Origin of the sequence: Paenibacillus gallinarum (genome assembly GCF_014836635.1) — a bacterium.
GTDB lineage: Bacteria > Bacillota > Bacilli > Paenibacillales > Paenibacillaceae > Paenibacillus > Paenibacillus gallinarum.
Window position 1 is genome coordinate 1 of record NZ_JACSQL010000005.1, and the last position, 57,671, is coordinate 57,671.

41 protein-coding genes (1 of these 41 running past the window's edge) are annotated in these 57,671 nt (G+C 41.6%); 5 read left to right on the top strand and 36 right to left on the bottom strand.

Annotation, left to right across the window (positions count from 1 at the left end; all coding sequences use genetic code 11):
- Positions 1-456: 456 nt before the first annotated feature.
- The 15 genes from ligA to H9647_RS12600 form a co-directional block, all read right to left on the bottom strand.
- A complete protein-coding gene (ligA, locus tag H9647_RS12530) occupies positions 457-2,469 on the bottom strand; it encodes an NAD-dependent DNA ligase LigA (RefSeq protein ID WP_191800390.1) in 2,013 nt (670 codons plus the stop codon).
- A gap of 178 nt (positions 2,470-2,647) precedes the next feature.
- The gene (gene pcrA / locus H9647_RS12535; protein WP_191800393.1) at positions 2,648-4,978 is read right to left on the bottom strand and encodes a DNA helicase PcrA; all 2,331 of its coding nucleotides are present in this window, start codon (positions 4,976-4,978) and stop codon (positions 2,648-2,650) included.
- 320 nt (positions 4,979-5,298) lie between these two features.
- On the bottom strand, positions 5,299-5,982 hold the full coding sequence (locus H9647_RS12540; RefSeq protein ID WP_404822627.1) for a heptaprenylglyceryl phosphate synthase: 684 nt from the start codon (positions 5,980-5,982) through the stop codon (positions 5,299-5,301).
- A 395-nt stretch (positions 5,983-6,377) separates the two neighbouring features.
- Positions 6,378-7,778, bottom strand: a complete 1,401-nt coding sequence (locus tag H9647_RS12545; protein ID WP_191800398.1) for an undecaprenyl-phosphate glucose phosphotransferase — start codon at positions 7,776-7,778, stop codon at positions 6,378-6,380.
- The gene (locus H9647_RS12550; RefSeq protein ID WP_191800400.1) at positions 7,775-8,698 is read right to left on the bottom strand and encodes a glycosyltransferase family 2 protein; all 924 of its coding nucleotides are present in this window, start codon (positions 8,696-8,698) and stop codon (positions 7,775-7,777) included. The genes H9647_RS12545 and H9647_RS12550 overlap by 4 nt, the downstream gene beginning before the upstream one ends.
- A gap of 82 nt (positions 8,699-8,780) precedes the next feature.
- Positions 8,781-9,761 carry a glycosyltransferase family 2 protein gene (locus tag H9647_RS12555; RefSeq protein WP_191800402.1) on the bottom strand — a complete coding sequence of 327 codons (981 nt, stop codon included), beginning with the start codon at positions 9,759-9,761 and terminating at the stop codon, positions 8,781-8,783.
- Positions 9,762-9,929: 168 nt separating this feature from the next.
- Positions 9,930-10,817 carry a dTDP-4-dehydrorhamnose reductase gene (gene rfbD, locus H9647_RS12560; RefSeq protein ID WP_191800807.1) on the bottom strand — a complete coding sequence of 296 codons (888 nt, stop codon included), beginning with the start codon at positions 10,815-10,817 and terminating at the stop codon, positions 9,930-9,932.
- A 1-nt stretch (position 10,818) separates the two neighbouring features.
- Positions 10,819-11,838, bottom strand: coding sequence for a dTDP-glucose 4,6-dehydratase (rfbB, locus tag H9647_RS12565; protein WP_191800404.1), 1,020 nt, complete (start codon positions 11,836-11,838; stop codon positions 10,819-10,821).
- Positions 11,839-11,847: 9 nt separating this feature from the next.
- Positions 11,848-12,396, bottom strand: a complete 549-nt coding sequence (rfbC, locus tag H9647_RS12570; RefSeq protein ID WP_191800406.1) for a dTDP-4-dehydrorhamnose 3,5-epimerase — start codon at positions 12,394-12,396, stop codon at positions 11,848-11,850.
- 15 nt (positions 12,397-12,411) lie between these two features.
- The gene (locus tag H9647_RS12575) at positions 12,412-13,155 is read right to left on the bottom strand and encodes a sugar phosphate nucleotidyltransferase (RefSeq protein ID WP_191800408.1); all 744 of its coding nucleotides are present in this window, start codon (positions 13,153-13,155) and stop codon (positions 12,412-12,414) included.
- Positions 13,152-14,870 (bottom strand): glycosyltransferase family 2 protein, encoded by a 1,719-nt coding sequence (locus H9647_RS12580; protein ID WP_191800410.1) that lies wholly within the window; start codon positions 14,868-14,870, stop codon positions 13,152-13,154. Before H9647_RS12580 ends, H9647_RS12575 begins: the two co-directional genes overlap by 4 nt.
- Before the next feature lie 32 nt (positions 14,871-14,902).
- Positions 14,903-15,550 carry a hypothetical protein gene (locus tag H9647_RS12585; protein WP_191800412.1) on the bottom strand — a complete coding sequence of 216 codons (648 nt, stop codon included), beginning with the start codon at positions 15,548-15,550 and terminating at the stop codon, positions 14,903-14,905.
- A complete protein-coding gene (locus H9647_RS12590) occupies positions 15,547-18,753 on the bottom strand; it encodes a glycosyltransferase (RefSeq protein WP_191800414.1) in 3,207 nt (1,068 codons plus the stop codon). The genes H9647_RS12585 and H9647_RS12590 overlap by 4 nt, the downstream gene beginning before the upstream one ends.
- A complete protein-coding gene (locus H9647_RS12595) occupies positions 18,743-19,960 on the bottom strand; it encodes an ABC transporter ATP-binding protein (RefSeq protein ID WP_191800416.1) in 1,218 nt (405 codons plus the stop codon). Before H9647_RS12595 ends, H9647_RS12590 begins: the two co-directional genes overlap by 11 nt.
- A gap of 12 nt (positions 19,961-19,972) precedes the next feature.
- Positions 19,973-20,764: an ABC transporter permease gene (locus H9647_RS12600; RefSeq protein ID WP_191800418.1), complete on the bottom strand. Its 792-nt coding sequence runs from the start codon at positions 20,762-20,764 to the stop codon at positions 19,973-19,975.
- A gap of 98 nt (positions 20,765-20,862) precedes the next feature.
- On the opposite strand from H9647_RS12600, the gene H9647_RS12605 reads away from it, so the two are divergent.
- Positions 20,863-23,331 carry an O-antigen ligase family protein gene (locus H9647_RS12605; protein ID WP_191800420.1) on the top strand — a complete coding sequence of 823 codons (2,469 nt, stop codon included), beginning with the start codon at positions 20,863-20,865 and terminating at the stop codon, positions 23,329-23,331.
- A 148-nt stretch (positions 23,332-23,479) separates the two neighbouring features.
- Here H9647_RS12605 and H9647_RS12610 read toward each other — a convergent pair whose 3' ends face one another.
- The 6 genes from H9647_RS12610 to uvrB form a co-directional block, all read right to left on the bottom strand.
- Positions 23,480-25,993: a DUF3656 domain-containing U32 family peptidase gene (locus tag H9647_RS12610; protein WP_191800422.1), complete on the bottom strand. Its 2,514-nt coding sequence runs from the start codon at positions 25,991-25,993 to the stop codon at positions 23,480-23,482.
- A gap of 252 nt (positions 25,994-26,245) precedes the next feature.
- Positions 26,246-28,159 carry a stalk domain-containing protein gene (locus tag H9647_RS12615; protein ID WP_191800424.1) on the bottom strand — a complete coding sequence of 638 codons (1,914 nt, stop codon included), beginning with the start codon at positions 28,157-28,159 and terminating at the stop codon, positions 26,246-26,248.
- A 23-nt stretch (positions 28,160-28,182) separates the two neighbouring features.
- Positions 28,183-29,313 (bottom strand): S1C family serine protease, encoded by a 1,131-nt coding sequence (locus tag H9647_RS12620; RefSeq protein ID WP_191800809.1) that lies wholly within the window; start codon positions 29,311-29,313, stop codon positions 28,183-28,185.
- Positions 29,314-29,531: 218 nt separating this feature from the next.
- A complete protein-coding gene (locus H9647_RS12625; RefSeq protein WP_191800426.1) occupies positions 29,532-29,738 on the bottom strand; it encodes a hypothetical protein in 207 nt (68 codons plus the stop codon).
- A 206-nt stretch (positions 29,739-29,944) separates the two neighbouring features.
- Positions 29,945-32,806, bottom strand: a complete 2,862-nt coding sequence (gene uvrA / locus H9647_RS12630; RefSeq protein WP_191800428.1) for an excinuclease ABC subunit UvrA — start codon at positions 32,804-32,806, stop codon at positions 29,945-29,947.
- A gap of 760 nt (positions 32,807-33,566) precedes the next feature.
- Positions 33,567-35,561 carry an excinuclease ABC subunit UvrB gene (gene uvrB, locus H9647_RS12635; protein WP_191800430.1) on the bottom strand — a complete coding sequence of 665 codons (1,995 nt, stop codon included), beginning with the start codon at positions 35,559-35,561 and terminating at the stop codon, positions 33,567-33,569.
- 170 nt (positions 35,562-35,731) lie between these two features.
- On the opposite strand from uvrB, the gene H9647_RS12640 reads away from it, so the two are divergent.
- Both H9647_RS12640 and H9647_RS12645 read left to right on the top strand, forming a co-directional pair.
- Entirely contained in the window at positions 35,732-36,526 is a 795-nt protein-coding gene (locus tag H9647_RS12640) for a flagellar motor protein (protein WP_191800432.1), read from the top strand.
- The gene (locus H9647_RS12645; RefSeq protein ID WP_191800434.1) at positions 36,510-37,346 is read left to right on the top strand and encodes a flagellar motor protein MotB; all 837 of its coding nucleotides are present in this window, start codon (positions 36,510-36,512) and stop codon (positions 37,344-37,346) included. Before H9647_RS12640 ends, H9647_RS12645 begins: the two co-directional genes overlap by 17 nt.
- Positions 37,347-37,466: 120 nt before the next feature.
- On the opposite strand, the gene H9647_RS12650 is transcribed toward H9647_RS12645, so the two are convergent.
- The 5 genes from H9647_RS12650 to ftsE all read right to left on the bottom strand — a co-directional run bounded on the left by H9647_RS12650 (position 37,467) and on the right by ftsE (position 43,569).
- Complete coding sequence (locus H9647_RS12650) at positions 37,467-38,771, bottom strand: PDZ domain-containing protein (RefSeq protein WP_191800436.1); 1,305 nt, start codon at positions 38,769-38,771, stop codon at positions 37,467-37,469.
- A gap of 199 nt (positions 38,772-38,970) precedes the next feature.
- Positions 38,971-40,431, bottom strand: coding sequence for a S41 family peptidase (locus H9647_RS12655; RefSeq protein ID WP_191800438.1), 1,461 nt, complete (start codon positions 40,429-40,431; stop codon positions 38,971-38,973).
- Between the two features lie 105 nt (positions 40,432-40,536).
- Positions 40,537-41,865 (bottom strand): murein hydrolase activator EnvC family protein, encoded by a 1,329-nt coding sequence (locus H9647_RS12660; RefSeq protein WP_191800811.1) that lies wholly within the window; start codon positions 41,863-41,865, stop codon positions 40,537-40,539.
- A gap of 110 nt (positions 41,866-41,975) precedes the next feature.
- Entirely contained in the window at positions 41,976-42,893 is a 918-nt protein-coding gene (gene ftsX / locus H9647_RS12665; RefSeq protein ID WP_191800813.1) for a permease-like cell division protein FtsX, read from the bottom strand.
- Positions 42,883-43,569: a cell division ATP-binding protein FtsE gene (gene ftsE, locus H9647_RS12670; RefSeq protein WP_191800440.1), complete on the bottom strand. Its 687-nt coding sequence runs from the start codon at positions 43,567-43,569 to the stop codon at positions 42,883-42,885. The genes ftsX and ftsE overlap by 11 nt, the downstream gene beginning before the upstream one ends.
- Before the next feature lie 209 nt (positions 43,570-43,778).
- Here ftsE and H9647_RS12675 point away from each other — a divergent pair, with 209 nt between their 5' ends.
- Entirely contained in the window at positions 43,779-45,233 is a 1,455-nt protein-coding gene (locus H9647_RS12675; RefSeq protein ID WP_191800442.1) for a VanW family protein, read from the top strand.
- A gap of 132 nt (positions 45,234-45,365) precedes the next feature.
- Here H9647_RS12675 and H9647_RS12680 read toward each other — a convergent pair whose 3' ends face one another.
- From H9647_RS12680 to H9647_RS12690, 3 genes are read right to left on the bottom strand one after another with little or no spacing between them, the layout of a single operon-like run.
- On the bottom strand, positions 45,366-46,109 hold the full coding sequence (locus H9647_RS12680; protein WP_191800444.1) for a hypothetical protein: 744 nt from the start codon (positions 46,107-46,109) through the stop codon (positions 45,366-45,368).
- 24 nt (positions 46,110-46,133) lie between these two features.
- Complete coding sequence (locus H9647_RS12685; RefSeq protein WP_191800446.1) at positions 46,134-46,910, bottom strand: polymer-forming cytoskeletal protein; 777 nt, start codon at positions 46,908-46,910, stop codon at positions 46,134-46,136.
- Positions 46,910-47,554: a YhbD family protein gene (locus H9647_RS12690; protein WP_191800448.1), complete on the bottom strand. Its 645-nt coding sequence runs from the start codon at positions 47,552-47,554 to the stop codon at positions 46,910-46,912. Before H9647_RS12690 ends, H9647_RS12685 begins: the two co-directional genes overlap by 1 nt.
- A gap of 497 nt (positions 47,555-48,051) precedes the next feature.
- On the opposite strand from H9647_RS12690, the gene H9647_RS12695 reads away from it, so the two are divergent.
- On the top strand, positions 48,052-48,828 hold the full coding sequence (locus tag H9647_RS12695; RefSeq protein ID WP_191800450.1) for an alpha/beta hydrolase: 777 nt from the start codon (positions 48,052-48,054) through the stop codon (positions 48,826-48,828).
- 37 nt (positions 48,829-48,865) lie between these two features.
- Here H9647_RS12695 and argH read toward each other — a convergent pair whose 3' ends face one another.
- The 7 genes from argH to argC form a co-directional block, all read right to left on the bottom strand.
- Positions 48,866-50,275 carry an argininosuccinate lyase gene (argH, locus tag H9647_RS12700; RefSeq protein WP_191800452.1) on the bottom strand — a complete coding sequence of 470 codons (1,410 nt, stop codon included), beginning with the start codon at positions 50,273-50,275 and terminating at the stop codon, positions 48,866-48,868.
- Between the two features lie 93 nt (positions 50,276-50,368).
- Entirely contained in the window at positions 50,369-51,601 is a 1,233-nt protein-coding gene (locus H9647_RS12705; protein ID WP_191800454.1) for an argininosuccinate synthase, read from the bottom strand.
- Positions 51,602-52,283: 682 nt separating this feature from the next.
- On the bottom strand, positions 52,284-53,228 hold the full coding sequence (gene argF, locus H9647_RS12710; protein ID WP_191800456.1) for an ornithine carbamoyltransferase: 945 nt from the start codon (positions 53,226-53,228) through the stop codon (positions 52,284-52,286).
- A gap of 1 nt (position 53,229) precedes the next feature.
- The gene (locus H9647_RS12715; RefSeq protein WP_318245307.1) at positions 53,230-54,438 is read right to left on the bottom strand and encodes an acetylornithine transaminase; all 1,209 of its coding nucleotides are present in this window, start codon (positions 54,436-54,438) and stop codon (positions 53,230-53,232) included.
- Between the two features lie 127 nt (positions 54,439-54,565).
- Positions 54,566-55,402 carry an acetylglutamate kinase gene (gene argB, locus H9647_RS12720; RefSeq protein ID WP_191800459.1) on the bottom strand — a complete coding sequence of 279 codons (837 nt, stop codon included), beginning with the start codon at positions 55,400-55,402 and terminating at the stop codon, positions 54,566-54,568.
- Between the two features lie 45 nt (positions 55,403-55,447).
- The gene (gene argJ, locus H9647_RS12725) at positions 55,448-56,683 is read right to left on the bottom strand and encodes a bifunctional glutamate N-acetyltransferase/amino-acid acetyltransferase ArgJ (RefSeq protein ID WP_191800461.1); all 1,236 of its coding nucleotides are present in this window, start codon (positions 56,681-56,683) and stop codon (positions 55,448-55,450) included.
- Positions 56,684-56,745: 62 nt separating this feature from the next.
- Positions 56,746-57,671: the 3' portion of an N-acetyl-gamma-glutamyl-phosphate reductase gene (gene argC / locus H9647_RS12730; RefSeq protein WP_191800464.1), read on the bottom strand. 124 nt of this gene lie beyond the right edge of the window; 926 of the gene's 1,050 nt are visible here — the last part of the coding sequence; its start codon lies off the right edge, out of view — the gene reads right to left on this strand; it ends in the stop codon at positions 56,746-56,748.

Here is a 57,671-nt window from a genome sequence, read left to right on the forward strand (position 1 = left end):
CCTGAGCCAGGATCAAACTCTCCAATAAAGTTATTGAAAAGAGCGATATGCTCATTTAGAAAATGCTGACGAGAACTTAAAGTTCTCTTTTAGTTTATCGTCCTTCTATTAAGAAAGACGTTCATCATCCATTTGTTCAGTTTTCAAAGAACTTGTTGTCCAGTCATTTACTCGCGACTGGATATTTATCATAACATGTCGAACATTTCGTTGTCAACTACTTTTTTCGACATTTTGTTTTAACATGTTACTTAGTTGATTTCTCTACCTCGTAACAGTATCGCTCGAAGCGACAAGAAATAATATATCATGTTAAAATAATTTTGACAAGCCTTTTTCTTAAAAAAACATAAAAGTTAGATTCCTATCTTAACACCTTACTTATTAAGTTCTAATATATAACTAAAACAGGAGCCGTATCTAATAAATACGACTCCTGTTCTTCTATTACTTTGCCTATAGCTGAAGCAGTCTAATAAGCTCATCTTCATCTTCAATAGTATCAATACCTAGCTGTTGGGCTTTAGCAAGCTTACTACCTGCTTTTTCACCTGCAATCACGAGATCCGTTTTCTTAGATACACTTCCCGTTACTTTGGCCCCAAGTGCTTCAAGCCGTTCTGTAGCCTCATCACGTGTCAGTTTATGAAGCGTACCCGTGAGAACGACTGTTTTACCACTGAAGAAAGAATCGGTAACGACTACTTGTGGTTCTTCCGGAGCTTTGGCTTCTACTCCAAGCGAGAGCATCTTTTCTATACTTGCTCTAACAAAAGGATCCTGGAAGAAGGTCACGATACTCTCTGCAACAATCTGCCCAACATCAGGGAGTTCTACAAGCTCTTCTACCGAAGCATCCATAATACGATGAAGATCGCGGTAATGGTCTGCCAGCATTCTAGTTGTCGACTTCCCTGTGTTCGGTATCCCAAGTGCATATAAGAAAGAAGCCAGATCTCTGCCCTTACTGTCTTCAATCGCTTGCAGCAGATTATTCGCTTTTTTCTCTCCAAAGCGAGAGAGTCCAATGATATCTTCGTAAGTGAGAGAGTATAGATCTGCTGGTTCTTTTAGTCCCACCTCGTCATACAGTTGAATGGCTGTTTTATCACTAAACGTCTCAATGTCCATGGCGTCCCTTGAAGCAAAATGGGAGATACGGGCTACAATCTGCGGCTTGCAGTTTGATTTGTTATTACAAAACAGATGTGCCCCCCGTTCTTCAAGCGGATAACCGCAAGCTGGACAATCCACAGGGAACACGATCTCTTCACCGTCTGCTTCCTCAGTGACTTTTCCGAGAATCTCAGGAATGACATCATTCGATCTGCGAATAAAGACACGAGTGCCAAGTGCATACTTCAGGTTCTTCCGTTCAATATCCCCTACATTGTTCAGTGTACAGTTTGAAACGGTTACCCCTGCTAGTTCAACAGGTTCAACACGGGCAAGTGGAGTTACTTTTCCCGTTCGACCGACATTCCAGCTTACAGCGTTCAGGACGGTTGTGGTCTCTTCCGCCTCAAATTTATACGCAACTGCCCATCTAGGGAACTTATCCGTATAACCTAAGACTTCACGCATCCGCATATTCGTCAGCTTTATGACAGCTCCGTCAATTAGATAATCCAGCTTATCTCGGTTTTCCTGAATCTCAGCTAGACGCTCCATTACATCATCAAATTCAGTGAAATAGCTGATATATGGATTCACTTTGAAATGATTATCCCTTAGAAATTGCATCATCTCTTCGTGGCTGGAGAAACGGATCTCATCCGAGTATCCAACATTATAAAAGAAGGCGCTTAGTTTGCGTTCTGAAGTCACTTTAGGATTAAGATTGCGCAAAGCTCCTGCTGCTGCATTCCGGGCATTTTTGAGTGGCTCAGCTGCTGTTTCGTTATATTTACTCAGCACCGATAAGTTCATAATACCTTCGCCTTGAACTTCTATCGTGCCGTCTGAATACGGAATCGTTAATGGAACAGATTTGATTGTCTTAACCTGCGCTAAGATTCCCTCTCCCGTCACACCGTTCCCGCGTGTAGAAGCCTGAACTAACTTACCGTCCGTATAGGTGAGGTTAAGCGTAAGTCCATCAAATTTGAGTTCGATCGCATATTCTGGAGTCGGAAGCGGATTGTCTGGATTCTTCGTATTATAGTCCTGTACCAGACGCTGTACTCTTCCGTTCCAGCTTCGCAACTGTTCTATATTTTGGGCTTTATCTAAACTCCACAAAGGAGATAAGTGCTTATGTGGTTTAAATCCTTTGAGGATCTCCCCACCCACACGCTGAGTCGGCGAATCAGGGAGAATGATTCCCCCTTCTTGTTCGAGAGCAACAAGCTCATCATATAGTACATCATATTCTTTATCGCTGATTAGCGGATTGTCGAGCGTATAGTAGTGATAATTATAGTGATTCAGCTCTTTTACGAGCTCTTCTAAACGATGCATCGGATCCATGCAGGGCGATCCCTCCGTGAATTAATATGTAAGGCCTGCCAGCAAAAATGAAATAAGCATTAATGCCGGCTCAGGCCTTTTTTCAAATAAATCGTGTATGAATATATGTTTACCTTACCTGTACACAACATGATTACAGCGCAATTAGCTGACTAAATTGTTGAAAGCTCGTCTATCATTAAGACTCCACTTTCGTAATAGGTGCGAATCCCGCAAGCAAACGTTTGAGTCCAACGGGTGCAGGGAATGCAATCTGAAGCTCCGTGTCATTGCCTGTACCTTTAATAGAGACGATTGTCCCTGTTCCCCACTTACCATGCTGTACCTTATCGCCTGCCGCAAAATCCTTGGATGCTCCTGCAGCAGATGTCTGAGAACCTCCTGAACCCGTTGTAACTGTTACACGTGAAGCAGCAGAAGCGGTCGATCCGCCAAGACTAAGGTCCTTACGTGCTCCGCCCCCAAAGTTACTTCCTGTTCCCGTGCTGCTAAACCCTCTGCCGCTATAGGAACCACCTGTATTGTTCCCAGTTCCGCGGCGATAGCGGTCACGTGCGATCTTGGTATCCTCTTTGAGTTCTTCCGGAATTTCATCCAGGAAGCGGGAAGGCGGGTTAGCTGTCGTACGACCAAATAAAGTACGCATCCGAGCACAGGTCAAGAATAACTGCTGCTCTGCACGTGTAATCCCTACATAAGCCAGACGACGTTCTTCCTCTAGTTCCTCTTCGTCCATAAAGGCTCTGCTATGCGGGAATACCCCTTCTTCCATACCGATGACAAATACAACGGGGAATTCAAGACCTTTCGCACTGTGCATTGTCATGAGAACAACCGCATCCGCCTGTTCCTCTTCATCATCATTCATGCTGTCAATATCCGCAATGAGAGCAAGGTCTGTCAGGAAAGAGACAAGGGACTTGTCCTCATTATTTTTCTCAAATTCCATCGTTACAGACAGGAACTCATCAATATTTTCGAGACGTGCTTTGGATTCAAGTGTATTCTCGTTCTGGAACTCAAGGCGATACTGGCTCATCTCGAGAATTTTCTCTGTAAGTTCGGTAACCGAAAGATACTCAACCATCTGGTGCAAGGCAGCAATCATATCATAAAATTCTACTAATGCATTACGTGTACGGCCTGCAAAGCCAAGATCATCAACAATTTCGAGCACACGGAAGATGGAAATTCCTCGTTCTCCTGCTGCAGTAGCAAGCTTCGCTACCGTCGTATCTCCAATACCTCTCTTCGGCACGTTAATAATCCGCGTCAAGCTGATATCATCATCCGGGTTAGAGAGGAGTTTGAGGTAACCAAGAATATCCTTAATTTCTTTTCGATCATAGAACTTAATCCCGCCGACAATCTGGTATGGAATATCGGACTTAATGAGAATTTCCTCTATTACCCGGGACTGAGCATTGGTACGATATAAAATAGCATGAGCCTGATAGGATTTCCCATTCTTCACGTTTTTACTGATCTCGGAAGCAACAAAATAACCTTCATCATGTTCGGAATCCCCGCGATAGACTTTAATCTTCTCGCCGCCTGTTTTGTCGGTCCACAGTTTCTTCGGTTTACGGCCTGTATTCAGATTAATCACGGCATTTGCTGCATCTAGAATATTAGAAGTGGAACGGTAGTTCTGCTCCAGCATGATGGTGCGAGCTTCTGGATAATCTTTTTCAAAGTTCAGAATGTTCGTGATATCTGCTCCCCGCCAGCGATAAATCGACTGGTCACTATCCCCTACGACGCAAATCCGGTGATGCTTGTCCGCCAGCATACGGGTGAGCATATACTGCGCACGGTTTGTATCCTGGTACTCATCCACGTGGATGTACTGGAATTTCTTCTGATAAAAGTCGAGAACCTCGGGTACTTCTTTAAAAAGCTGAATAGTGGTCATAATCAAATCGTCGAAATCAAGCGAATTGTTCGCTCTGAGACGTTGTTGGTACTTGGTGTATACTTTCGCCACAATTCCTTCAAAATAATCGCCAATCTTTGCTTCATATTGTGCCGGTGTAATTAGTTCGTTCTTCGCGGCACTCATTGCAGCCTGAACGGCTTTTGGTTCAAATTTTTTGGTATCGATATTCAGGTCTTTCATACAGTTACGAATAACAGACAATTGATCAGATGAATCCAAAATACTGAAATTTGAGGTAAAACCGATGCGCTCAATATCTTTGCGTAAGATTCGTACACACATGGAGTGGAATGTGGAAACCCAGATATCTCGTCCTTGAGATCCGCCAACGAGCCTCGAAACACGATCCTGCATTTCACGTGCTGCTTTATTCGTAAACGTAATAGCTAGAATGCTCCAAGGTGCTGCCTTCTTGGTGGCTACAAGATAGGCAATCCGGTGGGTAAGCACACGGGTCTTACCGCTTCCTGCTCCGGCCATAATCAACAGCGGTCCTTCGGTAGTCACTACAGCTTCTCGCTGCGGGGGGTTAAGTCGCGAAATCGCGTCTTGTATGTCAATGGATTGCATAAATGCAAGCCCCTTTCTTCTATTAATATGGTGTTGATGTAAGAAGAACATGCTAGTCAAAAGAAATGACCCACCGACGTTCATGGTTATGCACCGGCTATTACTTAAATAGCCGTGAAATCAGTGAAGTCAAATGGGCAAGATGGACTGGCCTAAAGACCATGTTTGTTTAGTTCAATTAAGATGATAGATAAAAGATATAATCGTAGCTTTATTTTTGGTGGATAATCAAAATCAGTTCCTGAGGTATTCATTGTACCCTTAGCTAGCATTCAGACTCAACTTGTAAAGTCTAGACAAATATACTCATTATTCCGGCTCTACTCGGACTTTACGGCTGATACAGTAGAAAGCGCAGCCTTCAGATCACGATATAAGATATTGCCAACGATGATCGTATCTGAAACCCCAGCAGCTTCCCTCGCTGTCACCTCATCACAAATCCCGCCGCCATAAAACAACTGGGCATTAGATATCGCTTGGCGAGCCTCTTTCACAATTGCCATATCACCAAATGCACCGCTGTACTCTACATAAACAATGGGTAGATTCATCAGTTTGTCCGCGACCTGCGCATATGCTGTAACACTGCTCTCTTCTAGATCCGTGTTCGCTTCTGTCAGCTTCGCTACGGTCGAGTCTGGATTTAGAACGATGTATCCTTCAGGAACCAGCAGTTCCCACGGAATCATATATCCGTACTCTTCAATTGCAGCCTGATGAAGTCCTGTGATCCAGCGTGAATGATCTGTGTTCAGTACCATAGGAATCATATATAGGTCGAAGCCTGGCACCACCGCGGTTAAATCCGACACCTCTTGCACACAAGGCAGCTCGTATCTTCGTACACGAGATAGTAAATCGACCGTATTCTCATAGGTAATACCTGAAGAACCCCCGATCATAATCGCATCCGATCCAGAGAGACATACGGCTTCGAGTGTATCATCTGTCATCTGCCGGTCGGGGTCCAGCTTGAAAATATGCTTCCAATCCTTGATCATTTCCTTCAACAGTTCATTCCTCCATGCTGCATGTTTATACTTAAGATTAGGTGAGTAAATCTAAGATTTTAATCATACGAAAAACCTCTACTGCTAAGTCTAAGTCAGGGGGAAGTGAGTGTCAATTTATGTTCGCATTTTAGGGGAACAAAGTTAATTATTGGAGGTGTCTAGGTAAGGTGATGTAGTTTAAGTTAGATCAGTATGTCATCAAGAGAACGACATTAGGATATTGCGTCAGATGTAATATAGAAATCAACATAATAAAACCCGCCTAAAAGAACCTAGTACATACAATCCTTGTACAGAGTATCTAAAAGCGGGCTTATTTTTTTCGCCTATACATTCCTTGGTAAGCTACAGAAGATAGGCAGCGAGTGAGGAAATCGTATCTATTAATAAGCGTTTTTGAAGCCATTACGAATCGTTTTAAAAATAATTTTAATATCGAATAATAAAGACCAATTCTCAATGTAGAAAATATCTTGCTCAATCCGATCTTCAATTGAAGTATCTCCTCGAAGTCCTTGGCTTTGAGCAAGTCCCGTTATACCCGGTCTGACGTGGTGCTTGATCATGTACTTTGGAATCTCTTCTTTGAACTGGTTTACAAAATGCGGACGTTCCGGGCGCGGTCCAACCACACTCATGTGACCAAATAGTACATTAAAAAATTGCGGCAATTCATCAAGACTTGTCGCTCTAAGAAAAGAGCCAAACTTTGTTCGTCTTGGATCGTTTTTTGTTGTCCATCCATTGTCTACTGTACCTTCCGGCAATATTTTCATTGAACGGAATTTGTACATATAGAAAGTCCGCCTGTTTAGGCCCACCCGCTCTTGTTTGAAAATAATCGGACCTGAAGAGGTTAATCTAACCCCTATCATGATGATAAGCATCATTGGCGAAGTAATAAGGATTGCTACTAGGGAAAACATAATGTCAAACATCCGCTTGGCAAAACGATTAACGGAAAGATCGAGCGGGATATCCCTTACATTAATAAGCGGCATCCCTGCAAAATAATCAAACATCGGTCTTGCTGGTAGGTAGTCAAAAAAGTCAGGGATTATAAGCGTACGAACTCCGGCTTTTTCACATGTGTTAATGATCTGAGGATACTTGTCATGGGCATCCAGCGGAAGAGCGAGAACGACCTCATCAATCATTTCGTCTGAGAGAATAGTCTCCAAATCATCCATAACACCCATAATTGGTTTATATTGCTTCGTTTCCTCAGCATCCCATCTACGGTAATCATCTAGAAAACCAATTACTTCATATCCCATATCGGCATGCTGCTGTAAATTGTTGTAGAACCTTTTACCTAACGAACCCGCCCCAAGAACAAGAACAAACTGCCGGTTATATCCTTTTTCTCGTAAAGATTTCAGTAACCTTTTTAGCCCGTACCGGTAGGTTAATGTGAAAATAATGTTTGCCACCATATAAATGGCTAAGTATGAACGCGAGATGTTAACTTCTTTGAAAAAGAACATCAAGCTTAAAAGTATAAATATACTTACCGTGTGGATCTCGATGATTTTCCAAAAGTCATCCGCAAACCGTTTCTTACGTTTTGGTGCATATATGGAGAAAAGAAACCCCATTACAATAGCAATCAAACCGTAAACCAGACTCCACAATGTATATGTCTCTAAAGGAAGCGGGTTCTCATAAGGAATCCAACCACTTTCAAACTTTAACCACCATGCGAGCAAAAACGATAATTGGATGATCAGAAAATCAACACATACATAAAGTTGCGTCAGGATTTGCTGATTTCTGCGAATCATGATTTCACCTCGCTTGAAGATTCTGTTGTTTGGTTCGTACTAGGGTGCGATGCTGCCCGTTTAGCTGGAAGCATGTTTTTTATCAGAGACAGAGTTAACTTGAGACCAATTCCCGTGTAGACAGCTGTATTCGTAAAAAAGTTGTATCGCTTATGGTAGTGCTTGCGGTGAAAGACCCACATTGCTCGGTGAAATTCATAAATAATTTTGCGTGGTCTGCGTTTAGCGCTTCCGCCTTTGTAGTGAACAATATATGTATGAGGGTAATAGTAAATACCCCATCCTGCTTGCTTGATTCGGTAACACCAGTCAATGTCTTCACCGTACATAAAGAACGTCTCGTCCAGTCCACCAATCTCCTGAATCACTTCTGATCTGAGTAGCATAAATGCTCCTACCAGACAATCAACAGGATACGATTCATCGGGATCAAGGTGTCCTAGTTGGTATTGGTTAAATCTCGGATTTTTCGGGAAAAGCTTTGAAATACCAAATGCATAATAGAATGATGCAGAAGGCGTTGGAAATCCCCTCTTGCAAGCCTTGTCTAAGGAACCATCGGGTAAAATCACCTTGCAACCAGATGCGCCTGTCTCAGGATGCTCATCCATATATCGAAGCATCGTTTGAAAGGTATCTGCCTGTACAATGGTATCCGAATTAAGGAGCAAAATGTAGCGACCGGATGCGATCTGCATTCCTTGATTATTCGCTTTTGCGAACCCTGTGTTGGTGAGGTTGCGTATGATTTTTACATTAGGAAACTGTTGTTCTACGGCTTCTACGGTTGCGTCGGAAGAATGATTATCTACTAAAATGATTTCATAGCTATAGGTAGTGCTAGAAGCATAGACAGATGCAATACAATCTATTGTCAGCTTCTTCGTATTATAATTGACGATAATAATGCTGAGATCCATATGAAAACTCCTGACAAAATATACTAATCTATTCAACAATTATATCATAATCCGATTGATAATTTCCAAAATATCCTTACTTTTACTCTCTAGTCCTAACTGCTTGGATTTGTGCACGTTTTCTCTTTAATTCTGAGCGTTTCTTATAAAAAGAGCCCCACTCTTGTAATACCTTACGTTCTTTCCATAGAAAATATAAATTACTTGCGAATTCATATGGTAATACATACGGTACTTTTTTAATAAAAGAAGTAAACCTCTCATTTTTATATATCATTTTATAACGATTAATATAAGAAGCTTTGCGGATGAATAATGGAATGCTCTCTCGTCCCCCTTTTTTCCATCCCCGCTCATGTAAACCCACAGCTTCAGCTACATAATAGGCTTTCCATCCCTTTACCTGAGCCCTCCAAGCCACATCTACATCCTCTTTATAAGCAAAAAAATCATTGTCAAAGAACTCACCATCTATACTAATATCATGAATCATTTGGCGAGAGTACATCGCGGCTGCTCCAGAAACACCGAACACAAATCCTGACTTAGACCAATTAGAACTTTGTTCTCCCGCTCCACGGTCAAAAGCTCGGTAAGCTTTATTCATTACTAATCCCGTTGTGTCAACAATTGAAGGATCTGCTTTTAATTTTAATATTCCCGTAGCACTACCCACCTGCTGATGAACACTCATAAATTGGATGATATTAGAGATGTAGTTCGGCTCTAAAGAAACATCTGGATTAAGAACAAGAACATAATCAGTATCTGTATGTTGGATAGCCTGATTGTGAGCTGGAGCAAAACCAACGTTCACTTTATTTTCGATAAATATTACTCGAGGTTTTTGCTCTCCTCGTCGCTCCAATAGCTGTTTAATGTATTCAACAGTATGGTCCGAAGATGCATTATCTACGATAACAATAGAATCAATTAGGTAACTTTGCTTTAGGACATGGTCTACACAAATAAGAATATCGTCCTGACTATTATAAGTAACAATATGGACGCTCACCTTAATGTTATGTATATCCTCATCTGCTAAAAATTCATTTTTTGTCATATTCAGCATCAATGTATTATCCTCACTCTATAAATATCACTTTTCATTTATTCCATATTAACCCAACAACCACAATTTATCATTAAATAAAAAAGAGCTTTCTCACATCTTCGTTGTCCGATGGATGTAAAGAAGCCCTTATAAATAAAGTTTTAATATAAATCTATTCTAACTACGCTCGCTTGGTACACTGCTATCTCGCAATTGCTTTAAAAAGCTCCTGAGACCATCACGCCATGGCTGTAAATCAGTAAAGCCATTTGTTTGAATAGAGAGATGTTCCATTACTGAATTCTGAGGACGGGGAGCAGGTCTTGGAAACTGTTCCGTACCACAGGGTTCCAAAGAAGCAGTAACATGAATACTTAAAATATCTTTCGCATCTTCTAAAATAGCTTTTGTAAATTCATACCATGTACATGAGCCACTGTTGGACGCATGATACACACCATACTTTTCGGTCTGGATAAGATCAAAAAGAAAAGCAGCTAAATCAACTGTATATGTTGGTGAACCTTTCTGGTCATTTACAACTTGTAGCAAAGGTTTTTCCTGTCCTAATTTAAGCATGGTCTTCACAAAGTTGTTACCATGTAAGCCATATACCCATGAAGTACGAACGATGAAATAGCGGGTAGACAACGTTTGAGTTAATACTTCTCCTGCTCTCTTGGACTTGCCATAGATACTTTTGGGATCCGTATTATCATATTCTTGATAAGGCTCATCTGACTGACCATTAAAAACATAGTCTGTACTGATGTAGACAATTTTAGCTTGAACTTTTTCAGCAGCCACTGCTAAGTTACGACTGCCTATTGCATTGACTTTATAAGCACCCTCCACATCACTTTCAGCAGCATCTACTGCTGTGTAAGCAGCTGAATGGATAATAACATCAGGCATAAATTCAGAGACAACGGACTGGCATTGTTCTTCATCTGTAATATCCAAGATGTTTCGATCACAAGCAAGGACTTCACAGTCCTTGCTTTGCAGCAACAAAACGATGTCTTTTCCTAGCTGACCTGCTGCGCCGGTAACAAGCACTTTCATTTTATTCGTCCCCCAGACGGCCCCCATATTGTTGGGTGTAATATTCTTGGTAAGCTCCGGACTGAATTCGTGTCCACCAGTCCTTATTTTTTAAATACCACTGAATTGTTTCTTGAATTCCTGTTTCAAACGAGTGCTTTGGTTTCCATCCGAGTTCCTGCATCGTCTTTGTCGGGTCTATTCCATATCGACGATCATGACCCGGTCGATCCTGCACATACGTAATTAATGACTTCGGTTTACCAAGCTCAGCAAGAATGGTCTCAACGATATGTACATTGGTCCGTTCGTTATTGCCACCAATGTTATATACTTCTCCAAGTCGCCCTTGATGAATAACCAAATCAATCGCACTGCAATGGTCCTCCACATACAGCCAATCCCTTACGTTTAGTCCATCTCCGTATATAGGAAGTTGTTTGTCCGAAAGAGCGTGAGAAATCATAAGAGGAATAAGTTTCTCTGGAAACTGGTAGGGTCCATAGTTATTAGAGCATCTCGTGATATTTACAGGTAGGCCAAATGTTTCATGATATGCTCTCACAAGCAAATCCCCACCTGCTTTACTCGCTGAATAAGGACTGTTTGGTGCAAGCGGTGTGTCCTCCGTAAATAATCCAGTATCTCCAAGGGAACCATAGACTTCATCAGTCGAAACTTGTACAAACTTGCTAACATTATATTTCTTGGCTGAAGCTAGTAATACCTGCGTTCCTAGCACGTTTGTTTTAACGAATACATCCGGTTCCAGAATACTACGATCTACGTGTGATTCTGCTGCGAAATTTACAACCACATCTATATCTTGTTGCATCAGTTGCTCTATCGCTTGTGCATCTGTAATGTCTGCCTTAACGAAGGTGTGTTTAGGGTTGTGTTCAATGGATTTTAAGTTCTCAAGATTTCCTGCGTAAGTGAGTGAATCGACGTTGATAATTTCATAGTCAGGATGTTGCTGCAACATGTAGAGAACAAAGTTGCTTCCGATAAATCCGGCTCCCCCGGTGACGAGTAATTTCATATTGGCCTCCTACTCAAAGTTATACTCAGCATTCGCTAATATTGGGTGTGTTTGATCTTTATCTGAAAGAATAGGCTGACTAGTTGGCCAATCAATATTCAGTGCAGGGTCATTCCACAGAATCCCTCTGTCGTTTTCCGGTGAATAATATTCATCCACTTTATAGAGAACTTGTGTATTTGGAACTAGAGTACAGAATCCGTGTGCGAAGCCTTTAGGAACTAGTAGCTGACGTTTGTTGTGCTCACTTAGAATGACTCCTACCCATTGACCAAAGGTGGGGGAGTTCGTACGGATATCTAAGATGACATCATAAATAGCTCCTGATATCACTCGCACAAGTTTGGTTTGTGCTTTCGGATTGAGCTGATAATGTAATCCACGTATAACTCCCGGCTCAGCAGAAAGCGATTGATTATCTTGAATAAATTTATGATTAATTCCGTTCTGTTGAAAAACCTCTTCATTATAGCTTTCCATAAAAAAACCACGATGGTCTCCATGGACTATGGGTTCAATGATATTTGCACCTTCAAGTTGTAAAGAAGTAACCTTCAATGTTAATCCTCCTTTCTATAACTTTAATTTTCCGAATTCTTCACTAAAAACAAGATCTTTCGCCAAGTCGTTAGCTTTTGCTAGTGAGGCATGCGTTCCTGCATCTGTCCACCAGCCTTTGAGTATATCGAACGATAATTCACCTAACTCAATATATGCATTGTTAACGTCTGTGATTTCTAATTCGCCTCGTGCAGAAGGTTTTAACGTTTTCACAATATTAAACACACGATGATCGAACATATAAATGCCTGTTACTGCGTAATTACTCTTCGGATTCTTCGGTTTTTCTTCTATTGATATAATGCGATTTCTTTCAAGTTCAGCAACACCAAATCGATGTGGATCAGATACTTCTTGAAGTAATATTTTGGCTCCAGACTCTTGTTTATGGAAATTAGAAACAAATGGTGCAATGCTATCTTCAAATACATTATCACCTAAAATAACCACCATCTGATCTTCGCCTACAAAATGTTCAGCGAGATCAAGAGCTTGTGCAATTCCACCAGCTTCATCTTGTACTTTATATGTAAAGGAAACTCCCATTTCATGGCCGCTGCCAAGCAGATTAACTACATCTCCCATATGTTCTTTGCCTGTGACAATGAGAATGTCGCTAATATCAGACTCTTTTAATTTCAGTACACTATGAAAAATCATTGGATACATACCTACAGGTAACAAATGTTTATTAGTCACTTTTGTTAGAGGGTATAAGCGCGAACCTGTTCCACCAGCTAATATAATACCTTTCATCGTTGGACCTCCATTACTATCTCTAGTATTTCTTCAGGAAAATACTTATCTCTATCAGACAAGATTCCTCGATTATATTTCAAAAATTTATCAATTTCCTTAAGGTTAGGTTTCATATAATCGGGTTCGCTCTCAATTATCCCTAAGTCTAGAGGGATTAATTTCACTTTTTTACCAAGGTCCTTAAGCTTATAACAATATTCCACAAAAGAAATATAGTTTTCATAAACTTCATTAAAGTAGCCTACTTCAATCAATGATGATCTCTTGAATATCACTAATTCAGGGCTTACTGCAGTAACATTCTGACATATTTTTAATCTTCCAAAATAACCATAGAATTGATTATGAAAACCTTTAAATATGTTATATATATTTTTTTTTGTAACCGCGTAGCCATAACTATGAATTTTTTTATTGCCCTTTAGTAGTTTCCCTCCAACTACAGCAATATCTTCTCTATTAAGATGACTTATAAGTCTCTCTGGCAAATCGCTCTTTATCGCTTTAATATTCGAGTCAATTAAAATAATATATTCGGTATTAATTCTTTTGATGAGGTTATTTAATGCTTGTGCAAAATTCAAATCTTTTACACCAATCACCTCAACATTAATATCAAATATTATTTTTTCCATATTAGATTCATTGAACAAAAATACTTTTTGAAAATTATTGTTAATAGAGAAAGAATTCTGCAGATCAAAAATGTAACCTTCTATTTCCTGTCTATTTATCCAAGTTCCTCTAACAATTATAGCAAGATCTTGTTGAATTGAGGTTTTCTCATAAATAACATTATAGGATCCGGAGAAATCCATAGGAAATACCTTAGCCTTTGTGTTTTGTTTTTCTAAATACTCTTCTAAGGCCTTTTTACCATTTTCTAATGCCTCGCTTTTCACAGAATAATTTAATGCAGTTGAAGTATTACTTATCCGCCAGTGATATAATATCTTTGGAATATGCACTATATTATTTGCTTTCTGCGTTAGCCTAAGAATAAAATCATAGTCTTGGCTTCCATCAAATTTCGAATTGAGATTACCAGTAACTTTCAGCAGATCACTCTTAAATACAAGGAGATGACAAATGTAGTTATAACTAAGTAAGGTATCTGGCGACCAGTCAGGCTTTTTATGTGGTTCTACATGTGTCAATCCATTCTCTGTAATTTTATCTTCATCAGAATACAATAAATCAGGGGCTTTATCATATAAATTAATAGCTTTGACATTTTCGAAAATAGCATTAGGAGCAATGATATCATCATGATCTAAGAGTGCTACATACTCACCAGTTGCCATTGATAGTGCCTTATTTGTATTTGAAGAAATCCCACCATTATTTATTCCTTCGCTCACTTTAATCCTATTATCTTTTGAAATATAATAATCCAACACTTCTTTCACTTTTAAATCAGAACTGCCTCCATTAAAGATACACAGCTCTAGATTACGATAAGTTTGATTTAGAACCGATTCTATCATTTCTATGAGAAAGTTAGGCTGAGTATTAAAAACTGGAACCACTATACTTACTTTTGGGTTGAATCCAAAATGAGTATTTTCTTGAATTATCCTCTCCTTATCTGAAATAATAAAATCAGAGTCAAAAACAAGATTTTTAATTTTGAAAAATTTTATCTGCTCATAGCTTCTTAAAAGAAAACTTTTGAATCCTTTTCTTTTGAGAAATCGCAGAGCTCTACCCATTAATATTTTTAAACTTTGTATAATTGCCCCCCCTAACTTTCTCTGAGAAAAATAATTAATTTTATAGTGAAAAAATTAATTATAAAGAATACAATATTAGTCCATAAAACTTCCATCATATTGAGTTTATTCTGATAAGAAACTTTGAGGGCAAGCGTTCCATCAACTTCCTTATCGTTAATAAACAGCTGGGTATTTCGCGCTGTATCATTTCCTTTCCAAGTTGTAACAGAATTACCTTGAGGCATTTTAGTAGCTGTTATTCTCAATATAAGAGCTTTTTTATTACTATTTTGGATTGAAGGAAACTCAATTCGATGATATTCATTGTCTTTTATCTCAGAGTTTTTTATTGTAGTATCCCTTAGGACTTTGTTAGTATCGGCTTCCAAAATATAAAATTTTGTAAAACCGTTCCTATTGGGCCTATTATAAGTGGACATATAAATTTCTATAGCATTTAAATAGTCTTGTTCTCCTAAAAACCTTTGATCTACTAAAAAACCATCATCTATTTCTGGTAAAATCTCTTCTAATGTACTAGATAACGTATATGATTTTTCTTTGAAAGTGGAGCCAAAGAATGTATCACTATATTTCAAAAAATAATATCCATTTATCACTATAATAGAGGAAAGTAAAGCCAAAAATAGTATTTTCGCATTCTTTTTTTGTTTCATATTACCTCTTCTAGTTCATTTTTATTATTAACATCGTGTAAATCTTGGGGGGCAAATAAGGCATCTAATTTATCTATGCTTCTCTCCCATCCCCACTCTTTGGCAGTCTCTATAGCTTCTCTTCTAATATCATTGAAATATTGCTTATCTTCTATTATTTTCTTTATCGCGTTTCTTGCACCTTCAATGTCATCGATATCAATGATAACTCCGTTTATACCATCTTTAACGAACTCTTCAACACCATTGAAGTTAGTCAATACACATACTCCTCCACACGCCATCATTTCTAAAGCCGGTAGACAAAAACTTTCAACCTTACTCATTTTCAACAGTATATCGCAGCTTGAATAAATATTTTTCATTTTATCCATAGGTACACTTTCAAAAAATCTATCGCATTTCCAGTTTGGCCTAGGTCTCCCTGCCGTACTGACACACCATACTTCACAATCCAAATTTTCAACGACTTCGAATGCTTCTTTCATACCTTTAAATGGAACATCTATCGGCCCTTCAAGTAATATTCTAATTTTACCGTTTTTTTTCATGAGAGGTTCAGTTTTATAAATTATATTTTCATCTACACCATTAGGAATATAATGAGAATCCTTATTAAATTCTTTTTTTAGCCAATCAGAAATCCATTGAGCCATAGTTATAAAACCATAATTCATACTATATGTTTTATAAGCCGCTGCTCTTTCCTTACTATTTACATCGAAAAATTTTGACTCATCTGATTGGATAAAATAATATTTCTGTTGTGCACTTATATTTTCTAAGGTATATGCAGTAGTCCAATAAGTAGCTATAGCCACATCTAGATTTTCAGGGACTTGGCTAATAGGAATCACGGGGACTAACAGATTCGGAAACCATTTCACTTCATTATTATTATCTTCAGATATAAGAACAACATCATAACCTCGTTTGTGTAATCCGTTTGCATGCTGACAAATCACGCCTAAACCACCGGATATCCCTGTTCCTGCTATAATGTATCCAATTTTCGGTTTTACAATATTAATAATCTTATGTTCCGATACCATAAGACTTTCCCAGTGATTATCATTCGATTTAAAGGTTAATTCTAGATTGTTTTCATGTAACCTTAAATTGGTAAGAATTTTAGGTATTGATTTAAACTTATACCCATAATATGAAAGTCTTAGCCATAGTTCATGATCTTCTCTATATCTCATTTGAGATTTAAGTCCTCCGACTGCTCTTAACGCCTCTAACTTTGCCATTACAGTACTTTGGCATGGTACACATATCTTACTCAACAGTTCATAATCGCAATCAGGGCTAAACACCTCTTGTTTATCTTTTAGATCAACTAGTCTTGATCCATCTACAAGTGCTCTCCAACCTCCATATATAATATCAACATGATATTTTTGAAAAAATTCAATAGAATCTTCTAATCTAGTTAACTCTGCAATATCATCACTATCCTGAAAAGCTAAATATTCCCCTCTTGCTTCCCTAATAGCTTTATTTCTACCTCTTACAGCATTCCCACTGTTATCTTTATAATAGAAAATGCGAACCCTTTTATCACTTTCATAAGATTTTACGATATTTATAGTCGATTCTGGCGAACCATCACAAACTATTAAAAGTTCTAAATTTTTATAAGTCTGATTTAGAATAGACTCAATACTCGAAACAAGGACATCCGTTCTGTCGTAGACTGGAATCACTACTGAAACTAGAGGGATATTAGAAGTATTCAGAAACTCCGTTGTTCTTTTTATTGGAGTACCAAAATCTGCTCCTCGTTTTCTAATTCTCCTTATTACAATTGAGGGATCATTTATAACCTTCTTAAATTTGTGACGAGTCTTTCTTAGTACCTCAGCTAACTTCCATGCTTTTGAGTTCACTATTTTATCAATATATTGATCTTTCTCATGGTTTAACTCAGCAAGGTAAGTAATATTATTACTTTTATCTATAAGTTCGTCTTTTAAGAATTTTTCCTTTATCTCAATCTCTGATAATTGATTTTTTAAATCAATTATTTGAGACTTATCTGTACTATTAATTGCTCTATAGTTTTGGATCTCTTTAACTAATCTATCCTCATTTATAGAAGATTTATGTAATCTTCTATCCAATTCTTGTATCTTTAAATGAAGTTCATTCAAAACCTTTTTTCTATAGTTGTTGTATTCGTACTCGCGTAAGAAAGCTCTGTTTTGTCTTTGTACAACAAGATAAGAGCTCTTTATTTCTTCAATATCAACGTCTATTGTTATATCACTTATCTGATTTAATATTTCTTTTACATTTGAATCTAAATCAAACTCTAATCTGGATTTTTCTTGTAATATTTTCACTGCACTAATAGTTTGATTGTAACCCTGCATAAATTCATTCAGGAGTTCTTTAGAGTTTCTAATCGGTACTGTTCCTCTACCTGAAAAATTATATTCTTTAGAAATCTCATAGTTACTTTCGTTTATCCATCCTGGGCCACCATGTATATCATAGCAAAAAACAGGTAAGCCCATAACCAAGGCATACTGAACGCTTTTCCCGATAGTGATTACCGCATCCCACTCTAACATGATTTCAGAAGTTATAAGTCTTGTCTGATGATTTATCCCATAAAAGTCCACTTGGATGGATTTTTTCTCAAGTTGTCTAGCTAATTCATAGATTTCTTCAGGGATATGGTTAGACACAACCCCTACTTTTAGAATAGTATCACTTACTTTTTTTGATGAGTTTATAAAATCTTCAGGTGCAAAATTAGGAAAGATTTTGATTTTAGCAGGTTGTACATTCTCTCTCATTAGAGTTTCTGCAGTTTCCACACTATTTGCTAAACATAAGCTGAGTAGATTCGAAAAAATTGGTGGGGCCTCAAACGGTTCGAAAGGAGACAGCGAGCTAAAAACTATTTTATTCGCAGTAATATTTTTTTCGAAAATAATATTATTTAAAGTCTGGGCATGTTGTGACCAAATTAAATCATAATGTTTAGTCTCCGGATTTGTGAAAGTTAAATTCCACACAGCTATACCCTCTATCTCAAAATTTTCTTGAATAGGATAATCGTATTGTAAGGTAGCTACATCAACTTCATAATTTAAACTTATTAGCTTTTGAGCTAGAGAGAGTATATTAATTTCTGCCCCAGCAAAGTCTACTAATGAATGAGTTGATAAGAGTATTTTTTTAATCTTCATTTTCCACACCTTCTTTCTCAATATTATAAACCCACGAGTGTTTTGCTCTGAAATGCCCCTCTGAAATTGGAATTCCATATTTGTTTTTACTACTCATTATTTCGAATTTTTCTACATAATCATTATTATCGTATGGATACATAATTTTTTCGTCAGAAATATTTACTGATATGAAATACTTACCAGCTAAAAAATCATTTGATTCAATTTTCAGCATAAATTCCTCAACGTTATAATCAAGATATATATCATCTCTTATTGTATTGAAAAGTGTAACTATTTCACCTTTATCGTTGTAAATTATAAGCCCAACTCCATATTTCAAGTTTGTAGACTTAAACCGGATTGACAGATTAATTAATATATCCTCCCCTGTCACAAAAATCTTTTTGTTCATATTTATACTTTCCAAATAAATTTTATTCAGAATTTTCTTTCTATTAATATCTTGTATAACCGGATTTTCTTTATCTTTATTATCCATATATATTTTATATTGTTCACATATTTCATCAGCTTTGCCTTGATCTCTTAATTGACCTTTCTCAATCCAAATAGCTTTAGTGCAAAAATTTCTAACTGCAGGCAAACTGTGACTCACAAATAACACAGTTGCTCCCTCAGCCACCAAATATTTCATTTTTTCATAACATTTTTCTTGAAAATACATATCTCCTACCGCTAAAGCCTCATCTACAATTAAAATATCCGGCTCAACATTTACGGATACTGCAAAGGCTAGGCGGGCAAACATCCCACTCGAATATGTTTTAACAGGTTGATTTATAAACTCACCTATATCAGCAAATTGAATAATATCATTAACTTTCAAATCCATTTCTTCTTTTGAGAACCCCATCATGGTTCCATTTAGATAGATATTCTGCATCCCTGTCATCTCCATATTAAATCCCGCTCCTAGTTCTAACAGAGCTGATATCTTTCCATTTACTTTGATATGGCCACTGCTGGGGTTAAGTAATCCAGTAATTATCTTCAGGATGGTAGATTTCCCAGAACCATTAGAGCCAACAATGCCAACAATTTCTCCCTTTCTAATTTCAAATGAAATATCTTGTAAAGCAACAAATTTAGAATGGTATATCTTTTTTCTAGGATCTAGCGATTCTTTTAATCGATCTATAGGACGAGAGTATAGTTTATAGTTTTTAATAACTCTATCAACAGTTATCGCGATATTATTCATAACTTCACCTCTTTAAAGTACATCAGAAAAATGTTTTTGTAATTTTTTATACACAAATGTACCTATAAAAAATAGCATTATTGTAAGTATCCAAAAATACAAAGATAGTAATGGTTTCTCCCAAAACCATACAGAATTAAAAAATGAGTCTCTGTAACCTTCTACAATATAAAACATTGGATTTAGTTTTAAGAAAAAATGAAACTTTTCAGGAAACATCTCTGGTTGCCATAAAATCGGTGTCAACCAAACTCCAAATTGCAAAAATATAGATATAATCTGGTTAAGATCTCGAAAAAACACAACTATTGAAGCAGTAATGTAAGTTACACTGATAAGCAAAATCAACATACATAACATGTAGTATATTACTTGTAAATTATATACATCCGGATTAAATCCGTAGAAAAAAAATAAATAAACTATAAAGAAAAGAAAACACAGATGAATATATAGTGCAGAAATTATTTTAATTGATGGTATAACACTTTTCTTAAAAACTACTTTTTTAACCAGATAACTGTACTCTAAAAAACTATTAGTCGCATTACTTAAAGCCTCTGAGAAGAAAAACCAAGGTACCAATCCGCATATAAGCCATAGAATATATGGAACGTTATTAAGAGGCACCACTCTAAATCCAATTTGAAATACAAACCAGTATGTAATCAGAATAGCTATCGGCTGTATAAAAGCCCATGAAATCCCAAAATACGAGTTAGAATATTTTGTCCAAAAGTCGCTTTTTGACAATCGTAAAATCAAATCCTTGGAACCATTTAGTTCTTTCAAATAACTTTTCATTAATTTTATCTCCTATTTTATACTTAGAAATTATACATTCACGAACAACATTTTATGCTAAAATAATGTCGTATCTACTAGAAAAGGAGAATTATACCTTGTCAAATCCTGTATACGGTAATACTACCAAATCAACTAACAGTAGTAAGCCGAAGAATCAACGATCTATGCTTGAATGGCTCCTTGTTGGAGGCCTTGTCTTGTTCCTGATCTGGGCTCCGTTCCAGATTGCTTTGTTTAACGGTCAGATGTTGAATTTTGAAACACCACTCTATTGGGCTGTCCTTATCTCCACCCTGCTTATGTTCCTATGGATCGCTAACTATTACAAAGTAATTAAGCTAGAAACGCAGAGAGATTGGCTTCTTGTAGCTGTCCTACTGTTACCTCTGACTTATGTACTTTCTCTTATCTCAGCAGCATCCGAATATCTAGCAATGAATATGATACTAATCCAGTGCATTTATACGGTGATTTTTGCCATTGCAGTGGTTATTCTCCAAAACAAACAAATTAATCATATCATACATTTGGCAATTTTGGGGATTTCGTATGTTATTGTCGGATTTGGTCTAATGAACTGGCTAGGTGCATCCCGTTTAGCCGCAAATTTAGTCGGATGGTTTACGGGTGCTGTCCAGAATGGAATATATGTAGATGCCGTTATGGTCGATTCCAACGGACCACGGCTTACATCGGTATTTCAATACGCAAATACATATGCAGCTTTCCTTATGGCTCTGCTATTTGCATCCATCTTTAGTTTGGTGAAATCTAAGAAATGGATAGGCCAGTTAACTCACGGCTTCATGCTTGTGCCCATTATTATCTCGTTACTACTTACGTTATCGAGAACAGGACTTGTCTTGTTGCCAGTTGTTTTTGTAGTACTTTTGCTCTTCTTAAAACCAGCAAAACAAATTTTATGGATTATATATTGCCTTATTGCTGGAGGAGCTACGATTGCCGTACTTAATCCAATTACGACAGCGGGTCTGAAGCTACATGAAGAATATTCTACCTCCGTTGCTTTAGACGGTTGGATGCGCCTTTTAGTTGCATCTATTATTACAGCGGTTCTTGCATGGGTCATCCAAAAGTATCTGGCACCTCGCCTGACGAATGGTGTGCAGCACTGGGCAAACCGAAAATATTCAAATTTATGGATTCCGGTAGGTTCTTCTGTAATTGCAGGAGTTGTTGGAGGTTTACTTCTAGGAACTGGACTGAAGAGTATTTTGCCGCAAAGTATTCAAATTAGACTTGAGAACATTAACTTTAACCAGCATAGTGTGCTTGAACGTTTTACTTTTTACAAAGACGCGATGAAACTACTCGGTGATTATCCGATCATTGGTGCGGGCGGTGGAGCTTGGGCTTCATTATATGAAACGTATCAGAACAACCCGTATACGAGCCGTCAGGCTCATAACTTTTTCATGCAATATCTTGTGGAAGTCGGTATTATAGGTTTCATCATTTTTATGAGCTTTATGATTTTCATTATTTATAAGTATGTCAAAGGATATATCCGGTCCTCGGAAGAGAATAGAGAGTCACATTTCCTGTATTTCATTATTACTTTCTCTATTCTTACTCACAGTATTTTGGACTTTAATATGAGTTATGTATTTATGGGAATCCTCGTATTCCTAGGTTTTGGTGGAATGGCTGCAGTTATGGATAATAAACCGGTAAAAAAACTCCGTTTTACAGGTGGTGGCTCGCGATATGTGTACCTGGGTGTTGTAGGAGTCTTGTCTATCATCGTAATGTTTACCTCGGTACGTTACTTGCAGTCTAGCTATGCTGCATTAGAAGCACAACAAGTTGCACAGAACAGCCAATCTTTCGAAGAAATTAAATCAGCTTTGGATAAAGATTTATCTATACGTAAGACACATCCTGATTCATTGCAACTTATGGCTGAAATTTATCAGCAAGTCTATACTCAAACTCAAGACGAACAATTTTACAATGAAGGCATGACTTGGCTGGAACGAGGACTTGCAGCAGAGCCTTATAACAAAAATATGCTGAAGCAACAAATCGCTCTCTATCAGGCTAAAGGAGAAAATGAGAAAGCTTTCGCCATTCAAAACGAAAAAGCCGAAAATTTCAACTGGGATATCACCTGGTATGAAGCACTGATTAGCCAAGCTCACGATTTTGGATATCAGGCACTCGGAAATCAAGATAATGAGAAAAAAGAACATTATTTCAAAGCAGGACTAACTGCATATGAACATGTAAAACAAGGAATTGAACATTTAAAAACATTGCCTGAAGGACAGTTGCAAGGTCGTGCATTTGAAATTACGCCTTCCATCGCACTAAGCGCAGGCAAAATTGAATTGATGCAGAATCAGCCTGCTGAAGCTGCAGCGACACTGAAACAAGGACTCAAAGAAGATATGAGCGACCCAACCAATCAAGAAGTTGCTAGATGGTATCTCGCTTCCTTACAAAAAGCAGGGCAGACAGACGAAGAGATAATGAATCAACTCACTGCTGTTCAGCCCGAAGCAAAACAACAAGTGGATCAATTGGCTAATGTGAATTTCTAAGAAAATAATTTTATCCTTATATCATCAAAAAAGGACGATCTCAGTCAGTAAATGACTATAGATCGTCCTTTTTTAGTTTCTGTAGCAGACGGAGACTTCTCCTCACTTACATGAGAGTCCTCTCCTCTGTTTATTAGAGATAACTTATTTATTTCACCAACTGACCACGAGTTACACCCAGCTGATTGGTTGCTTTAAGTGTCTTCCATACCTGTGTACCGCTGATCTCTCCGCGCAGGGCACGGTTATACAGATCAATTACTTCGCGTACTTGCTCTGGAGTTTCTTCCAGGAACTCGACACGGTAGCGGGATACGCCCAGGTCCATGAAGTTGGTCAGGTATTCAGCACCCGACTGTTCAATTGCATTGTAAACCGTGTTACGGCAGCCTTCATCAACACGAACCGGATGGGACATGCCGATACGGTCTTGCAATGACACGCTGTGATCTTCACAAGGACGACCGCAGTTTGTATAGTCTGTTCCTTCGCTAAGGAACGTGCAATATACACAATGTTCCGTGTGGAACATTGGCAAATGCTGATGAATAACAACTTCCAATTTATCTGTCTGCGAGCGTTCAAGCAGATCGACCATTTGCTGAATATTCAGGTCATAAGATGGTGTTACGTAATCGCATCCTGACTCTACGAACAGTTCGACTGCTTTGTGGTTAGCAATGTTCAAAGAGAAATCACCAATCAGTTCAGGATGCTCTGCATCTGGATTCTCCATCCGATGACGCAGGTAGAAGTATAGAGCACCTGTGTTACGAACCAGTACAGCATCAGGCTTCAGACGCAGGATATTGTTATGATACCCGTTTTCGCCTGGCATATGAATACGCGGTGTTGCGAGTGCAATTTTTTTACCTGCTGCGTGAACCATTTCAACTGCTGCAGGGAATTGCTTGATGAACTCGAAATCGGCATAAATCATGCCAACTCCTGCTTCAATCGCTGCTTCCACTTGTGGAAGACTGCGGCAGAGTGCGGTAAGTTCAGCCTCGCCACGTTTTACAGGTGCTGCAGGAGTAGCCGCATCGCCGTATACTTCCACTTCCCGTTTCACGTAGACAGGAGGTTTCGGACGTTCGCCAACGAGCATATCCACTGCACGGCGGCGAATACTGTTTAGCTCACGCATTGGAACGATAACGTCCCCGTAAAGCTCAACATCAAGTTTCTCCAGTTGGTATACGGTACCACCAAGACGTCCAAATTGCTCTTCAAGCAGTTCTGGATTCAACGGACGTTTCTTAGCAATCTCCAGTTCCAGTTCGGAGTTCACATGAACTGTCGTACCTTTCTGTACATCGGTCCAAGTCGTCTCAAGCAACCCACCTGGGCGGCCGACAACACTGACATGTACAGGGAAGACCCGATATGGTTTTTCCGTCTCATAGCTTTGACGCAGACGTTTGTCGAGCGCTGGATCATTGGTTTTCCAGATCCGATCCCCTTCATGCAAACGACGCAAATCTACATCACTACGGCCAGGTACGATATCAATAATCCAACCTTCGCCAGCTTCGCCTTCGATCTTCACACCTTGTCTACGGATGTCATATACACGTCCGCCTTCTTCACGCTGTGTTGGATCTCCTGCATCAAATACAATTCCGTCTCCACGTTTCAGCGGAGCTTCAATCTTACATACAACCCCGTCACGTAAAATCTTCTCTACACGGCCAAGATATACACCACGGCTTTTAGGGAAAGTACCATCTACCAATTGCTTATTGTTTGTTCCTTCCAAGAAACCATGTGTAAATCCACGGGAGAAACTTTGCTGAAGTTCACGAATTTCTTCCTTACTTACTGGATTTTGAATTCCATCAAAATATCCATCAATGGCTTTACGGTATTTGCTGACTACGTTCGCCACATACTCAGGCGTTTTGAGACGTCCTTCGATTTTAAAGGAAGTTACTCCTGCTTCAATCAGCTCAGGCATAATATCAATTGCAGCAAGGTCCTTAGGAGATAGCAGATAAGCTACGTCGCCCATCGGTTTTTGTTCTCCATCCACCATCAAATCATAAGGAAGACGGCAAGCCTGCGCACATTCTCCACGGTTTGCGGAACGTCCGCCCCACATTTCAGAAGTCAAACATTGACCTGAGTAGGAGACACAGAGCGCACCATGCACGAATACTTCCATCGGCAAACGTGCTTGTTCTCCAATTTTCTGAATTTGCTTGAGGTTGTTTTCCCGTCCAAGTACGACACGTTCTATATCAAAAGGTTTCGTGAATTCAACCGCTTCAGGCGATGTAATCGTCATCTGTGTTGACCCGTGAATCGGGAAGTCAGGAGAAATCTCACGGATCAATTTTACAAGACCGAGATCCTGAACGATAACCGCATCTACCCCTGCATCTACACAAGCGTCCACGAGTTCCTTCGCATCACGAAGTTCATTCTCAAATACCAATATATTAAATGTCAAAAATCCTTTTACGCCGTAGCTGTGCAAATACGCCATAATTTCAGGCAGTTCTTCCATACGGAAGTTATTCGCTCTTGCCCGGGCATTAAATTTCTCGACACCAAAAAATATAGCATCCGCACCATTCGCAACAGCTGAACGCATACAATCCCAATCACCGGCAGGAGCAAGCAGCTCCACATCTTCTCTTCTTAATGCTTTAATATCCATATATCCTCCTAAACCCGCATAAGTCACGGATTGCAATATAAAACCGAAACCTTGTATTCGTCCTTACTCCATACGATTAGTGTAGCCAATCTATGAAACAACTATAATAGTGTATCAAATCCACTCTCTTTCCTCTACCACTTCCTGAAAAAACCGATAAATAAAATAACATTTAAAGTCTCCATGGTGCGCATAAAAAAGCAGTAAGCAAATTCCTCTGCCTACCGCTCACTCTTACGAAATCCCAGATTTTTATTCGTTAAAAGAGAATGATTCCAGTGCATGATCCAGCGCACTCTTTTGTACCTCTGTACGATTGGCATCATTAATGACGCTTGTTATGGTATACGTGATTCCTTTATGTTCAAACAAAATTTGTTTCCCTTGGTGTGGCACTCCATTCTCTACCTCATGATAGGTAAAGGATGTGGCGGGTTGTCCTGCAAAGGTGATGCTTTCGGTTCCCACTAAGCGAAAATCCTTCCGGCTTTTCCCTGCCTCTTCATAGGATTCCTTCATCTGACTTACAGCCAGTTCCACTGAGATCTCTTCGTTTGTCTGAATAGAAAAATATCCACCCGTGAATTGATAAGATATTTTAGATCTCTCGTACTGGTCTTGAAGTGGTGTCCAGAAGCGCGGGATATCTAGTGAGTATCCGTATTTTTTGGAAGAGCGTGTTACCGATTTGGATTTATCAATTAAATAAGGATCTTCACCTAATCGTCCGAAATTTTCTGTTACGGTTTCAAAATCAATCTCAAGAGACTTCAAGATCGAATCAAACCGTTCCATTTCTTCTCCTGCTTTTTCAGGAACTGCGTATTCTAGATAGTATCGATATCCGTTTTCCTGAATCAGCACGTTATATTCAGTCGTCCATCCATCTCCGAAATTGTACTCAAACTTGTTAATTTGCGCATCTTTCCCTGCCACTTTCGCTGTATAGGAATCCATCTCACGGTAAGCATCGGTAACAAACACATCTTTCATCCACTTCGCCAGCTGATTACTCCAATCTTTGACCGAAGCACCTTGCGGAGCAGAAGTCACTTGCAAAGAAAGATGGGTTCCCTTTTTACTCTCATACACCATGTTTTGATTATCCTTACTCCACTCCGCAGGCACTGTGAGTCCGATACCATAATCCTGATTATAGGCTGTTGTCATCCCGTCTTCTACCGTCGATAAATCTTTTACTGAACGATCTGACGTGTTAAATGATGTTTTAAATGAGTTAAGCAATGGGGCATATTTTTGAAGATCTTTATAGTTGCTTGCTTCGTTATCTGAAAAATATATTTCATATAAGCGCCCATTATCATAGTATTGTCTAACTTCCCAGAATGTACCTTCTGTATCCTTTGTAACGATGCGGGCATAAGGAGTAGGTGCGTTTGGGTAAGCTTCGCGGTCCATTACCGTCTCACCCATGCTTTTGGCTTCCTGAACCAACTGCTGCAGCATATCGTCTGCATCAAGCTTCACTTCTTCCGCATTCACAAGAATTTCAAAATAATAGGCACCTTCGGCATCCATAAAGTTGATATAATCTTCACTTCCATCATAAGAACTGCCGACAACAAGTCCAGTTGGGTAATTCATAGACCATCCATAGTAACTGTTTCCTATTTTCGTTTTACCTACATCAGCGTCAATCCCATCTTCTGATTGTTCGTGATCGGCATCCTCATTATCATTTCCTTTGAGACGAACAACAAGCTCACCGTTCGGGTTCTTCTGAATACTCGCTCCAAGACCTTGCGCAACAGGACGCAGCGGCACCATTAGTACCCCTTGTTTCATTTCCGGAGCAGCGCTCATCTCTACCTTCTTACCATCGATCCAGGCTGTAGAGCTGCCAATAGTTAACGCTACGGTATGTGGTCCATCCATAATTTTAACGACATCATTACCACTCAGCTTTATTTGGCTGTTGAACGTCTTTTTAAAAACGCCCAGTGGCACCATCATCGTCCCTTTTTGAATATAGGGTTTGTTAATGCTCTGTTTCTCTCCATTTATAGCCGCAACCGTGCTACCTACTTTTACTCTAAGCTCATCCATATGATTGGCTTCAGCCAGCATAGGAACAGCTCCGCCAAAAGCAAGCATCCCTGTAAGCAAAAAGGTAGCCACGATCTGTGCCGATCTTGAATTATTCAATCTATCTTCTCTCCATTCTTCGGTTAAAAATCAGATTCCTCTTCTTCGTTATATACTTCCGTTTCACCTTGGGTAAGAACGACCTGCCTTGACACAATATCTCCGCCCGACTGCATGAGCAGCTTCACTTTTTGACCAGGTAGATAACTTTTGAGCAGTTCGTTAATGTCGACAACCGAAGTAACACGTTTACCGGCAATACTGTAGAGTTCATCCCCCTCTTTGATTCCTGCTTTCTTCGCTTCCTTGGTGAGAACACTTGTAATCGTAAGCGGATCTTCTGTCGGGAGGCCCACTATAGCAGACCAGCTTTCCTCGAGTTCTACTCCCAAGCTGGCACGTCTAACCTCTCCATACGTGAAATAATGTTTAATTACATAATTTACCGTTTCCGCTGGTATAGAGAAGCCTGTATTCTCTACGCCTAAAGCTGCAAATTTCATAGAATTGATGCCTACCACTTCGCCTTTTAGATTCACGAGCGGACCGCCGCTGTTTCCTGGATTAATCGCTGTGTCACTTTGAATAAGTCGGTACGATCCATTTACTGCTCGGTTTAACCCGCTTACTACTCCAACCGTAGCCGAATTTCGCAGCGAAAAAGATACCGGAGTTCCAATTGCAATAACCGTTTCTCCTACACGAGTCTGCTCTGAAGAACTTATGAATTTGGCTGCTTTTAACGATTTAGCATTGATTTTAATCATAGCGATGTCACTTACAGGATCACTGTAGCTTTTGACAATCTTATAAGACTTCCCGTCTGACGTAACGACTACCGCTTCTGTCAGTCCATCGATCACGTGAGCGTTGGTTACAATCCATCCGTTGGACTTAATAATTACGCCTGTCCCATGAGCTAGGTTATAACGTTCAGATCCCCCTGTCTCTCCGCCGTCTTCAGAACGACCTATAATTCCCACAACGGAAGGGGATACGTTATCAATGACATCTGGCACCTGATCCTTCGCTGTATATATGTACTTTCCTGTTTTGCTATCGTATTTGCCAGTACCGCCTATTTTGGCGAGAACTTCTTTCGAATTAATATATATTTGGCCACCTTCTTGCTTCGCATCGAACGATACGCTCGCCGCGTTTACTTCTGTTGTAAATACAAAGGTGGATGCCAATAGGCATGCTGCTGCAGCCATGCCAGCTGATCTGTATACGGGTTTCAATTCTATCACCTGTTCCTCTCTCCCTTCACTTATTTCTCTATCGATCTCTAGTTCTATATGTATGGTAAATCAGAAATCTATCCTTCTATGAAACTGCTGAATTACTGGATTCTATTTAAAATATGGGAATAAAAAACACCTTCCTTATAATTCAACGGAAAGTGTTCTTGAAATAATAAGGCTTAATTTAGTTAACTAAGCCAATGTTTAATCATGGCATAATCTGTAATCAAAAAGACAAGCAGGCTGACGATCGTAAATCCAATGGCAAACAAATTTTTCTTAGGTGCTTTTACCAAACGAACCAAGCCAATAAATATAATGATAGTAAACAAGATGACAAAAATATCAAAACCATTGAATTTCGTAGTTGCACTTGCAGCTTCTGCTAACAGCATAAATGCACCTCCTCTAGTTCGATTATCGTACACCGTACAAGCGTTTACACCTTCTTATATGTTATCTTCATAATCCAGGTTACGCAAGTCTTTTCATCCAAATAATTCAAAATAATCCAGTTTTCTATTTTGTCTGCTCGCTCCCTGTCTTCTGATTGCATAAAAAAGCAGGAAAGACGAAAGTCTTTCCTGCTAGCTCCTATTATTTACGTGTGATGAAGTTCAAGCTTTTTACTGCGCTCTGTATCCCGTTCAAGAACCGGTTTAAGGTATTTCCCTGTATACGATACTTTGATATTCACGATCTCTTCAGGAGTTCCTGTACCCAGCAGTGTTCCTCCACCGCTTCCTCCCTCAGGACCCAGATCAATAATGTGGTCAACGGTCTTGATTACATCCAGGTTATGCTCGATCACAAGGACCGACTCTCCAGAATCCACAAGACGTTGCAACACTTTCAACAAGCGATCAATATCATCGACATGAAGTCCTGTTGTAGGTTCATCCAAAATGTACATTGTTTTTCCCGTACTGCGCCGGTAGAGTTCGGAAGCAAGCTTCACGCGCTGCGCCTCTCCTCCAGACAAGGTGGTTGCTGGTTGACCCAGCTTAACATAACCAAGACCTACATCCATGAGGGTTTGCATCTTCCGATGGATTTTCGGAATGTTTTGGAAGAACTCTGTTGCATCTTCCACTGTCATTTCAAGCACTTCAGAGATGTTCTTCGATTTATATTTTACTTCCAGCGTCTCCCGATTGTATCGTTTCCCTTTACATACTTCACATGGGACGTAAACATCTGGCAAGAAGTGCATTTCAATCTTAATAATCCCGTCCCCACGGCAAGCCTCACAGCGTCCACCTTTAATGTTAAAACTAAACCGGCCCTTTTTATACCCGCGAAGTTTTGCTTCATTGGTCTGGGAGAACAGATCACGGATATCATCAAATACACCGGTATACGTTGCAGGGTTCGAACGCGGTGTACGTCCAATCGGTGACTGGTCAATATCAATGACTTTATCAATATGTTCTAGTCCGCGAATTTCTTTGTGTTGACCTGGACGCACCTTAGCCCGATTCAGATCGCGCGCAAGTGTCTTATACAGAATTTCATTAACAAGTGTAGACTTACCAGAACCGGATACACCTGTAACCGCCGTAAATACACCAAGTGGTATTTTCACATTAATGTTTTTCAGGTTATTCTCCTTCGCACCGCGGATCTCTAGAAAGCGATCATCGCCTTTGCGTCTCTCTGCTGGTACTGGAATGAACTTGCGTCCACTCAAATAACTGCCTGTCAGAGAGTTAGGATCCTCCATAATTTCTTGCGGTGTCCCTTGAGACATCACTTGTCCACCATGAATTCCGGCACCTGGGCCAATATCAATAATATGGTCGGCTGCCATCATGGTGTCTTCATCATGTTCTACAACGATGAGCGTATTACCAAGGTCACGCATATGAGCAAGTGTAGAAATGAGGCGATCATTATCTCTTTGGTGCAGACCAATGCTCGGCTCATCAAGAATATATAATACGCCCATGAGACTTGAACCAATCTGAGTCGCAAGACGAATCCGCTGCGCTTCTCCGCCGGACAAAGTTCCCGCTGCACGACTCATCGTCAGGTAGTCGAGACCTACATTGACAAGGAAGCCGAGGCGGCTATTGATTTCTTTTAGAATCAGCTTAGCAATGGATTGTTCTTTCTCAGACAATGTTAATGAGTTAAAAAAGTTCACTGCCTCTCCAATCGAGAGTTCCGTAACGTAAGCCATGTTGTGATCGTTAATTGTGACGGCCAAAATTTCTTTCTTGAGCCGATGGCCCTTACATGTTCCACAAGGCTTTGCACTCATGTATCCTTCTATAAACTCCCGAACCCCTTCAGAGGCTGTATCCCGATAACGGCGTTCCAGGTTTGGAATAATGCCTTCAAAAGCCACATGGGCATCTTTTCGTTGACCAAAATCATTCTCATAACGGAAGCGAATCTTCTCTCCATTCGTTCCATGCAGCAACTTGTTCATTTGATCAGCGGGAAGCTCGCTGACTGGAATATCCATAGGGATCTTATAATGCTCACATACAGAGCGTAAGAACTGTGGATAATAATTGGACGTTCCTCCCGCCCAGGCATCAAAAGCTCCCTTTTCAATGGTTTTACTTGGATCAGGAACGAGCAGTTCCGGGTCAACAATCATTTTGACTCCGAGTCCATCACAGTCTGGGCAAGCACCAAACGGACTGTTAAACGAGAACATCCGTGGTGACAACTCTTCCATACTGAAACCACAAATCGGGCAGGCAAAATTCGAACTGAAACGAAGCTCTTCCTGTCCAATAATATCGACCAACAATTGGCCGCCAGAAATTTTGAGAGCCGTTTCTATCGAATCTGCAAGCCGGGCTTGTACATCCTCTTTTACAACAATTCGGTCTACAACCACTTCAATGGTATGCTTTTTGTTTTTCTCTAGTTCAATCGTTTCCGAGAGATCTCTCATCTCTCCATCAATTCTTACACGAACAAAACCTTGTTTTGATATGTCCGCTAAAATATTCTTGTGTTCACCTTTACGGCCCGAAATAACAGGTGCCAAAATTTGAAGTCTGGTTTTCTCCGGATAATTCATAATCCGGTCAACCATTTGCTCCACTGTTTGAGAGGTAATCTCAACCCCGTGGTCTGGACAATGCGGATGACCAATCCTTGCAAAAAGGAGACGTAGATAGTCGTAAATCTCCGTTACAGTACCTACCGTAGAACGAGGGTTTCTACTCGTTGTTTTCTGATCGATAGAGATCGCAGGAGATAAACCTTCAATAGAATCTAAATCCGGTTTTTCCATCTGCCCAAGAAATTGACGAGCATAAGCAGACAACGACTCTACATACCGGCGCTGTCCTTCCGCATAGATGGTATCAAAAGCAAGTGAAGATTTACCCGAACCGCTAAGTCCGGTTAGTACGATAAACTTGTCACGTGGAATGGTGACATCTATATTTTTCAGGTTATGCGCTCTAGCGCCTTTAATTACAATGTTCTCGCTTGCCACATGCTCATCTCCTTAGGGGAACTTCACCCACCTAAATCCTCCCTGACAGGGAGGACCCCAGAGGACTTCCCTCTGGACTCCCAAACTGGCGGTATGGGGTAGGTTGGCGTTGTTATAGTGCTACTTTGGTATAATGGGGGCGCATCCCCCTGACATATAACACTCCCATCGGAGTGTTATATGTCAGGGATGCTTGCAGTCGCTGATTGCTGGAGGCTTCGCTTCTCCAGCGGCGGACCATTGCCCTCTGGGCTCGGTCCTTGAAGGGACTGTGGCTGGAGGTCGCTTTGCTTCTCCAGCGGCGGACCATTGCCCTCTGGGCTCGGTCCTTGAAGGGACTGTAACTGGAGGTCGCTTTGCTTCTCCAGCAGCGGACCATTGCCCTCTGGGCTCGGTCCTTGAAGGGACTGTGGCTGGAGGCCGCTTTGCTTCTCCAGCGGCGGACCATTGCCCTTTGGGCTCGGTCCTTGAAAGAACTGTGGCTGGAGGCCGCTTTGCTTCTCCAGCGGCGGACCATTGCCCTTTGGGCTCGGTCCTTTAAGGGACTGTAGCTGGAGGCTTCGCTGCTCCAGCAGCGGACCATTGCCCTTTGGGCTCGGTCCTCATTTATATTATTTAAACAGTATATCTACAAGTATAGCCTGTGAACTTTATTTTCAAGCGATATAATTTTATAAGAAAACAAAGAAGAGTACATAAAGATCAAACTCTATATGTACTCTTGAAGAAGAGAACGACCACAAGGCCGTTCTCTTCATTATTATTCTGCCTTCAATTCGAGTAGCGCATCACGAAGTTCTGCGGCTCGCTCAAACTGTAGATTCTTAGCTGCATCTTTCATTTCTGCCTCTAGACGCTGAATGAGTGACTGGCGCTCGCGCTTCGACATTTTCTCTGCGCCGCTAACCAGGTAATCACTCTTCGATTCAGCAACTTTCGTTGCTTCAATCACTTCACGTATTTTTTTACGTATCGTCTGAGGTGTGATTCCATGCTTCTCATTATAAGCGATTTGTGTAACCCGCCGGCGTTCCGTTTCTTTGATCGCTTTATCCATTGAATCAGTAATACGGTCACCGTACATAATAACTCGGCCCTCGCTGTTACGTGCGGCTCGGCCGATCGTCTGGATAAGTGAACGCTCCGAACGAAGGAACCCTTCTTTGTCTGCATCAAGGATTGCGACGAGAGAAACCTCAGGTAAATCAAGACCCTCTCTCAGCAAGTTAATCCCAATAAGTACATGGAATGTACCTAGCCTCAGATCCCTGAGAATAGCCATCCGCTCCAGTGTCTTGATATCGGAGTGCATGTATCTCACCTTAATTCCTACTTCTTTGAAGTAATCGGTGAGATCCTCTGACATCTTCTTCGTCAGCGTGGTAACAAGTACTCTTTCATCCTTCTCAACCCGGTCACGAATCTCATTAATGAGATCGTCAATCTGTCCTTTGGTTGGTCTAACTTCAATAATTGGATCAAGGAGCCCTGTTGGACGAATGATCTGTTGAACCATTTCACCTTCAGTATGCTCTAGTTCATAAGGTCCTGGCGTTGCAGATACATAAATAATCTGTTTTGCCTTTTCTTCGAACTCTTCAAACTTGAGCGGTCGATTATCGAGTGCAGAAGGTAACCGGAACCCATGCTCTACTAAGACTGTTTTTCTAGCTTGGTCACCATTATACATAGCGCGAATCTGCGGAAGTGTTACATGAGACTCATCGACAACGATTAACATATCATCCGGAAAATAATCGAGCAGCGTATAAGGTGTCGCTCCTCTTTCCCGGAAAGTTAACGGTCCTGAATAGTTCTCAATTCCAGAACAGAAGCCCACTTCTTTCATCATCTCTATATCATAACGTGTACGCTGTTCAAGACGTTGTGCTTCGAGAAGTTTCCCTTGCTCTTTGAGCACAGCAAGACGTTCTTCCAGTTCACGTTCTATATTGACGAGCGCAACCTTCATCGTATCCTCATGCGTAACAAAGTGAGATGCTGGGAAGATGGCGATATGTTCTCGTTCACCAATGAGTTCACCGGTAAGCACATCAATCTCTGTAATCCGTTCGATCTCATCTCCAAACAGTTCAACACGAATCGCATGCTGATCTTTGGAGGCAGGGAAAATCTCAACTACATCCCCACGAACACGAAAAGTACCACGTACAAAATTAAGATCGTTCCGTTGGTACTGAATATCTACAAGCCGAGCCAAAATCTCATTACGCGGCTTCTCCATCCCTACCCGAAGAGATAATAGTAAATTCGAATACTCCATCGGAGAACCGAGACCATATATACAGGATACACTTGCTACGATGATGACATCCCGTCGTTCAAACAAAGAACTCGTAGCCGAGTGTCTTAGTTTATCTATTTCTTCATTTATACTAGAATCCTTCTCGATATACGTATCGGAAGAAGGAATATATGCTTCTGGTTGATAGTAATCGTAGTAACTTACAAAGTAATCCACCGAGTTACTCGGGAAAAACTCTTTAAACTCACTTGCCAGCTGTGCTGCAAGCGTCTTGTTATGTGCAATAACAAGCGTCGGTCTGTTCAGTTTTGCTATGGTCTGAGCAATCGTAAACGTCTTACCCGTACCCGTAGCACCAAGCAAAGTCTGGTGCCTCTTGCCTGCACGCACACCTGCGACCAGCTCTTCAATTGCTGCAGGCTGATCTCCCTGGGGCTGAAATTCCGACTCGAGTTGAAACGTCTTATCACTCATGACTATATCACTCATTGCCCAACCTCACCCTCATCGTCTAAAATAGATCTTACATTTATGTCGATATTTGCCGAGAAAACTGGTATCGGAAATATTCTTTGAATAGGAATATTTGTTCCCGTTTATTATACTCGGTTCATATCATGGATGCAAATGTAAGTAACGTCAAGGAGGCGAAATCATTCATGGATATCGCGACCCTAATCGGTCTAATTGCCGGAGCAGTCGCCATTATCGGAGGTTTTTTATGGGAAGGAGGGCAAATTACAGGATTATTTCAGTTTACAGCCGCACTTATTGTGTTCGGAGGAACCATAGCAGCTATTCTGATTAGTTACCCGATGTATCGTATTCGGACGATACCTGCGGCTTTGCGTATGGCATTTCGCAAGTCTAATAATGAAGCAAGCGAGTGGATAGATGACATTGTGGAAATGTCGATGCTTGCCAGAAGAGAAGGGGTTCTCGCCCTTGAACATAAAGTAATGGAACACTCTAATGATTTTTTGAAAAATGGAATCCAAATGGTCGTTGACGGAACTGACCAACCGGTGGTCCAGCAAATCATGGAGCTCGAAATTGATGCCAAAGAACAGAAGCATGATCATTATGCCAAAATTTTTGAATCTGCTGGTGCCTATGCTCCAACGATGGGAATCATCGGAACCGTAATGGGATTGGTTCAGGTTCTTGGAAGTCTGACAGATCCTACTGAGCTCGGTCCATCCATTGCTGTTGCTTTTATCGCTACTTTATATGGCGTCGCAAGTGCCAATCTTATCTTTCTGCCGATCGCTTCAAAAATCAGAGCAAAAAGCGAAGAAGAGACCTCTACTTTGGAAATGCTCTTAGAAGGCGTATTATCTGTTCAAAATGGGGAGAATGCTTTACTTGTTCGTAAAAAACTCGAAACTTATGCCCTAAAACATAAGTTCCCAGAAATGAACAGAAAGGAAAAAACTCATGAGACAGCGGAATAGACGAAGTCGCCTCATACGAACAAGACAGGCACGAGCAAGTAACTCTGCCGCTTCCCATGACCGCTGGATGATTACTTATGCAGACCTGATCACTCTTTTACTCATTTTCTTCATCATGTTATATGCAATGAGCAGACTCGATGCCAATAAATACGAAGATATTACGAGCTCGCTGCAAACTACATTCCAAAATTCAAATCATATTTTAGAAGGCAATGAAGGGATTACAGGAGACAAGCCTTCTCCTGAACAACAGAATCCAGGCGGCGATGCAATGCAGTCTGATGATAATAAAAACGAAAACCCTGAATCTGAGAAAACAGAATCTGCTCATGAAGCAGCTTTTCGAGCTCAAGAGAAAGAACTCCAGCAATTACTCAGCCAGATTGAGGGATACATAGAAGATCACAATCTGACAGAACTGATTTTTGTAGAGGACAAGCCCCAAGGCATATCGATTACGCTGAGTGAACGTTTTTTATTTCGCAGCGGTAATGCTAGACTGATGGACGGATCTTCTCCAGTACTACACCAGTTAGCCAGCTTGTTCAGAGATTTAGGCATGAATATTTCGATTGAAGGACATACGGATAACATGCCCATCGTTAATAGTTCCACCTATAAAGATAACTGGGAATTATCCGGTGCAAGAGCCCTGTCCGTATTACGTTATTTTATGGATGAGGAAGACCTGGAGTCGGATCATTTCCAGTATGCAGGCTATGCCGATACTCGCCCTGCCGAGGACAATAGCACAAAAGAAGGCAGACAAAAGAACCGCCGAGTTGAAATCACCGTGCTACGGCAACTTCAGGAATAAGGCAGTTCCTTTCATGAGTTACCTGTTACTTTAAGCAAAAAAGACCTCCAATCTGTACTACGCAGATTTGGAGGTCTTTCACTTATTAAATCATCTTATTATGATGGCTGATGATGACGATTAGCTGTCTTGCCGAAAAGCATCTGCAAATCCTTCGTTCGGATCTACCTTATGCTGTATCTGAAGCTTCATACCAAATATCTGATAGATTGATGCAGGACGCTCCTTAATTGCTGAACCCGTATCTGGATCAGGAGCTAGTAATGCACCAAGTTGATGATGTTCGCCCTCGTAGAGAGCACGCTGCAGAAATTTACTTTCCCCGTTAATATTCCGTATTTCCAGCTTGCAAAAAGCCGCGTTCATCCGAAGACAACGATGTAAATCTGCCTCTGAATGGACAATGTGCCCATTCACTTTATAGATAACTTCACCAGGCATAAATCCAAGTTCGTCTGCCGGGCTTCCCGGAAGAACCGCTAGAATCTGTAAGCCTTGCTTTGGATGAACATAAATCGGGCTTCGATTCTCCTCTTCGTAAGAACTAATCCAACTAAGTGCTTCATGCCCAAGAAACGCGAATAGTACCGCAACAATAGTAGCTGGGCTCCACCACATCGACAACAGTCCCAGAATAAGCAGTACAGCGCCATATAAAAGCATACGCTTTGAGGTTAGGGAAACCTTCTCTTCTGGAAGCATGCTTTTCGTCATCTCACCAAAACCGATAAGCAGCGGAAGTCCGAATAATAGATACTCTCCTGATCCTTGTAAGAATACAGGATTCCAAGGAAGATCGGCTCCAGTTCCTAAACCAGCAGGAACAAGCAACATTAGTGGAATCGGAGTTAAGTACTGCAGCTGATAACCCCCAACCAATTTCCCACGTTTCCCCTCAAAATAAACCGGAGATGCAGCTTGTCCCCGCTGCAAGCGAATGACTATAGCATGCATCAGATGGAGCACCGCACACAATACAAGAAGGGAAGGGATAGTGAGCTGCTCAATCTCAAGAATGATACTCCCCATAAAGCCACTCGGCTGCCACTGCTCAAAGAACCCTAAGATCCACTGGATGAGTCCAAGAATACTTATCGCATACACCGCATTCAAATAACGCACACGGAATAACATGAGAACGAAAGAGGTTACCCAGATTAGCACTACACCTTGAATTGAAAGCTGAATTCCCAGGAATACATATAGAATAGAGACGATTACTCCGAGCATTACGCCGGTAATCACTGTCCGAGTCGTTAATAACGGCCAAGCGTTAAGACGTACATGCATTAATTTTCGTTCCAGCATCCCTTGCCTGCGAAACCACAGAGCGATAATTACAATGGCAATATAATAAAATGGCTGGCTTAGCAGGTCGATTACTGCATCCAATATCAGCCAAAGCCATGAGATGACTTCATTCAAATAGGTTCACGCTCCTTTTTTATGCAATTGATTCAACTAAAGGTATTATAAAATTGTTTACTCATAAATCCAATAAAAAAAGAAGGCTGAACAGCAGCCTTCTTCTTGAAATCAGACAGTTATTCAACTATCTGCATTTCTGATTTCAGTTAAGAAAAACTATTCTGAACGTTACATGTTCACCCTTGTTTTTCTTGTATTAATTCGACGCACCTGAAGTTATTTCCTTCTTCATTTCAGATACGGCTTTTTTAAGCTGAGTATCATACTGTGGATCACTGATTTTCTCAATGAGCGCTGCTTCCAGTGCTCCTGCCGTTTTCTCATCTAAGATGCCGCTGGCTGTAAGTCCTTTGGAAGCCTGGAATGCCTTAACCGCAGCTTGTGTCTTAGCATCGAAATATCCATCTTTACGGTCTGTCTTGAATCCAAGTCCCTCCAGCATCGTTTGTGCATTCTTCACATCCGTGCTGTTCGAATCAAGTTTAAGCGGTAAGTTATCCTTGGTAATCGGAGCTACCGAGAAGTATTCAGGCTGACTGACCGTAAGATCAGGCTCGATCCCTTTCTCATGAATCCAATCTCCATTCGGGGTAAGCCATTTTGCTATCGTAATCTTCACTAGGCTTCCATCGCCAAGCTGACGTTCAAAACTTGTCTGAACTGTTCCCTTACCAAAAGAGTTCTCTCCGAGCAGGGTTGCTCCTGCGGATTGTTGCAAAGCACCCGCCAAAATCTCGGAAGCACTCGCACTACCCTTATTCATAAGTAGACTTACAGGGTAAGGTTTCGCAGAACCCTTAGACTCATTCTTCTCACGTTTGCCGTTCTTATCTTCTACCTGAACGATGAGCTCGCCTGATGGAACAAATTGTTCTGCAATATCAATGACGACAGATAATACACCACCAGGGTTGTTCCTTACGTCAATGATAAGGCCTTTCATATTCTGGGCTTCGAGCTTGGCTAACTCTTCTTCAAAACGTTCTGCGGTATTCAGTGAAAATTGGGTAATCGTAATAATACCAACCCCATCTTCCTGCATTTCTGCGTAAACCGTTTCCAGGTCGATGTCATCTCTTACAATCGTAAATTCGAGTGGATCAGTGGAACCTGCCCGCTGAACAGAGACCTTGGCTTCGCTGCCCTTTGGACCACGAATTTTATTGACGGCCTCATTTAGGTCAAGTCCCTGAAGAGATTCTCCATTTACCGATAAAATGACGTCCTTGGACTGAATACCTGCTTTTTCTGCCGGCGATCCTTTAATTGGTGAGACTACGATGACATTTCCATCCTGAGAGGAAACCTCAGCACCAATTCCTGTAAAGGATCCTTCAATCGATTCTTCAAACTGTGCTGCTGTCTCCTGTCCCATGTAACTGGAATAAGGATCACCGAGCGCCTCCATCATTCCGTTAATCGCACCATCAATCAGTTCGGTACGATCAATATCCTGATAGTAGTTTTCTTCAATTAAATCGAGCGTTGTTTCGATTTTCGAAAGATCATTCTTCTGACTGCTTCCGGTTACACTCGCAAGTAAACCTTCTCCACCCTGACTATTCAGAGATTGAAAGTTTACAAATGCCAGTGTCAGCAAACACCCGCCTAGTAGGCCAATGATAACCAGCATGAAAGCAGAACGCTTCTTCATCATGAGCGTCACCGCCCTTTCTATTCCGTCTGACTTACAATTCACCCTGATCTACCAGCAAGAGTATATGATAAGCTTGTACGGAATATGCCCTAAGTATGCCGAATTTTACAAATAATTCATTGGATTGGTATGACTACCGTTCACCCGTACTTCAAAGTGCAAGTGATTCCCTGTTGAATTACCTGTTGATCCGACTTCTGCTATTTTTTGACCGCGTGTTACACTGTCGCCTTCTTTTACCTTGATTCCACCATTACGAATATGTCCATATAACGTCCAAAGACCATCTCCATGATCAACAATGACCGTGTTACCATAACCGCTTGTCCATTCAGCAACAAGAACTACGCCACTCTCTGCGGCCATAATCGTCGTGCCTTCTGGCGCTGCAAAGTCGACTCCAGCATGCATCTTACCTACTACACCGGTAATCGGGTGAACCCGAGGACCATAACCTGATGAAATATAGGCTCCTGATACGGGAGTTGCTAAAATCCCACTGCTGCTAGAAGTGCTGCTGGAGCTACTGCTCGAAGAACTGCTGGAACTGGAACTTGAGCTGGAGCTTGAACTCGAGCTAGAACTGGAAGAAGAGACTTTTTGCTGTGCTTTTTTTCGAGCTGCTTCTTCTGCTGCTGCTTTAGCTTTCGCTGCTGCCGCAGCCTGTTCTGCCTTCAGTTCATTCTTCTCCTGGAGCAAAGCTGAACGTTTGCTAGCAATCTCAACCAACATATGATCTTGTTCTTCACTCAGCTCTACCTGAGATTCGATCTCTCCATCATACTGGGCGATAAGCTGCTGCTTCTCTTCTTCCTTCGCATCAAGTTCTGCTTTGCGTTCTTTTTTATCTGCGTATAACTGCTTATGTTCTTCGTATTGTTCTTCAAGCTCTTGCTTCTTCTGAACAACCAATTCTTTGTCTTTCTTATGTTCTTCTAGTAGATTCTGATCTTGATCGACAATCATCTTGAGTGAATCTGCACGTTGAAGAAAATCTGCAAAACTAGTAGATGAGAGTAATACATCAAGGTAGGATACCGAACCATCGGTATACATCAAACGCACACGCGATTCTAGCAATTCCTCACGGGCTGCAATCCGTTCTTCTGCTTCTTTCAGCTCTTTTTTGGTAAGTCGTAAATTTTCCTCTGTTAACTCGATCTTATAAGAAATGTTGATGAGTTCATTACTTACAATATTAATCTGTTCAATTATTTTATTCAAATAATCTTCCGTTTTTTGCTTGTTATGTTCTGCTTCTTCTTTTTTCTTCGCAGCCGCTTCCTGTTTTGCTTTAGCTGACTCCGATTGTTCCTCGAGTTGTTTGATTTGATTATCAATTTCATCCAAGCTAGAAGCAGCATAACCATAACTAGGTGATAGGATTGCAGCGGTGAGTAAACTCATCGCAAGTGCAGTAGCCGTCTTTTTCAAGTTGTCTTCCCCATCCTTCATTTTAATATATATATATCATCGAATTGTTTTCTTGTTGTGATGAGCAGCCGCCCCTAAATCGGGACAGCCGTCATAAATTTAATTATCAATTAGACTTTCAGTGACTTACGAATAGACAATGTGCTGCCTAGAACACCAACGAGTACTCCCATGATGAGAAGTGAGCCTCCGAGCCAAGCCCATAGACTGGATAAAGGTACTAGGTTCAGCATTTTAATTATAATATCTTGCTGTACGGTAATAAGCAGCTGGTTGTAACCAGCAAACAAAATCCCGATCGTAATAAGTGAACCGATGAGACCGATAAGCGCACCTTCCACAAAAAATGGCCAACGAATGAAGGCATTCGTGGCACCGACTAGCTTCATAATCCCAATCTCCCGGCGTCTTGCCAGGATCGTCACGCGAATCGTGTTGGAAATGAGGAACATAGACATCAGTGCAAGTCCGGCAACAAACACAAAACCTATTGTCCGAATCAGACGTGTAATCTTGAACAACGTCTCCACTGTTTCTTCACCAAAATTAACTTTCATAATAGGCTTCTCAGTATATTTGTCATTCAGAGCTTCAATCTTCTCCGCTACAAAATTAACTGTACTGGGATCAATTAGCTCCACTCGAATGGTGTCTGGAAGCGGGTTATTATCTACATCAAAGCCTTCCAGAAGTTCCTGTTGATCTTCACCAAGCTTTTCTTTAAATTCAGCCAATCCTTGATCTTTAGGAACAAACGCGATCGAGCTTACCTCTGGCATCGCTGCAATTTCTTCTTGTAATGTTGTACGAAGCTCCTCATCTACATTCAGCTGCAGATACGTGCTGATCTCTACCTGGCTGTCCGCATTATCCGCTATCGAATTTACATTCACGACCAAGAGAACAAACACTCCTAAAATCAATAGAGAAACAATGATAGACGTTATGGATGCAATAGACATCCAGCCGTTGCGGAATAAGCTTTTGAATCCTTCCCGCAGATGGCGCAAGAAGGTGTTAAAATTCATAGCCATATTCCCCTCTCAACTCGTCTCTAACGATATGACCTTTTTCGATCGCAATTACCCGTTTTCGCATCTTGTTCACGATATCACGGTTATGCGTAGCCATAACAATGGTCGTTCCCCGGAAATTAATCTCATCAAGTAGCTGCATAATTCCCCAGGAGGTCTCGGGATCCAGGTTTCCGGTAGGCTCATCCGCAATAATGACAGATGGGTTATTCACGATGGCTCTTGCAATCGCGATCCTCTGTTGCTCGCCGCCGGAGAGTTGTGCTGGCTCGCGGTCTGCCTTTTCCTTAAGACCAACCAGATCGAGAACTTCCATTACACGTTTCTTGATTTGCTTCTTAGGGGCTTCTATAACCTCCATAGCAAAAGCAATATTCTCATATGCCGTCATCTTAGGCAGCAATCTGAAATCTTGAAAGACTACCCCGATATTCCGTCTGACATAAGGAATCTTACGATGTTTCAACTTCCCAATATTAAATCCGTTCACTGATATTTGACCTTTAGTTGGAACTTCTTCTCTGTAAATCAATTTCATAAAAGTCGATTTGCCCGCTCCAGAGGGGCCGACGATATAAACAAATTCATTGCGGTCGATCTTCACCGAAACACCTTGAAGTGCATGCGCACCATTCGGATAGGTCTTCCACACGTCTTGTAACTCAATCACATCATCACTTCCCGTTGCATTAGTAGCTTCTTTTGCTCATTTCGACACTTTCCAATGATTTCCTTTAAAATCTCTCGATTTTCATCAAGATGTCTCTCATTGTAACAAATTTGTTACCTTTTGAGTAGCCGAAAGATTTCCTCTCCTTCCGCATATATTGGAAGAGTGTTCCTAACACCGGTAAAACAGAAGTCTGAGAGGAGTTCTATATGAAAAAAGTTCACATTTCGTTCATTGTTTTCATGTTTCTTTCTCTCCTATTCGCTTTTATTTTTGGCTGGCTATACATGTACGCTCACCAGTCCAAAATCCCCCCAGGAGTTCATTTATCCGGGTGGTCTGTAGGAGGGCAGAATAAGGATACGGTATTGCAGGAGTTAGAACAGAAATTGACTGCACTTGAAAACCTTCCGCTAGGAGTAAAGTCCGAGAACACTCCTATTTCCGAAACGAAACTAACACTGGCTGATGCTGGAGTGACGTACAAAGCCGATCAATTCAAACAAGCTTTACGTACTCTTTCGGAAGGTGGACTTGTCCAAAGAGTGGTTCAGCGCTGGTATTTCGCTGAGGAGTGGAAGCTAGAGGTCACCATCGAACGTAACTATCTCAAACAAAAACTCACTCCAGCCTGGGAAGAAAAGCATTTCGGAAACCCCGTAAATGCAGTTCGGAAAATCACACCAAATGACGAAGTCGTCTATACACCGGAACGAAATGTACAGCGGATCCAGTGGGATCAAATGAATGCGATTATATCTCAAGTCATACCTGACAATTTTTCATTGCTGGATAAGAAAGATACACAAACGCCTAGTATAGTTATCGACCTTCCCCTCCAAGAGTTGAAGCCCCCTGTTACAGTTGCTTCTCTAAAAGAAGAAGGGATTAGTCGTAAGATCATTGAAGTGGTGACATCTCTTGGATCAAGTGGAGAAGGAAGAGCACATAATGTCAGCGCTGCAGCCAGTGCGTTAAACGGGCTTATTTTAAAACCAGGGGATATTTTTAATTATGGCAGTATCGTGGAAAAAGCAGAAAAGGAGAGTGGATTTCAGGAAGCGCCCGTCATTGTAAAAGGTCAGTTAGTCCCCGGTGTCGGGGGAGGAATCTGCCAGGTATCCAGTACACTATATAATGCAGCCTTACGAACAGGACTAGAGATTGTCGAGAGAAGAAATCATTCCCTTCCCGTCAGTTATCTTCCTAAGGGTCTTGATGCGACATTCGCATCGGGGTACATTAATTTTCGCTTTAAAAACACAACCGATAAATACCTTCTTATCAAAGCAGAGGTAAAAGATCGCGAACTGAATGTCTCCTTCTTCGGAACTTTTCCGGAGAATGTTAGTTATGAACTTGATACCGAACTTCTCGAAACACTCCCGGCTCCTCTCACATATGTATCAGATCATTCCCTTTCTCCAGGAAGCGAGATGGTGCGTCAGGCCGGTTCTACCGGATATGTCGTTGCTTCTTATCAAATCAAGAAGGTAAATGGAGAAGTTGTCTCTCGTAAATTGATATCTAAAGACACCTATCGGCCGCAAGACCGTGTCCTTGCTGTAAACCGTGCTGCTCAGGAGGAAGAACCGTCTCCATCGCCTCCCTCTTCGGACACCCCTCCCGTGGAAGATGGAGTTCGTACGGAAGACGCTGGCTAAATTTCTCATAAAAAAGAACGCCACATAAATAAATGCGCGCACAATAATAACCCGGGCTAGTAGTATGGTGCCTACGTCCGGGTCTCTTTATTTTCTGAACCTATTCATGGTGTATTACACCTGCTCATTCATCTATAACGAACCGACCTGGTTGCAAACCTCTGTCACAGCGTCTGAATGCTTCTTGCAGGACTCACTATATTCGACAAGCCCAATTCGGCACCCAGGACCAATATAAACCTTCCGTCCTCTTACTACTTTAGCTTCTGTATGCTCTAGATGCAGCACATCACCTTCTATCGTGTCCGCGATCAGTTCTCTTTGGAGCTTAGAGTTAAATATATGGAAGAGAGAAGACATCAACGTTCGTTTAATCTCAATCTTGTGACCGCCGATCTCGGCAACTTTAGAAAGCCCATACAGTCCAATATCGATATGTTCAGCATTCAGCATCCCCTCTGTCTGAATTGCCCCTTTAATCCTCATTTGTTCTGCACTGCAATCGCCATGAAGACGAAGCGAGCCAAATGCTTTAAATTGCTCACTATGAATGGAACGTTTAACTATCGTGTCTCCGTTTATCTTCACCTGCCGGACTTCAAGCTTCCCATCCACTTCCATCTGTCCGCTCGTTTTAATAGCGTCTCCGTATACATCGCCTTGGACATGAAGAGTCCCCGTAAGCTTAATCTGATTACTTCGGAGGTGCCCGTTTACTGCCGCTGTACCCGTACATTTAAAAAATTGGCTCTCCACATCGCTATGAATCACACCTTCTCCTACAACCTTCACATTCCGAAATATGCCTCCACCAGAACTTCCAGTGCCTGTTATCTTAATATCCTCCATACGTTCGCTCCTGTATCCTGTTATCATCGATGATTCCTCCTCACTTCCGCCCTACACCTGGACCTGCCGTCCTACCTTAGATTCAGGATCTTGCTCGTAAGATACGCTGTATTCCACCACACCAATCTCACAACCAGGACCGATGGTAATCCGGCTTCCCCTGACTGTACCCGCATGAGTATGTTCTAGATAGATATCGTCTCCTTCTATAATATGGGTCTTCAGCCTTGGTGTCATTGCAGGCACGAATTGATCAAATAATCTTATCTTAGATTTACGACGCACCTGAATTTGCTCTCCGCCAATCTCTTCTACTTCACAACGGTGATGAAGCATAATATCCACGGTCCCTGCGTTCAGCATGCCTTTGATCTTGAAACCGCCCTGTACTTCAATGGTCTCACATTCCACGTCTTTCCCTACTGTAATCCCACCTGCTACCTCTACACGGCTTCCGATTAATTTCCCATTAATCGTCGCTTTCCCGTTCACAATCAGCTTATCTGTTACCAAATGTTCTTTAATAGATGTTATTCCATCAATTCGGGTCTGCTTTGTCTTAACACCGCCTTCAACCTTGCTGCTCCCATTGACTTGATATTCATCCGCAGTTACAGTTCCCTGAATATTGGCTGAACCATTGACAACATACCGCTCACAGCGAAGATTCCCTTGCAATCCCGATGTACCATTTACTTCATAACTGACACAATCGATATCACCAGAAAATTTACCAACCCCATCTACACGAACATGACGGTATGTACCACCTGATGCTTTGCCAACACCTGAAATGTTTAAGTCTGGTCTAGACTGCTCGCTCCTCATTAGGACCCCTCCGACTCACTCAATTTGACTTTCAACTGCTCCAGATAAGTTCCTAGAGATAAACGCAGAACTTCCTTTACCCCTGTGTCAAAATATACTTCGCTTCCCGTAGTTAGGATCGTAAATATAGGAATCCCCATTTTCCGGGTCAAAATGATGTCACAGCCTTTATCTCGAAACTTGCTGTAATACGCCTGGAACGTCTGGACAAGCAAAATTCCCTCTTCGCGGTTCATATGCCCACTGGCAAGCGCTTGATCCAAAACATAGATACAAAGTATTTCTTCAAAAGAAAAAGTCTGTTTCTCCTTTTCACTTCCACTTTCCATAAAAAGATGTATTGAAATCGGTGTTACCAGATGTTTTTGCTCCATTTCTACACGGGTAAGGACCTTGTTACTTACCGAAGGGGAGAACACATCGGCCAATTCATCTAAAGAAAGTTCATCTTTCATGTTTTTTATTCGGTCAATTCGTGTTAAGATGCTTTCCCTAGGAAAAAAAGTCTCCTGTCCTGTAAAAGAAGATTTACGTATAAACCAATCCTCTGGTATTAGGTTTTTTCGCTTCCAACGATAGAGTTGACCGTATGATATTCCCGTCAGTTCCAAAAGTTCTTTCTTAGATATTAAGTCTTCAGTCATGTAATTCTAACCCCCTGAAGACAATGTAACATAACATTGTTACGCTGTAAATGTACGTTTCGTTCATTTCCCCTTTTTTATTGATGGGACGCACGTTTTCTCTTTATTTAAAGAAATTTATGTAGGAAAATATATTTATTATCTAGTTACCAACCTGTTGATAACTTTTGAAAATCTATTGTTTTTTTTGTTTTCTATTCACAAATTGATATTGGATTCTTGAAAAAATAGGATTAACTGTGGGTAATGTGTATAGATTTGTGCATAAACACGAAATTACTAATATCATTTTGCGATGAGTCTGTGAATAACACAATGTTATGCACAATATGGGTATAACATTGTGAATGACTTTCATTTTTGCTCGACATTTCTCCCTTCCTACCTGTGGATGAAGTCTCTTCTATGCTTTATTTAGTGGAGATTATCCACCGACTTTCGTTATACTAGATGAGTATCAATGATGCTTTAGCTTACACAGGGAGGGATTTGGGATTATGGCACTTATGCAATGTCATTTCTATTCAGAAGTACTCGGTATGAATACGACGATGCACGTTATTTTACCTCAGCAAACCGCTACACAGATTGGTGTCGATACCAAGCAAAGCAAAGGACTTCATCAAACACTTTATCTTCTTCATGGTCTATCTGACGATGATTCGATTTGGCTTCGTCGTACTGCCATTGAACGCTACGCATCAGCTTACGGAATTGCTGTCGTTATGCCTAACGCACATCGCAGCTTCTATACGGATATGGCAGAAGGAAGCGCTTATTTTAAGTACATATCAGAAGAAGTTCCCACTCTAGCCCGTTCCTTCTTCCCTTTATCTGCAGCACGTGAGGATAACTTTGTGGCTGGATTGTCCATGGGCGGATATGGCGCAATGAAGATCGCCTTAAGCAAGCCTGAATCCTATGCCGCTGCAGCAAGCCTGTCAGGAGCACTCGATATGGCAAATCATCTGGATCGGATGAATGAACCTGCGCAAGCGAATACCGAATTTAGACGGATTTTTGGTGACCATGTAACAGATACCGAGAATGATTTGATGTGGCTATTAAAACAATGTGAACAAAAGGATGGCCCTAAACCGAAACTGTTCCAATGTTGCGGAACAGAAGACTTTTTGTATGAGGATAATCTTCGTTTCCGCTCAGCTGCTGAACAAACACGACTGGATTTCACTTATATAGAAGGCCCCGGCGAACATGAATGGGGTTATTGGGATGCCCGCATTCAGGATGTGCTGAAGTGGCTTCCTCTCTAAGGTTTCCTTTTACATTAAATGGTCTAACTAAGATTGCTTACTCTTCTGCATGCTCAACAAGCCACTGATTCGTGAGCCGCATGATCGCTTCACTCCGTTTAATCGCATCACATACTTGCTCTGAGGCAGTTCCCCCGTAAACATTCCTTGCATTCACGACTGCTTCCGGCTGAAGTACGGCATAAATCTCCTCATCAAACAGCTCTGAGAATTGGGTGAATTCATCTAGAGACAGATCGAGCAAGTATTTGCCGTTCTGAATACAATAAAGTACCGTTTTTCCAATGACTTCGTGTGCCTGACGGAAAGGGAGCCCTTTGTTCACTAGGAAATCTGCGATATCTGTGGCATTAGAGAAATCTTTATTTACTGCTTCGCGCATACGATCTTTGTTCACCTTCATAGTAGCAATCATTGGAGCAAACAACTGCAAAGCTCCCTCGAGTGTCGCCACTGTATCAAACATGCCTTCCTTATCCTCCTGCATATCTTTGTTATAAGCAAGCGGCAAGGATTTGAGAACAGTAAGCAGACCTATGAGATTTCCATAGACACGGCCTGTTTTACCGCGAACCAGTTCCGGTACATCTGGATTTTTCTTCTGCGGCATGATACTGCTTCCCGTACAGAAGGCATCATCCAGTTCTACGAAACTAAACTCCGTACTGCTCCACAGCACGAGTTCTTCACTAAGACGGGACAAGTGCATCATGATCAGGGAGGCATCTGCGAGGAATTCAACGATAAAATCACGATCACTTACTGCATCAAGACTATTCTCGTATACACGATCAAATTGCAGCTGTTCTGCTACAAAATGACGATCAATAGGAAACGTTGTACCTGCAAGCGCTCCTGCACCAAGCGGAAGGACATTGATTCGTTTGTAACTGTCCATCAGTCTCTCTGCATCCCGCTGGAACATTGACACATAGGCCATTAAATGATGAGCAAATAGGATCGGCTGCGCTCTTTGCAAATGAGTATATCCTGGCACAATGGTATCCACGTTATCTCTCGCCTGCCCAATAAGTGCTTCTTGTAACGTATGGAGCATTCCTACAATTTCAATAACCCGGGCACGCAAGTATAAATGCATGTCTGTTGCTACCTGATCGTTCCGACTACGACCCGTATGTAATTTGCCGCCTACTGGACCAATCTGATCAATTAAGTTCTTCTCAATATTCATATGGATATCTTCATCCGATACGGAAAATTCGATCTCACCTGCACGAATTTTACCAAGTACCGTCTGCAAACCTACTTTAATCGTCTCCACATCTTCCTGAGGTAAAATGCCGCATTTTCCTAGCATACTCACATGAGCCAGACTGCCCTGAATGTCCTCTTCTGCTAATGCTTTGTCAAAGTTAATCGATGCTGTATATTCTTCTACCAGATGATTCGTTTGTTTCGTGAAACGCCCGCCCCATAGTTTACTCATGTCGCTGCCTCCCTTTCACATCTCATGGACAAAGACCGCCCCTATTACTTATCAAGGAACGGCCTTTCGTCTCCTTACCCTATACAGCTGCTTTTATTGATTCTGAGCTACTCCGGAACCCACTTTTAGTCTCAAAGCGTTCAGACGGATAAAACCTGTAGCATCTCCTTGATCGTACGCTTGTGTTGGATCTGCTTCCATCGTAGCAATGTCAGGATTATATAAGCTGACCGGGCTTTTCACTCCCGCACCAATCACGTTTCCTTTGTATAACTTCACACGAACCGTTCCGGTTACGTTTTTCTGACTCTCTGTAACAAGTGCTTGAAGAGCAAGACGCTCTGGAGCAAACCAGAATCCGTTATATACGAGCGTACTGTAACGAGTAATCAGACTATCTCGCAGGTTCATCACTTCACGGTCCATTGTGATGGACTCCATTTTGCGATGTGCTGTAAATAGAATGGTTCCTCCTGGTGTTTCATACACGCCGCGGCTCTTCATACCGACAAAACGGTTCTCCACCATATCCACACGGCCAATTCCATGTTTGCCGCCCAGTTCATTCAGTTTCTCCATCACTTCCAGCGGGCTAAGTTTCTCACCATTCAAAGCAACACAGTCACCTTTATAAAATTCCAGCTCCAGATATTCTGCTTCATTCGGTGCATCCTCAGGATCATTACTCAGTAAGTACATTTCTTTGTTCTCAGGAGTCGTTGCATCAAACCAAGGATCTTCAAGGACACCACTTTCATAACTAATATGTAGTAAGTTACGGTCTGTAGAGTATGGTTTTGCTGCTGATGCGGTTACAGGAATTCCATGTTTTTCGGCATAGGCAATCATCTCTGCACGTCCAGGGAACTGATTCCGGAACTCTTCCAGTCTCCATGGAGCAATAACCGCAATATCCGGTGTAAGTGCAGCCGCGTTCAGCTCAAACCGAACTTGGTCATTACCTTTACCCGTTGCTCCGTGAGCAATGGCGGTTGCTCCTTCAGCAATAGCGATATCCACCATACGTTTTGCAATCAGGGGACGAGCAATACTAGTACCGAGCAGATATTGTCCTTCATACATTGCACCTGCCTGGAACATCGGGTAGATGAAATCTTTTGCAAACTCTTCGCGAAGATCGTCAATGTATACTTTGGATGCCCCTGTAGCAAGTGCTTTTTCCTCGAGGCCATCGAGCTCATCTTTTTGTCCGATATCTGCGGTAAAAGCTATAATCTCTGCGTCATATGTTTCTTTCAGCCATTTCAGAATGACGGATGTATCTAGTCCGCCGGAATAGGCTAATACAATTTTCTCTTTTGCCATGTTGTTTCCTCCTCGTTATACGGTGGCTGGGGGGCTCTTCAATGTAGTGCGATGAGAGCTTTATGAACGGGATCGTTATTGGCTGATGCAGCGGGATCGTTATTGGCTGATTCTCTCCGGTTGTTTTGCTTCGCAAAGCCAAAAGTCGTTCATCATCCAATAACTTCACCCTGAAGGGTTGGAAATCTAAGAAAACAACCAAAATTCAAAATTCAAAAGCAGATTTCACAACCACATATCACACACCTCAAGCCACAAGCCACAAGCCACAAGCCACAAGCCACAAGCTAATGCTAAAAATAAAAGTGAAAATTGCAATAAAGACAACAAAAAAATAGAGGATAAATAATAAAAAACGAAACCCTATGCACAGGCTGCTTTGTTATCACTCGCTCACTGTGCTAAAACCCTGAAACAAAAAGATAAAAAATAAAAAATAAGAGATAAAAGATAAAAGATAAAAGATAAAAGCAAAAAGCTCAAAGGACAAATAGCTTAAAGAGCAAAAGAGCTTAAAACATATCACTCATTACAAGGACCACAGTACTAATCGATCTCTCTATCAGCTACTCTGTCATGTCTATTCCATATTCTAACATCAAACGCGATTTATTTTGTCATTTTATAAGAAAAAAGTAAGTTACTGTATTCATTAGTGGAAACACTGCTTACTCGAAGCGTTTTATCCCATTAGTGCGGCCATCAATGCTTTTTGTGCATGCAGGCGATTTTCTGCTTGATCAAAAATAGCGGAGTTCGGGCCGTCAATAACTCCCTCGCTCACTTCTTCTCCACGGTGTGCTGGCAGGCAGTGCAGGAAGATAAAATCTGGTTTTGCTCCTTTTACAAGCTCTTCATTTACCTGATAGTCAGCAAAAGCCGCTTCACGCTCTTTTTGCTCTTCTTCAAATCCCATACTTGCCCACACATCGGTGTAAATAATATCTGCATTTTGTACTGCTTCTTGCGCGCTGTTTGTTACCACAACCTCAGCACCTGTTTCTTTGGCAATGCTCTTTGCCTGATCGACAATAGATGCAGACGGTTCATATCCTTTCGGACTTGCCACGGATACGTGAACACCGAACTTTGCTGCTCCGAGCATTAATGAATGCGCCATGTTATTGCCGTCACCGACATACGCCATTTTCAGACCTTTCAATTTGCCCTTATGCTCTAATACCGTCTGAAAGTCAGCCAGTACCTGACAAGGATGTGCATCATCGCTTAGTCCATTAATGACAGGAACATCCGCATACTTCGCAAGGTCTGTTACATTGCTGTGTGCAAAAGTACGAATCATAATTCCATCGAGGTAGCGGGATAGCACCTGGGCCGTATCGCTGATTGTCTCTCCGCGACCAAACTGGATATCATTTTTACTGAGGAACAGCGCATGTCCTCCGAGCTGAAACATCCCTACTTCAAAGGAAACACGGGTACGTGTGGAAGACTTTTCAAAAATAAGACCAATGGTTTTGCCTTTTAGTGGCTGATAAACCTCACCATTCTTCTGCTTCTTCTTGATATCAATGGCCAGATCCAGAAGATACTCGATCTCTTCCTTCGTGTAATCTGTAAATTCGATAAAGTCCCGGCCATGTAAATTCAGTTTTGTAATCGCCATATTATTCTCCTCCTAAGGGTGCTTTCGCAGCGACATGCTCTTCAATTAATATTGCAATCAGCGATACCGCAGTATCGATCTCTTCTTTGGTCACATATAGATTCGGTAAGAAACGGATCACGTTTGGTCCTGCTGTCACAAACAAGAATCCTTTTTTCTGTCCCGCAAGAACAATGTCACCTACGGCTTCTTTGCACTCAATGCCGACGATTAATCCTTGTCCCCGAATTTCAGTAACAAAATCTTGATCAATCAGCTTCGTCCGCAGTGACTCGATTAAATAATCACCCATCTCCGCTGCGCGAGCAGGGAGATTATCTTCAAGAATAATCTCAACCGTGGCAAGAACTGCAGACATGGCAAGCGGAGTTCCTCCAAAGGTCGTAGCATGACTGCCCGCTGTGAACGCTTCACGCAGGTATCCTTTACCAAGCATCGCTCCCACAGGGAAGCCGCTCGCAATCCCTTTGGCTACAGTGAAAATATCCGGTTCAATACCGTAATGTTCGTGCCCGAACAATTTTCCTGTCCGGCCCATTCCCGTCTGAACCTCATCCATAATAAGCAGCAGTCCATGTTCCTCACACAGCGCTTTGACTTCGGCCAAGAAGGCAGGTTCTACGATGTGAATTCCGCCTTCTGCCTGAATCATCTCAAGCATAATGGCTGCTGTATGCGGCCCAATCGCTTCTTTCAGCGCCGGAATATCGTGTAGAGGTACATGAACAAATCCCTCAGGAAGAGGAAGAAATCCTTCTTTTACCTTGTCTTGACCTGTTGCTGTCAGCGTAGCCAGTGTGCGTCCGTGGAAAGACTGCTTGAAAGTGATAATTTCATAACGACCGTTCCCCAGCACTTTCTGCTGATATCTTCTCGCTAGTTTAATAGCCGCTTCGTTCGCCTCAGCACCGCTGTTGCAGAAAAATACAGCATCTGCACAAGTGTTCGCCGTAAGCAGCGCAGCCGCTTTCTCTTGAGCAGGGATATGAAACAGATTCGATACATGCCACAATTCATCCAGCTGATCTTTTACTTTGGCAATAACTCCATCTGGCGCATGACCCAGATTCGTCACGGCGAGTCCGCTCATGAAATCAAGATATTGATTTCCTTTATCATCCCACAAATAACTTCCTTTTCCTTTCACAAGGCTTATCGGATAACGAGCATAGGTTGGAAAAAGGGAACTCTCTGTAGTCGCTGTCACTATCGTCTGCTGTTCCGTGTGTGATTCCTTTACAGGCTGCTGAGATGAATTGGTAATCGTCAATTATTTCACTCTCCTATCCATGAATACGCGTATACTGCGTCTACTTACTTATTTAGAAACCTATGAATTACATCCGTACAATTCGAGTGCCGATCACTTCACCTTGAAGTACTCTGCTGAGTATGCTTGGCTCACTTCCATCGACGATAATGACTTCCTTCACTTTCCCCTGTATACATTCAATGGCTGCTTTTACTTTCGGAATCATGCCTCCATAAATTTCGCCGGTTTGAATCATATCCTGTATCTCTTGTACCGCTACGGTACCCAACACTTTTTTCACACCATTCACATTCTTCATAATTCCCGGCACATCGGTAACCACAATTAATCGGCTCGCCCCGAGGTGTGAAGCAACTGCTCCTGCCGCTGTGTCTGCGTTGATGTTATAGCGCTGTCCAGCCCCATCTATTCCAATCGGAGCAATAATCGGCATATATCCCATATCCAGCACCCCTTGAATAATAGAAGCTTCTATTCGGGTGACATCTCCTACATGACCTACTTCTGCATGGTTACTGACGGGTTTCGCCTGAATGAGTCCTCCATCCACACCGGAGAGACCCAGCGCTTTACCACCAGAAGACTGGATTCGCCGTACAATCTGCTTGTTAATGCTGCCGGCAAGTACCATCTCTACAACATCAAGTACGGGTTCGGTTGTTTTACGAAGTCCGTTCACAAATTCGGTTTCAATCCCCAGCTTCGCCAGATTCTCAGATATTGCAGGTCCGCCGCCATGAACAATGACAGGCTGCATTCCCTCTACTTGGAGCTTCTGCAGGTCTTCAAAAAAAGCATCCGGAAGCGCAGCAAGTGTGCTGCCTCCGCATTTCATAACAAAGGTGCCGATATCTTTTGGTGCCTCGTCCTTCTTTTTCAAAGTGTCTTGTGTTATCGTCATGCCTCTATCCCCTTCCTCGTAGCAAAAGTAGCGGACAGCCCTCTCTTACGTCCGGTAGGCCGCATTAATTCGAACATAATCGTAAGTCAGATCACAGCCCCACGCGGTTGCTACTCCACTTCCTCCATGCAGATCCACATGAATCTGAACCGAATCTCCTTGCAGATAACGCAGAGCTTCTTCTTCATCAAAAGCAACCGGACGTGACCCCGATAACACTAAAATAGACCCAAGCTTCACATCCACCTGATCGGGCTGAACAGGTTCTCCTGCACGACCAACCGCAGCAATGATCCGTCCCCAATTCGCATCCGCTCCAAACATCGCCGATTTTACGAGACTCGATCCAATGACCGTCTTCGCGATAGCTCTTGCTGAATCATCCGATACCGCACCCGCGATATTCACCTCAACGAGTTTGGTAGCTCCTTCTCCGTCTCTTGCAATCGCCTTAGCAAGCACTTCACACACATAATTGAATGTTGCTGCGAAGTTCTCCCAATCCTTATGTCCTGGATGCAAAGTCTCATTGCCTGCAAGCCCGCTTGCCATCGCAATAAGCATGTCATTTGTACTTGTGTCACCATCTACGGTAATCATGTTAAATGTAGCATCGGTTGATTTTCCAAGTAGACCTTGAAGTGCAGCCTGATCCACCTGTGCATCGCATGTCACAAAGGCCAGCATGGTCGCCATATTCGGATGAATCATCCCGGAACCTTTCGCAGCTCCCGCTATCATCACTTCTTTTCCATCTATAAAAGTACGGACGCAGATTTCCTTCTTCACTAGATCCGTTGTCAGTATCGCTTGGGAAAAATCACTTGCTTCTTGCTTTCCTGAACCTACTCTTGCAGGTAATCCTTTGATCCCTGCATGTACCTTTTCCATATTAAGCAGCTCACCGATCACGCCTGTCGATGCCACGGCCACGTTCTCTACTGCAATACCCAGTTCTTTTGCCGTAGCGAGCCGCATGGCATAAGCGTCTTTTTCACCTTGTTGCCCTGTAACGGCATTGGCATTTCCGCTGTTTACAACAATCGCCTGTAGCTTACCGTTCTGCATACTCTCTCTTGTGACTTGAAGCGGTGCGGCTTGAAATACATTCGTCGTATACACTGCCGCTGCATCTGCTAGAACTTCACAGGTAATGACACCGAGATCATTACGCTCTGTCTTTTTGAGTCCACAATGCAGTCCCCCTGCCGCGAAACCTTGCGGTGATACGATCGATCCTTCCGGTATAACTTGAAACGCTTGATATGCAACCTGTGCCATAACTTCTCCCCACTTCCATCCAGGTAAATAAAATCGACTGCAGTACGGCTATCTAGTTCGAATTACGGATATACTGGTAAAAAATTTAGTCCGGTCTGTTCATCCCAGCCCATCATCAAATTTAAATTTTGTATCGCTTGCCCTGCGGCGCCTTTAACGATGTTGTCAATCACGGAAATAATCGTAACTCGGCCCGTTCGCTTATCTACTGCAAAACCAATATCACAATAATTTGATGCGAATACTTCCTTCGTCGCCGGCCAAATCCCTTTTTCACGAATTCGTACAAAAGACCGGTTCTCATAATACTGCTTATAAACATCTATAAAATCCTGATCAGTATATTCGCCTTTTAGCGGAGCGTACATTGTACTCATAATTCCTCTTGTCATCGGAACCAGATGCGTTGTAAACGTTACGGTAACCGGCTCTCCTGCTTGGTCGCTCAGGACCTGTTCTATCTCAGGAATATGCTGATGCTTATTCACTTTGTAGGCTTTGAAATTCTCATTCATCTCTGGATAATGGAACGATAGGCTCGCTCCCCTTCCAGCACCGGATACTCCCGACTTTGCATCAATGATAATGCTGCGGTGATCAATCAGCCCTGCCTTGATTGCCGGGATCAGTCCAAGTAACGTCGCTGTTGGATAACATCCTGGATTGGATATAAAGGAAGCACCTGCCGCGTTCTCCCCATAGATTTCGCTTAGACCATACACTGCCTGATCCAAATAGATATCTTCTGCCGGACTATGTTTATACCACGCTTCGTATTCCGCACCATCTGTCAGTCTAAAATCACCCGAAAGATCAATGACTTTTAAACCTGCATCAATCAGTTGAGGAACCAGCTTCGTACTTACCCCTGACGGAGTTGCAGTAAATACGAGATCTACCTCCTCTGCCATCTTCACGATATCAATCCCATCCAGCTTCTGATCTACAATCCCTGTCAGATGAGGAAACCCTTCAGCGATAGACACAC

What these genes read in the sequence shown, in the direction of transcription:
- ligA (WP_191800390.1), bottom strand. Translation starts at nt 2,469, where the DNA reads ATGGATCCGATGCATCGTTTAGAAGAGCTCGTAAAAGAGCTGAATCAC.
- pcrA (WP_191800393.1), bottom strand. Translation starts at nt 4,978, where the DNA reads ATGCAATCCATTGACATACAAGACGCGATTTCGCGACTTAACCCCCCG.
- H9647_RS12540 (WP_404822627.1), bottom strand. Translation starts at nt 5,982, where the DNA reads ATGATCAAGGATTGGAAGCATATTTTCAAGCTGGACCCCGACCGGCAG.
- H9647_RS12545 (WP_191800398.1), bottom strand. Translation starts at nt 7,778, where the DNA reads ATGATTCGCAGAAATCAGCAAATCCTGACGCAACTTTATGTATGTGTT.
- H9647_RS12550 (WP_191800400.1), bottom strand. Translation starts at nt 8,698, where the DNA reads ATGGATCTCAGCATTATTATCGTCAATTATAATACGAAGAAGCTGACA.
- H9647_RS12555 (WP_191800402.1), bottom strand. Translation starts at nt 9,761, where the DNA reads ATGACAAAAAATGAATTTTTAGCAGATGAGGATATACATAACATTAAG.
- rfbD (WP_191800807.1), bottom strand. Translation starts at nt 10,817, where the DNA reads ATGAAAGTGCTTGTTACCGGCGCAGCAGGTCAGCTAGGAAAAGACATC.
- rfbB (WP_191800404.1), bottom strand. Translation starts at nt 11,838, where the DNA reads ATGAAATTACTCGTCACCGGGGGAGCCGGATTTATCGGAAGCAACTTT.
- H9647_RS12575 (WP_191800408.1), bottom strand. Translation starts at nt 13,155, where the DNA reads ATGAAAGGTATTATATTAGCTGGTGGAACAGGTTCGCGCTTATACCCT.
- H9647_RS12580 (WP_191800410.1), bottom strand. Translation starts at nt 14,870, where the DNA reads ATGGGTAGAGCTCTGCGATTTCTCAAAAGAAAAGGATTCAAAAGTTTT.
- H9647_RS12585 (WP_191800412.1), bottom strand. Translation starts at nt 15,550, where the DNA reads ATGAAACAAAAAAAGAATGCGAAAATACTATTTTTGGCTTTACTTTCC.
- H9647_RS12590 (WP_191800414.1), bottom strand. Translation starts at nt 18,753, where the DNA reads ATGAAGATTAAAAAAATACTCTTATCAACTCATTCATTAGTAGACTTT.
- H9647_RS12595 (WP_191800416.1), bottom strand. Translation starts at nt 19,960, where the DNA reads ATGAATAATATCGCGATAACTGTTGATAGAGTTATTAAAAACTATAAA.
- H9647_RS12600 (WP_191800418.1), bottom strand. Translation starts at nt 20,764, where the DNA reads ATGAAAAGTTATTTGAAAGAACTAAATGGTTCCAAGGATTTGATTTTA.
- H9647_RS12610 (WP_191800422.1), bottom strand. Translation starts at nt 25,993, where the DNA reads ATGGATATTAAAGCATTAAGAAGAGAAGATGTGGAGCTGCTTGCTCCT.
- H9647_RS12620 (WP_191800809.1), bottom strand. Translation starts at nt 29,313, where the DNA reads ATGGCTGCAGCAGCATGCCTATTGGCATCCACCTTTGTATTTACAACA.
- H9647_RS12625 (WP_191800426.1), bottom strand. Translation starts at nt 29,738, where the DNA reads ATGCTGTTAGCAGAAGCTGCAAGTGCAACTACGAAATTCAATGGTTTT.
- uvrB (WP_191800430.1), bottom strand. Translation starts at nt 35,561, where the DNA reads ATGAGTGATATAGTCATGAGTGATAAGACGTTTCAACTCGAGTCGGAA.
- H9647_RS12640 (WP_191800432.1), top strand. Translation starts at nt 35,732, where the DNA reads ATGGATATCGCGACCCTAATCGGTCTAATTGCCGGAGCAGTCGCCATT.
- H9647_RS12645 (WP_191800434.1), top strand. Translation starts at nt 36,510, where the DNA reads ATGAGACAGCGGAATAGACGAAGTCGCCTCATACGAACAAGACAGGCA.
- H9647_RS12655 (WP_191800438.1), bottom strand. Translation starts at nt 40,431, where the DNA reads ATGATGAAGAAGCGTTCTGCTTTCATGCTGGTTATCATTGGCCTACTA.
- ftsX (WP_191800813.1), bottom strand. Translation starts at nt 42,893, where the DNA reads ATGAATTTTAACACCTTCTTGCGCCATCTGCGGGAAGGATTCAAAAGC.
- H9647_RS12675 (WP_191800442.1), top strand. Translation starts at nt 43,779, where the DNA reads ATGAAAAAAGTTCACATTTCGTTCATTGTTTTCATGTTTCTTTCTCTC.
- H9647_RS12680 (WP_191800444.1), bottom strand. Translation starts at nt 46,109, where the DNA reads ATGATAACAGGATACAGGAGCGAACGTATGGAGGATATTAAGATAACA.
- H9647_RS12685 (WP_191800446.1), bottom strand. Translation starts at nt 46,910, where the DNA reads ATGAGGAGCGAGCAGTCTAGACCAGACTTAAACATTTCAGGTGTTGGC.
- H9647_RS12690 (WP_191800448.1), bottom strand. Translation starts at nt 47,554, where the DNA reads ATGACTGAAGACTTAATATCTAAGAAAGAACTTTTGGAACTGACGGGA.
- H9647_RS12695 (WP_191800450.1), top strand. Translation starts at nt 48,052, where the DNA reads ATGGCACTTATGCAATGTCATTTCTATTCAGAAGTACTCGGTATGAAT.
- argH (WP_191800452.1), bottom strand. Translation starts at nt 50,275, where the DNA reads ATGAGTAAACTATGGGGCGGGCGTTTCACGAAACAAACGAATCATCTG.
- H9647_RS12705 (WP_191800454.1), bottom strand. Translation starts at nt 51,601, where the DNA reads ATGGCAAAAGAGAAAATTGTATTAGCCTATTCCGGCGGACTAGATACA.
- argF (WP_191800456.1), bottom strand. Translation starts at nt 53,228, where the DNA reads ATGGCGATTACAAAACTGAATTTACATGGCCGGGACTTTATCGAATTT.
- argB (WP_191800459.1), bottom strand. Translation starts at nt 55,402, where the DNA reads ATGACGATAACACAAGACACTTTGAAAAAGAAGGACGAGGCACCAAAA.
- argJ (WP_191800461.1), bottom strand. Translation starts at nt 56,683, where the DNA reads ATGGCACAGGTTGCATATCAAGCGTTTCAAGTTATACCGGAAGGATCG.